This is a genomic window from Pseudomonas sp. NY15374 (assembly GCF_048068255.1).
GTDB lineage: Bacteria > Pseudomonadota > Gammaproteobacteria > Pseudomonadales > Pseudomonadaceae > Aquipseudomonas > Aquipseudomonas machongensis.
This window is the reverse complement of sequence record NZ_JBLUPZ010000012.1, coordinates 1-56746: the sequence shown is the minus strand read 5'-3', so window position 1 is coordinate 56746 and position 56746 is coordinate 1. Positions and strand designations below refer to the sequence as shown.

50 protein-coding genes and 2 pseudogenes (1 of these 52 cut by a window edge) are annotated in these 56746 nt (G+C 63.8%); 21 read left to right on the top strand and 31 right to left on the bottom strand.

Going from position 1 to position 56746, the window contains the following annotated elements; translation table 11 throughout:
* On the bottom strand, positions 1 to 688 hold the start of the coding sequence (gene ptsP, locus ACNFHO_RS22485; RefSeq protein WP_416767389.1) for a phosphoenolpyruvate--protein phosphotransferase. 2165 nt of this gene lie to the left of the window's left edge; the window shows 688 of its 2853 coding nt (coding positions 1-688); it begins with the start codon at positions 686 to 688; the stop codon falls past the left edge of the window.
* A 279-nt stretch (positions 689 to 967) separates the two neighbouring features.
* Here ptsP and cra point away from each other — a divergent pair, with 279 nt between their 5' ends.
* Positions 968 to 1960 (top strand): catabolite repressor/activator, encoded by a 993-nt coding sequence (cra, locus tag ACNFHO_RS22480; protein WP_063546114.1) that lies wholly within the window; start codon positions 968 to 970, stop codon positions 1958 to 1960.
* Positions 1961 to 1962: 2 nt separating this feature from the next.
* Positions 1963 to 2739, top strand: coding sequence for a TatD family hydrolase (locus ACNFHO_RS22475; RefSeq protein WP_416767388.1), 777 nt, complete (start codon positions 1963 to 1965; stop codon positions 2737 to 2739).
* 12 nt (positions 2740 to 2751) lie between these two features.
* On the opposite strand, the gene rimI is transcribed toward ACNFHO_RS22475, so the two are convergent.
* Positions 2752 to 3207, bottom strand: a complete 456-nt coding sequence (gene rimI / locus ACNFHO_RS22470; RefSeq protein WP_054892492.1) for a ribosomal protein S18-alanine N-acetyltransferase — start codon at positions 3205 to 3207, stop codon at positions 2752 to 2754.
* Positions 3204 to 3998: an energy transducer TonB gene (locus tag ACNFHO_RS22465; RefSeq protein WP_112899165.1), complete on the bottom strand. Its 795-nt coding sequence runs from the start codon at positions 3996 to 3998 to the stop codon at positions 3204 to 3206. Before ACNFHO_RS22465 ends, rimI begins: the two co-directional genes overlap by 4 nt.
* A gap of 268 nt (positions 3999 to 4266) precedes the next feature.
* Between ACNFHO_RS22465 and mksB the strand changes: the two genes are divergently transcribed.
* Genes mksB through mksF form a run of 3 tightly spaced genes read left to right on the top strand, consistent with a single transcriptional unit; the run spans position 4267 to position 9078 of the window.
* The gene (gene mksB / locus ACNFHO_RS22460) at positions 4267 to 5553 is read left to right on the top strand and encodes an Mks condensin complex protein MksB (protein WP_054892490.1); all 1287 of its coding nucleotides are present in this window, start codon (positions 4267 to 4269) and stop codon (positions 5551 to 5553) included.
* A complete protein-coding gene (gene mksE, locus ACNFHO_RS22455; protein WP_054892489.1) occupies positions 5543 to 6250 on the top strand; it encodes an Mks condensin complex protein MksE in 708 nt (235 codons plus the stop codon). Before mksB ends, mksE begins: the two co-directional genes overlap by 11 nt.
* On the top strand, positions 6247 to 9078 hold the full coding sequence (mksF, locus tag ACNFHO_RS22450; RefSeq protein WP_416767387.1) for an Mks condensin complex protein MksF: 2832 nt from the start codon (positions 6247 to 6249) through the stop codon (positions 9076 to 9078). Before mksE ends, mksF begins: the two co-directional genes overlap by 4 nt.
* A 124-nt stretch (positions 9079 to 9202) precedes the next feature.
* On the opposite strand, the gene ACNFHO_RS22445 is transcribed toward mksF, so the two are convergent.
* The 5 genes from ACNFHO_RS22445 to rplU form a co-directional block, all read right to left on the bottom strand.
* Positions 9203 to 9652 (bottom strand): CreA family protein, encoded by a 450-nt coding sequence (locus tag ACNFHO_RS22445; protein ID WP_186668416.1) that lies wholly within the window; start codon positions 9650 to 9652, stop codon positions 9203 to 9205.
* A gap of 23 nt (positions 9653 to 9675) precedes the next feature.
* Positions 9676 to 10794 carry a glutamate 5-kinase gene (gene proB / locus ACNFHO_RS22440; RefSeq protein WP_054892485.1) on the bottom strand — a complete coding sequence of 373 codons (1119 nt, stop codon included), beginning with the start codon at positions 10792 to 10794 and terminating at the stop codon, positions 9676 to 9678.
* Between the two features lie 216 nt (positions 10795 to 11010).
* Positions 11011 to 12234 carry an Obg family GTPase CgtA gene (gene cgtA, locus ACNFHO_RS22435; RefSeq protein WP_054894071.1) on the bottom strand — a complete coding sequence of 408 codons (1224 nt, stop codon included), beginning with the start codon at positions 12232 to 12234 and terminating at the stop codon, positions 11011 to 11013.
* 187 nt (positions 12235 to 12421) lie between these two features.
* Entirely contained in the window at positions 12422 to 12679 is a 258-nt protein-coding gene (rpmA, locus tag ACNFHO_RS22430; RefSeq protein ID WP_029614211.1) for a 50S ribosomal protein L27, read from the bottom strand.
* A 38-nt stretch (positions 12680 to 12717) separates the two neighbouring features.
* Positions 12718 to 13032 (bottom strand): 50S ribosomal protein L21, encoded by a 315-nt coding sequence (rplU, locus tag ACNFHO_RS22425; protein ID WP_003247466.1) that lies wholly within the window; start codon positions 13030 to 13032, stop codon positions 12718 to 12720.
* Between the two features lie 244 nt (positions 13033 to 13276).
* On the opposite strand from rplU, the gene ACNFHO_RS22420 reads away from it, so the two are divergent.
* The 3 genes from ACNFHO_RS22420 to ACNFHO_RS22410 all read left to right on the top strand — a co-directional run bounded on the left by ACNFHO_RS22420 (position 13277) and on the right by ACNFHO_RS22410 (position 15152).
* Complete coding sequence (locus tag ACNFHO_RS22420; protein ID WP_063546121.1) at positions 13277 to 14245, top strand: polyprenyl synthetase family protein; 969 nt, start codon at positions 13277 to 13279, stop codon at positions 14243 to 14245.
* Between the two features lie 173 nt (positions 14246 to 14418).
* The gene (locus tag ACNFHO_RS22415; RefSeq protein ID WP_063546122.1) at positions 14419 to 14760 is read left to right on the top strand and encodes a zinc ribbon domain-containing protein YjdM; all 342 of its coding nucleotides are present in this window, start codon (positions 14419 to 14421) and stop codon (positions 14758 to 14760) included.
* A 146-nt stretch (positions 14761 to 14906) separates the two neighbouring features.
* A complete protein-coding gene (locus tag ACNFHO_RS22410) occupies positions 14907 to 15152 on the top strand; it encodes a hypothetical protein (protein ID WP_054894068.1) in 246 nt (81 codons plus the stop codon).
* A 164-nt stretch (positions 15153 to 15316) separates the two neighbouring features.
* Here ACNFHO_RS22410 and ACNFHO_RS22405 read toward each other — a convergent pair whose 3' ends face one another.
* The 5 genes from ACNFHO_RS22405 to ACNFHO_RS22385 form a co-directional block, all read right to left on the bottom strand.
* Entirely contained in the window at positions 15317 to 15934 is a 618-nt protein-coding gene (locus ACNFHO_RS22405; protein ID WP_054894067.1) for an FKBP-type peptidyl-prolyl cis-trans isomerase, read from the bottom strand.
* A gap of 86 nt (positions 15935 to 16020) precedes the next feature.
* Positions 16021 to 16326 carry a DUF6482 family protein gene (locus ACNFHO_RS22400; protein ID WP_054894066.1) on the bottom strand — a complete coding sequence of 102 codons (306 nt, stop codon included), beginning with the start codon at positions 16324 to 16326 and terminating at the stop codon, positions 16021 to 16023.
* 136 nt (positions 16327 to 16462) lie between these two features.
* A complete protein-coding gene (locus tag ACNFHO_RS22395; protein ID WP_003247486.1) occupies positions 16463 to 16951 on the bottom strand; it encodes a TIGR00645 family protein in 489 nt (162 codons plus the stop codon).
* Between the two features lie 99 nt (positions 16952 to 17050).
* Positions 17051 to 17389 (bottom strand): hypothetical protein, encoded by a 339-nt coding sequence (locus ACNFHO_RS22390; RefSeq protein WP_054894064.1) that lies wholly within the window; start codon positions 17387 to 17389, stop codon positions 17051 to 17053.
* A 160-nt stretch (positions 17390 to 17549) separates the two neighbouring features.
* Complete coding sequence (locus ACNFHO_RS22385; protein WP_054894063.1) at positions 17550 to 19988, bottom strand: Lon protease family protein; 2439 nt, start codon at positions 19986 to 19988, stop codon at positions 17550 to 17552.
* A gap of 253 nt (positions 19989 to 20241) precedes the next feature.
* On the opposite strand from ACNFHO_RS22385, the gene ACNFHO_RS22380 reads away from it, so the two are divergent.
* The 4 genes from ACNFHO_RS22380 to ACNFHO_RS22365 all read left to right on the top strand — a co-directional run bounded on the left by ACNFHO_RS22380 (position 20242) and on the right by ACNFHO_RS22365 (position 23695).
* Positions 20242 to 20730, top strand: coding sequence for a DUF3015 domain-containing protein (locus ACNFHO_RS22380; RefSeq protein WP_065864072.1), 489 nt, complete (start codon positions 20242 to 20244; stop codon positions 20728 to 20730).
* A gap of 78 nt (positions 20731 to 20808) precedes the next feature.
* Positions 20809 to 22662: a DUF4105 domain-containing protein gene (locus ACNFHO_RS22375; protein WP_153774726.1), complete on the top strand. Its 1854-nt coding sequence runs from the start codon at positions 20809 to 20811 to the stop codon at positions 22660 to 22662.
* 110 nt (positions 22663 to 22772) lie between these two features.
* Positions 22773 to 23129, top strand: a complete 357-nt coding sequence (locus tag ACNFHO_RS22370) for a hypothetical protein (RefSeq protein WP_054894060.1) — start codon at positions 22773 to 22775, stop codon at positions 23127 to 23129.
* 68 nt (positions 23130 to 23197) lie between these two features.
* On the top strand, positions 23198 to 23695 hold the full coding sequence (locus tag ACNFHO_RS22365; RefSeq protein ID WP_063546126.1) for a GreA/GreB family elongation factor: 498 nt from the start codon (positions 23198 to 23200) through the stop codon (positions 23693 to 23695).
* A 107-nt stretch (positions 23696 to 23802) separates the two neighbouring features.
* Here the strand turns inward: ACNFHO_RS22365 and gdhA are convergent, their stop codons facing one another.
* The 5 genes and pseudogenes from gdhA to ACNFHO_RS22340 form a co-directional block, all read right to left on the bottom strand.
* On the bottom strand, positions 23803 to 25143 hold the full coding sequence (gdhA, locus tag ACNFHO_RS22360) for an NADP-specific glutamate dehydrogenase (RefSeq protein WP_125931421.1): 1341 nt from the start codon (positions 25141 to 25143) through the stop codon (positions 23803 to 23805).
* Positions 25144 to 25442: 299 nt separating this feature from the next.
* The gene (gene ettA / locus ACNFHO_RS22355; protein ID WP_054894058.1) at positions 25443 to 27110 is read right to left on the bottom strand and encodes an energy-dependent translational throttle protein EttA; all 1668 of its coding nucleotides are present in this window, start codon (positions 27108 to 27110) and stop codon (positions 25443 to 25445) included.
* Positions 27111 to 27497: 387 nt separating this feature from the next.
* Positions 27498 to 28373, bottom strand: a complete 876-nt coding sequence (locus tag ACNFHO_RS22350) for a manganese catalase family protein (protein WP_054894057.1) — start codon at positions 28371 to 28373, stop codon at positions 27498 to 27500.
* A 60-nt stretch (positions 28374 to 28433) separates the two neighbouring features.
* Positions 28434 to 28526: pseudogene (locus tag ACNFHO_RS22345) on the bottom strand (general stress protein); the annotation flags it as partial.
* Positions 28527 to 28787, bottom strand: a pseudogene (locus tag ACNFHO_RS22340) (general stress protein); the annotation flags it as partial.
* Positions 28788 to 29147: 360 nt separating this feature from the next.
* Here ACNFHO_RS22340 and ACNFHO_RS22335 point away from each other — a divergent pair.
* Positions 29148 to 29447 (top strand): hypothetical protein, encoded by a 300-nt coding sequence (locus ACNFHO_RS22335; RefSeq protein WP_063546130.1) that lies wholly within the window; start codon positions 29148 to 29150, stop codon positions 29445 to 29447.
* Positions 29448 to 29533: 86 nt separating this feature from the next.
* Here the strand turns inward: ACNFHO_RS22335 and ACNFHO_RS22330 are convergent, their stop codons facing one another.
* Positions 29534 to 29926 carry a hypothetical protein gene (locus tag ACNFHO_RS22330; protein WP_416767380.1) on the bottom strand — a complete coding sequence of 131 codons (393 nt, stop codon included), beginning with the start codon at positions 29924 to 29926 and terminating at the stop codon, positions 29534 to 29536.
* Positions 29927 to 30297: 371 nt separating this feature from the next.
* Between ACNFHO_RS22330 and ACNFHO_RS22325 the strand changes: the two genes are divergently transcribed.
* The gene (locus ACNFHO_RS22325; protein ID WP_416767378.1) at positions 30298 to 34119 is read left to right on the top strand and encodes an EAL and GGDEF domain-containing protein; all 3822 of its coding nucleotides are present in this window, start codon (positions 30298 to 30300) and stop codon (positions 34117 to 34119) included.
* A gap of 322 nt (positions 34120 to 34441) precedes the next feature.
* Complete coding sequence (gene glyA / locus ACNFHO_RS22320; protein ID WP_054894053.1) at positions 34442 to 35695, top strand: serine hydroxymethyltransferase; 1254 nt, start codon at positions 34442 to 34444, stop codon at positions 35693 to 35695.
* A gap of 68 nt (positions 35696 to 35763) precedes the next feature.
* Here glyA and yjiA read toward each other — a convergent pair whose 3' ends face one another.
* The 3 genes from yjiA to ACNFHO_RS22305 form a co-directional block, all read right to left on the bottom strand.
* Positions 35764 to 36738, bottom strand: coding sequence for a GTPase (gene yjiA, locus ACNFHO_RS22315; RefSeq protein WP_200603027.1), 975 nt, complete (start codon positions 36736 to 36738; stop codon positions 35764 to 35766).
* Positions 36739 to 36818: 80 nt separating this feature from the next.
* Positions 36819 to 37016 (bottom strand): YbdD/YjiX family protein, encoded by a 198-nt coding sequence (locus ACNFHO_RS22310; RefSeq protein WP_054894051.1) that lies wholly within the window; start codon positions 37014 to 37016, stop codon positions 36819 to 36821.
* Positions 37017 to 37029: 13 nt separating this feature from the next.
* Complete coding sequence (locus ACNFHO_RS22305; RefSeq protein WP_416767377.1) at positions 37030 to 39096, bottom strand: carbon starvation CstA family protein; 2067 nt, start codon at positions 39094 to 39096, stop codon at positions 37030 to 37032.
* A gap of 208 nt (positions 39097 to 39304) precedes the next feature.
* Here ACNFHO_RS22305 and ACNFHO_RS22300 point away from each other — a divergent pair, with 208 nt between their 5' ends.
* From ACNFHO_RS22300 to ACNFHO_RS22290, 3 genes are all read left to right on the top strand, one after another.
* Positions 39305 to 39445 (top strand): hypothetical protein, encoded by a 141-nt coding sequence (locus ACNFHO_RS22300; protein ID WP_416767376.1) that lies wholly within the window; start codon positions 39305 to 39307, stop codon positions 39443 to 39445.
* Between the two features lie 86 nt (positions 39446 to 39531).
* Complete coding sequence (locus ACNFHO_RS22295; protein WP_063546134.1) at positions 39532 to 39906, top strand: PilZ domain-containing protein; 375 nt, start codon at positions 39532 to 39534, stop codon at positions 39904 to 39906.
* A 260-nt stretch (positions 39907 to 40166) separates the two neighbouring features.
* Positions 40167 to 41684, top strand: a complete 1518-nt coding sequence (locus ACNFHO_RS22290; RefSeq protein WP_112899173.1) for a nucleobase:cation symporter-2 family protein — start codon at positions 40167 to 40169, stop codon at positions 41682 to 41684.
* Positions 41685 to 41735: 51 nt separating this feature from the next.
* Here the strand turns inward: ACNFHO_RS22290 and ACNFHO_RS22285 are convergent, their stop codons facing one another.
* From ACNFHO_RS22285 to radA, 8 genes are all read right to left on the bottom strand, one after another.
* Positions 41736 to 43076, bottom strand: a complete 1341-nt coding sequence (locus tag ACNFHO_RS22285) for a TolC family outer membrane protein (protein WP_416767374.1) — start codon at positions 43074 to 43076, stop codon at positions 41736 to 41738.
* Positions 43077 to 43080: 4 nt separating this feature from the next.
* Positions 43081 to 44427 carry an HlyD family type I secretion periplasmic adaptor subunit gene (locus ACNFHO_RS22280; RefSeq protein ID WP_416767373.1) on the bottom strand — a complete coding sequence of 449 codons (1347 nt, stop codon included), beginning with the start codon at positions 44425 to 44427 and terminating at the stop codon, positions 43081 to 43083.
* Positions 44428 to 44429: 2 nt separating this feature from the next.
* Complete coding sequence (locus tag ACNFHO_RS22275; RefSeq protein WP_416767372.1) at positions 44430 to 46193, bottom strand: type I secretion system permease/ATPase; 1764 nt, start codon at positions 46191 to 46193, stop codon at positions 44430 to 44432.
* Between the two features lie 162 nt (positions 46194 to 46355).
* Entirely contained in the window at positions 46356 to 46973 is a 618-nt protein-coding gene (locus ACNFHO_RS22270) for a heme acquisition protein HasA (protein ID WP_054894045.1), read from the bottom strand.
* 78 nt (positions 46974 to 47051) lie between these two features.
* Positions 47052 to 49721, bottom strand: coding sequence for a TonB-dependent hemoglobin/transferrin/lactoferrin family receptor (locus ACNFHO_RS22265; RefSeq protein WP_416767462.1), 2670 nt, complete (start codon positions 49719 to 49721; stop codon positions 47052 to 47054).
* A gap of 334 nt (positions 49722 to 50055) precedes the next feature.
* Positions 50056 to 51045 (bottom strand): FecR family protein, encoded by a 990-nt coding sequence (locus ACNFHO_RS22260; RefSeq protein ID WP_416767371.1) that lies wholly within the window; start codon positions 51043 to 51045, stop codon positions 50056 to 50058.
* A 68-nt stretch (positions 51046 to 51113) separates the two neighbouring features.
* Positions 51114 to 51617 (bottom strand): RNA polymerase sigma factor, encoded by a 504-nt coding sequence (locus ACNFHO_RS22255; RefSeq protein ID WP_416767370.1) that lies wholly within the window; start codon positions 51615 to 51617, stop codon positions 51114 to 51116.
* Between the two features lie 72 nt (positions 51618 to 51689).
* A complete protein-coding gene (radA, locus tag ACNFHO_RS22250) occupies positions 51690 to 53057 on the bottom strand; it encodes a DNA repair protein RadA (RefSeq protein WP_054894041.1) in 1368 nt (455 codons plus the stop codon).
* Between the two features lie 179 nt (positions 53058 to 53236).
* On the opposite strand from radA, the gene mscL reads away from it, so the two are divergent.
* The gene (mscL, locus tag ACNFHO_RS22245; protein ID WP_054894040.1) at positions 53237 to 53650 is read left to right on the top strand and encodes a large-conductance mechanosensitive channel protein MscL; all 414 of its coding nucleotides are present in this window, start codon (positions 53237 to 53239) and stop codon (positions 53648 to 53650) included.
* 42 nt (positions 53651 to 53692) lie between these two features.
* Here mscL and ACNFHO_RS22240 read toward each other — a convergent pair whose 3' ends face one another.
* Positions 53693 to 54469: a ferredoxin--NADP reductase gene (locus ACNFHO_RS22240; RefSeq protein WP_054894039.1), complete on the bottom strand. Its 777-nt coding sequence runs from the start codon at positions 54467 to 54469 to the stop codon at positions 53693 to 53695.
* A gap of 204 nt (positions 54470 to 54673) precedes the next feature.
* Here ACNFHO_RS22240 and ACNFHO_RS22235 point away from each other — a divergent pair, with 204 nt between their 5' ends.
* Positions 54674 to 55387, top strand: a complete 714-nt coding sequence (locus tag ACNFHO_RS22235; RefSeq protein ID WP_416767369.1) for an autoinducer binding domain-containing protein — start codon at positions 54674 to 54676, stop codon at positions 55385 to 55387.
* A 91-nt stretch (positions 55388 to 55478) separates the two neighbouring features.
* Positions 55479 to 56603 carry a methyltransferase gene (locus ACNFHO_RS22230; protein WP_416767368.1) on the top strand — a complete coding sequence of 375 codons (1125 nt, stop codon included), beginning with the start codon at positions 55479 to 55481 and terminating at the stop codon, positions 56601 to 56603.
* Positions 56604 to 56746 lie beyond the last annotated feature (143 nt).

Here is a 56746-nt window from a genome sequence, read left to right as displayed (position 1 = left end):
TCAAGGGCTGATCGCGATGACGCAGGGGCTGCTGCGGAGTCACGAACGCCAGGCCCGGCTGCAGCACCTCGCGCTCGCTGTGCAACCACCACAGCCCCTCTCCCAGCGGAAGTGGCTCGGCCTGCTGCAACAGCGCTGCGAAACCACTGTCCACACAGCCGCCACGCTGCAGCAGGCGCGCACCGCGCCAGGCCAGTTCAGCGAAGTCTTCGGCGGGCAGGTTCAGACCGATCAGTTGTGCATCCAGCGCCAGCTCGCGCGGCGCCCCCTGCAACAGCTTGAGCAGTGCGTCGGCGGAGCTGGCGCGGCGCAGCGCCTCGGCCAGGTCGGTTTCACCCAGGGCGCGCGTCAGCAGTTGCAACAGGCGCAGGTGTTCGTCAGAGCGTGCGGCGATGCCGATCGCCAGGTAGACGATATGCCCGTCGCCCCAGTCCACCCCTTCGGGAAACTGCAACAGGCGAACACCGGTGGCAAACACCAAGTCGCGGGTCTGCGGGGTACCGTGGGGGATGGCGATGCCTTGGCCGAGAAAGGTCGAGCCCTGCGCCTCGCGCGCCTCAAGGCCCTGTAGGTAACCCTCGGCGACCAGACCGTCGCTGACCAGCCGATCGGCCAGCAAGCGCAATGCCGCCGCTTTATCGCTGGCGACCTGGCCCATGGCTATCTGCTCTCTCGCGAGCTCGAGCATGACCTTCTCCTTTTGCAGTACCCGTCGTTCGGGACTGAGGTTATTGTTGTGGGATTCAACGCGTTTTTTCACCCGCGGGCTCAGGGGCAGTTCCCGTTCAATCGGATGCTGAAACGTTTAATCTGACCAGGCGGCCACGTTACTCGATAATCTGCGTAGGAAAAAGCCCCAGTTTGTCGGAACAATTGCGACAATGGTCGCCTGCACTTGGACACAATTCTGAGTAAGACTACCCGATCAGGCGCCCCTGGCCGCCCCGGTAATAACAAGGAAAATGCGGTGAAACTCAGCGATATCGCACGTCTGGCCGGTGTTTCCGTGACCACTGCCAGCTACGTCATCAATGGCAAGGCCGAACAGCAGCGCATCAGCAGCGCCACCGTCGAGCGGGTGCGCGCGGTGGTCGAGGCCCACGACTTCACGCCCAACCCCCAGGCGGCCGGCCTGCGCAGCCGGCACACACGCACCCTCGGCTTCATCCTCCCGGACCTGGAAAACCCCAGCTACGCACGCATCGCCAAGCAGCTCGAACAAGGCGCGCGAGCCCGTGGCTACCAGTTGCTGATCGCCAGCAGCGATGACCAGCCCGAAAGCGAACGCCAGCTGCAGCAGTTGTTCCGCGCTCGCCGCTGCGATGCGTTGTTCGTCGCCAGTTGCCTGCCGCCGGAAGATGACAGCTATCGCGAAATGCAGAGCAAGGGCCTGCCAGTGATTGCCATTGACCGTCGCCTCGACCCCGCGCACTTCTGCTCGGTGATCAGCGACGACCGCGAGGCCAGCCGCCAACTCACCGAAAGCCTGCTGGGCAGCAAGCCTCGCAGCATCGCCCTGATCGGTGCGCGTCCGGAGCTGTCGGTCAGCCAGGCCCGCGCCGGAGGATTCGACGAGGCCCTGCAGCGTTTTGATGGCGAAGTTCGCCGTTACGAAGGCGACGCCTTCAGCCGCGCCTGTGGCCAGCGCCTGATGGAAACGCTGATCGACGAGCTCGGCGACCTGCCCGATGCCCTGGTGACGACCTCCTATGTGTTGCTGCAAGGCGTCTTCGATGCCCTGCAAGCCCGTGCCAGCGAGCCACGCGAGCTGCAACTGGGCACCTTCGGCGACAACCAGTTGCTCGATTTCCTGCCGCTGCCAGTCAACGCCATGGCCCAACAGCACGGCCAGATCGCCGCCACCGCGCTGGAACTGGCCCTGGCCGCCATCGAGCAGAAGACCTACGCCCCCGGCGTACACGCTGTGGCGCGAACCTTCAAGCAGCGCATCTCGGCCTGAACATGCGCCTGATCGACACCCACACCCACCTGGATTTCCCCGACTTCGACGCCGACCGCGAGCGCCTCCTGGGCAACGCCGCGGCGCTGGGGGTCGAGCGCATGGTGGTACTGGGGGTGGATCAGGGCAACTGGCAGCGAGTCTGGGACTTGGCCTGCAGCGACACACGCCTGCCAGCCGCCCTCGGCCTGCACCCGGTGTACCTCGAGCAGCATCAGCCCGAACACCTGGCGCAACTGCGCGGGTGGCTCGAACGCCTACGGGGCGACCCGCGCCTGTGCGCGGTCGGCGAGTTCGGCCTGGACTATTACCTGCCCGAGCTCGACAAGACACGCCAGCAGGCCTTGTTCGAAGCGCAATTGCAGATGGCCTGCGACTTCGACTTGCCTGCGCTGCTGCACGTACGCCGCAGCCATGCCCAGGTGATCGCCACGCTCAAGCGCTACAAGCCCGTACGCGCAGGCATCATCCACGCCTTCGCCGGCAGCTACGAAGAAGCACGCGAATACATCAAGCTCGGATTCAAATTGGGCCTGGGTGGCGCCGCCACCTGGCCGCAAGCCTTGCGCCTGCGCAAGACCTTGCCGCGCTTACCACTGGAGAGCGTGGTACTGGAAACCGACGCGCCAGACATGCCGCCGGTGATGCACCCCAATGGGCGCAACAGCCCCGAACATCTGCCCGATATCGCCCGAGCGCTGGCCGAGGTCATGGGCGTGGAGTGCACCGCGCTGGCCGCGGCCAGTACGCGCAACGCTTGTGAGCTGTTCGGCTGGTAGCCGTGCAGGCGGTCACTCTTCGAACAGGGTGCAGGCCATCACCAGGGCGTCTTCACGTCCGCCAGCGGCCGGGTAGTAATCCCGACGCCGACCGATTTCGTTGAATCCGTAGCGTTCGTACAGACGATAGGCCGACTGGTTGCTGGCACGTACTTCCAGGAAACATTCGCGCCCATTGAGCTGCCAGGCTCGCGCCATCAGGTGTTCGAGCAGCCGCAAACCCAGGCCGCGCCCCTGGTTTTCTGGCTTGACCGTGATGTTGAGCAGGTGCGCTTCGTCGATGATCACGTTGATCACGCCATGCCCGACCTGTTGCTGGCCGTCGAACATCAGCCACACTTCGTAGGACTTGAGCGCATCCTGGAAGATCCCGCGGGTCCAGGGGTGGCTGAAGGCGGCATATTCGATCTTCAGCACGCTATCCAGATCCGCCTCGGTCATCGGGCGGAAACTGATCGAGTCACTCATTCAACGCTCTTCCAGCGCGCCATCAGCTGGCGCATCGCTTTCCAGACGTCCGCCTTGCGTTGCGGCTCGTCCATCAACAGTTCAAGACCCGGCAACGCCCAGACGTCGCCCAGGCCATCGATCTTCAGTGCTTGGTAATAGGCCTGGGCATCGGCGTCGCCGGCAAAACGCACCGCTGGCAGGCCGATCAGCCACAGGCAGGTGCAGGGGACGTCTTCGAGGCGGGCCTGGATGAAACCCTGGACGAAATCACGCGCAGCCTCCGGCCCCTGCTCCATGTTGCCGCGCACGAACAGCGGCCAGCGCACCGGCTCGCCGATGATCTGCGGCGCGTCCGGCAGGCCGGCGGCGCGCAGCATGTCCTTGAGCAACAGGTAAGAAGGGTCGCGGCTCTGGAACGGCTGGCCGGTGGCGAGCTCCACCAGCAACAGGCACGTGCCGGCACGCAGCAGCTGCAGGGCGAAACGCGGCGGAGGCACAGACGCCGGACGTGCAGCCTTGGGGGCTTCCTGTTCGCGCTCGACCGGCTTGGCAGCGGCCTTGGGCGTGCTGCCGGGGCGTGGGATCTCGATTTTCGGGCGTTCGCCGGAGCGGGCATGGGTCGGCGCGGCTTCGCCTTGTGCAGGCGCCTGGCGCACAGGCTGCGCCTCGACATCCAGATCCTCGACCGGCGCCACCGGCAACAGCAGCTCGGGGCGCGAAGGCGCAGCGAACGGCAGTTCGGCACGCGGCAGCCAGTGCACCACTTGCATGGCGGAAAGGTAGGCGCGGCGGCGGGGTTCGGTCAGCAAGGCTCGGGTATCCGGGGGTTTGGTTCAGTCGGGCATTCTAACGCTGTTGGCGGCGGCGTGCCGCAACAGGCTGGCGGAAATTTATCGCCTGTGCCGGCCCTATCGCGGGGCAAGCCCGCTCCCACAGGTACAGCGCCTGCCCCACCAACGGTGATAAGCCCGCGAAGAGGCTGGCACAGATCAACGCAAATCCCGGACCAAGGGGTGAAATCCTCCCCCCCGTATGCAGTACAATCGCCCCTTTTATTTGGCAAGAGTCGACCCGCCAATGATCGAACCCAAGCGCGTCCTGCGCGCCCTAGCCGAACACTGGGCCCTGATCGAGCCGCTGTGCGAGCGCTTCGACCAGGGCACCCTGAGCCTGGTCGAGCTGCGTCAGCAACTGGCCCGCCAGCAGGTAGAGAGCACGCCGCAGGACATCACCCAGCTGCTCGACGTGTGGATTCGCCTGGATATCCTGGTCCCGGTGGCCAAGAGCCCGAACCGCTTCGAGCTCAACGCGCAGATCCACGACTTCCTCGCCTACCTGCGTCGCGAGCACCGCCTGGGCCTGTGCCTGGAGATCGAAGCCTACCTGCGCCACCTCGAGCGCCTGGCCGGGCACATCCAGGACGCCTTCGACAACCGCGACAGCGACGACCTGGCGCGCCAACTGCGCCTGCTCGACATGCGCGTGCGCGATGTGTTGAAGAAGCTCGACAACGACGAACAGGCGCTGGTCGCGGTGGCCGAACGGGCCAAGACCAGCAACCGCCAGATCCCGCTGCGCCAGCGTTACGCCGAAGTGCTGGCGACCTGGGACGAATACGTCGAGCCGATGATCCAGCTGGTCAACGCCGACGGTGCCTTCGAGCAGGGCGTACGCAAGGTCGAGACCGTGCTGCTGCGCCTGTTGGGCGAGCAGGCGCGCCTCGGCCACTTGGTCGATGACGACATGCTGCTGCGCACCCACGCGCGCATCCTCGAGATGCAGACCAGCGCCCAGCTCACCCTGCGCCACGCCCGCGAGCTGCTGCTGCCGCTGCGCGAGGAAGCGCGCCGGCACAACGCCGTCACCCGCGGCGCGGCACTGGCGCTGTCGGTGATCCGCAAGAAAGGCATCGATGCCGTACCGCAAGCGGCCATGCCGATGTTCACCCGCCCGCAAAGCACCTTCCTCGGCAGCGCCAGCCAGGTCGAGGCCTATGTCTATGCCCTGGCCCGCTTCGAGCCCAAGCCTGCGCGCTTCCCCAAGGCGCACAAGACCCACAAGGGCCCGCTGCCACGCGCGCCGCGTACGGTCAAGGAAATGCTCGAGCGCTGCGAAGACGCCCTCCCGCTGCCCGACCTGATGGTCTGGCTGCTGGAGCAGGAACCCGAAGGCGCCACCGACGAGTTGCTGTACTGGTTCTCGCGCCTCTCGCGCGAGAAGCGCTTCAGCCGCGAGCGTCTGCAGCGCCAGGACTACACCACCCGCGAACACCTGGTCAGCCTGCGTTCCTTCGCCCTGACATCCAGCCGCGAACAACAACCGGCAGCCACCGAATCCACCGCGAGCCCAGCCAATGCATCTTGATCTTTCCGAACTGTCCCAGCTCGCGCCGATCTTCCGCGAGCTGTTCAAGGGCTTCCACGTCAGCCGCCGCGACCCGGAACTGTACGCCCAACTGTCGAACTTCCAGGACCAGTACCGCACCCTGTTCAAGGCGCTCGGTTTCGAGTTGGTCTGCGACACCCGTGGCTTCTATTACTTCGTCCCCGAACAGGCCGCCGCGCAGGTCAACAAGACCGCCCAGCGCCTGTCGCTGTTCACCTTCATCCTGGTCGAGCACCTGGCCGACCAGGGCCGCGACCCGATGGCCGTGCTCGACGGCGGCAGCATCGGCCGCGACGAGTTGCCCTCGCTGCTGGAGAAATACCGCGACCTGTTCCTGCAAGCCGAAGTGCAGACGGTCGAGGAGCTCGAAGAGAAGATCCTGCGCCGCATGACCCAGCTGGGCTTCGCCCATGAAGAAGGCGGCATCTACCGCTTCCTGCCGCCGATGCACCGCTTCCTCGATGTGTGCCTGTCGGTCCAGCAGGACCGCGACCTGGCCGCTACCCTGCACAGCGACCTGCCGCTGCCGGTCCCGGTGCTCGTCGAGGAAGAAACCCCGGAACAACTCAACCGCACCGACGATCCGCTCGACCTCACCCCCTTCGAGGGCGAAGAGAGCGAAGAGGACGCCCTGGCCCGGGCCATCCGCGAAGAGCAACAGGAGATTGACGCATGAGCCAGGAACGCTACGGCATTCGCCGCTTCGCACTGCTCAACACCGCCGGCTACAGCCTCGGCCTGTTCCCGCTGGAACATCCGCTGTCGGTCTATGGCGCGAACAACCTGGGTAAATCGGCATCGATCAACGCCCTGCAATTCCCGATCCTGGCGCGCATGTCGGACATGAGCTTCGGCAAGTACAGCCTGGAGCAATCGCGGCGTTTCTACTTCGCCAGCGACACCAGCTACATCCTCTGCGAACTGAACCTGCCCCACGGCCCGCACGTGATCGGCGTGGTCGGGCGCGGCCCGGGCGGCGGCTTCGGCCACCAGTTCTTCGCCTACCAGGGTGAGCTGGACCTGGCTCACTATCAGAAAGACGACACCTGCCTGCGCCAGAAGGAGCTGTTCACCAACCTCGAGCGCAACGGCCTCAAGGCCTACGAACTCAAGCCGGACGAACTGCGCCGGCTGCTGGTCGGCGGCCACACCTCGGTGCCGCTGGACCTCACCCTGATCCCGCTGCGCTCGACCAGCGAGCAGAGCCTGAAGACCTTCCGCGCGCTGTTCATCAACCTGCTGCACATGCGCGAGATCACTGCCGCCAAGCTCAAGCAGCTGTTCCTGGATGCCTTCGAGCACAGCCTGCGCTCGGGCAGCGTCGACTACATTGCGGCTTGTGAAGAAGCCTTCCGCGACGTGCGCCGCATGGAGCAGGACTACAACGCCCTGGTCGCTGCCGGTCCGCTGGTCGAAGCACTTGCCGGCGGCGTGGCCCAGCGCGACATCCTGCGCGGCAAGCTGCACCGTCTCTCCCCCCTGCTCGACAGCCTGCTCGGCACCTGGCAGGACTACGCCGTAGCGCGCAAGGAAGAGCTGGTGATCCAGGCCGAGCACTACCGCGCCGAGCAGGATGGCTTGCAGAACGACCAGCGTGGCGGCACCCAGGAGCTGATGCGCCTGGAACGCGAGATCACCGGCATCCAGCGCTGGCTCGGCGAGCTGTCGGTGCTCAAGCACCGCTTCGCCCTGGTCGATGACGTCAAGGTCCTGGAGCAGCAACTGCTCGCCGCCAAGGACGCCCACGACGAACTGGCCGGCGCCCTGGCGCAGTCGCGCCAGTTCTCCGCCGAAGACCTCGACGAACGCGTGCGCGACCTCGAAAAACGCGTCAAGGCGGTCAAGCAGCAGCTCGAACACGCCGACAACAACAGCTACGCACGCCTGCGCGAAGAGTTCTCTCAACAAGACGTCGACCGCCTGATGCGCCTGTTCAACGGCGCGCTGTTCAGCCTGCCGCTGGGTGATCGGGGCATCGAACTGGACGACAGCGACCTGTGGGTCAAGACGCTTGAAGGCGTGCTCGACAGCTTCAAGGGCGAGCGCTTCGAAGTGCCGGGCCTGTCCATCGACCTGTCGCACATCGAGCCGCCAGCGCTGCAGGCACTGGCCGACCGTGCGGCCCTGCGCGACCAGAAAGAACGCCTGGAAAAGGAGCTCAAGCAGCTCAAGACCCAGCAGGCCGTAGCCCTGGACCGCGCCGCGAGCAAGGCCCAGACCGAGGCGCTGTACCAGCAGGTGCTGGATGCGCAGAAGGCCCTTGAGGACTTCCGCCGCACCGAAACCCTGAGCGCCGAAGAGCCAGAGAAGATGGAGCAGCTGGCGCAGCTCGAAGCCGCCCAGGACGAGCTCAAGCGCTCCAGCGACGCCTTCACCGAGCGCGTCCAGCAGTTGTCGGCCAAGCTGCAATTGGTCGGCCGCCAGATCGCCGACATGGAAGCCAAGCAGCGCACCCTGGACGACGCCTTGCGCCGCCGCCAACTGTTGCCGGCCGACCTGCCGTTCGGCACGCCGTTCATGGAGCCGGTCGACGATTCGATGGACAACCTGCTGCCGCTGCTCAACGACTACCAGGACAGCTGGCAGGCGCTGCAGCGCGTCGACAACCAGATCGAGGCGCTGTATGCCCAGGTGCGCCTGAAAGGTGTGGCCAAGTTCGACAGCGAAGACGACATGGAACGTCGCCTGATGCTGCTGATCAACGCCTACTCGCACCGCACCGAGGAAGCCCTAACCCTGGCCAAGGCGCGCCGCGCGGCAGTCACCGACATCGCCCGGACCCTGCGCAACATCCGCAGCGACTACGACAGCCTCGAGCACCAGCTGGCGCTGTTCAACCGCGAGATCAACAAGCGCCAGGTGTCCAACCTGGAGAGCTTCCGCGTGGTGCTGGCGCCAAACAAGGAAGCGCTAAAGCACATCGACCAGATCATCCACAGTGCCGGCCAGTACGAAGAAGGCGAAACGCTGTCGGTGTTCGACCTCACGCAGAGCGCCGAGCAGGATCACAAGAACGAAGAGGCCAAGGAGTACCTGGCGCGGCTGGTAGCGGCCAACCACAACCAGTTGGGCCTGAAAGACCTGTTCGAGCTGGCCTTCGAGATCACCAAGATCAACAGCCAGCCGGTGATCCACGCCGACATCGACGGCGCCGCATCCAACGGCACCACCATGACCATCAAGGCGCTGACCAACATGTACCTGTTGCTGCACCTGATGGACCGCGACCTGGCCGGGCGCATCCGCCTGCCCTACTACCTCGACGAAGCGGCGGACATCGACGAACGCAACCAGGCGGCGCTGCTGGAGACCAGTCAGCAACTGGGCTTCGTGCCGATTCTGGCGAGCGTGAAGCCGCAGGTGTCGGCGCGCGTGGCGATCGACCTGGAAGGCGGCAGCGGGCCGAACGGGATCTACATCGACGAGGCGGACTGGAAGTACATCAGCCGCCGGGATGAAGTGAAGGCGATCGTGCGTGAGGATCAGGCCGAAGAGCTGGCCTGAGGCAACCGCGGCCCATTCCTGTAGGAGCGGGCTTGCCCCGCGATAGGGCCCGACTTGGCAACCTCGCCGCCAGGTCGGGCCCTATCGCGGGGCAAGCCCGCTCCCACAGGAGGAGCTGCGTCGTTTATTGGGCATGCGCCCAAGGCAGGATCGGAATCGCTGTCACCGCATTCTGCGGGCTACCTTCGACTATCCGGTCGCTGTACACCAGGTACACCAGCGTATTGCGCTTCTTGTCGAGAAAACGCACCACCTGCATGGTCTTGAACACCAGCGAGGTGCGTTCCTTGAACACCTCCTCGCCATCCTTGAGCTCACCCTTGAAGTTGATCGGCCCAACCTGACGGCAGGCGATCGATGCCTCTGCGCGGTCCTCCGCCAACCCCAACCCACCCTTCACGCCGCCGGTCTTGGCTCGCGACAGGTAGCAGGTCACACCTTCGACCTTGGGATCGTCGAACGCCTCGACCACGATGCGGTCGTTGGGCCCAAGGAACTTGAACACGGTGGACACCTGGCCGATTTCCTCGGCACCGGCCAGCATCGGCAGCATCAGCGCTGCCACGGCAAACATCCTTTTCAGCACGGGCATCTCCTTCAGACCAGGACCAGGTTGTCGCGGTGCACCAGCTCGGGTTCGGCGCTGTAGCCCAACAGGCTTTCGATGGCGTCCGACGGCTGGCCGATGATCTTCTGCGCCTCCAGGGCGCTGTAGTTGGCCAGGCCACGGGCCACTTCCAGGCCATCGGGGCCGACGCAGACCACCATCTCGCCACGGCGGAAGCTGCCCTGCACAGTCTTCACGCCGACCGGCAACAGGCTCTTGTTCGACTCACGCAGGGCCTTCACCGCACCGGCATCGAGGACCAGCGTGCCGCGAGTCTGCAGGTGGCCAGCCAGCCACTGCTTGCGCGCAGCGAGCATGCCGCGCTCAGGCGACAGCAAGGTGCCCAGGCGCTCGCCGGCCTTCAGGCGGTCCAGTACACGCTCGATACGGCCACCGATGATGATGGTATGGGCACCGGAGCGCGCAGCCAGGCGTGCGGCACGCAGCTTGGTCTGCATGCCACCGCGCCCCAGGGCGCCACCGGTACCGCCCGCCACGGCGTCGAGCGACGGATCGTCGGCGCGGGCTTCATAGATCAGTTGGGCTTCAGGGTTGTTGCGCGGGTCGGCGTCGAACATGCCGTCGCGGTCGGTGAGGATCACCAGCAGGTCGGCCTCGACCAGGTTGGCCACCAGCGCGGCCAGGGTGTCGTTGTCGCCGAAGCGGATCTCGTCGGTGACCACGGTATCGTTCTCGTTGATCACCGGCACCACGCCCAGGTCGACCAGGGTGCGCAGGGTGCTGCGGGCATTGAGGTAGCGCTTGCGGTCGGAGAGGTCGTCGTGGGTCAGGAGGATCTGCGCGGTGTGCTTGCCGTGCTCGCCGAAGCTCGACTCCCAGGCCTGCACCAGGCGCATCTGGCCGAGCGAGGCGGCCGCCTGCAGCTCGTTCATCGCACTCGGTCGCGTGGTCCAGCCCAGCTGGCTCATGCCTGCGGCCACGGCCCCGGAGGAGACCAATACCAGTTCCACGCCCGCTTCACGCAGTGCGACCATCTGCTCGACCCAGACCGCCATCGCACCACGGTCGAGGCCCTTGCCATCGGCGGTCAGCAGCGCACTGCCGATCTTCACGACCCAGCGCTTGGCGCCCGTCACCTTGCTTCGCATCTTCTCTTCCAACCTATGTCGAATCTGTAGATACCAAAACGCCGCTCATTTGAGCGGCGTACCGTGAGAGGGTGTTGAGGCCATCGCGGGACAAGCCCGCTCCCACAAGGATCGCAGCGGACCTGTGGGAGCGGGCTTGTCCCGCGATGGGCTCAACGCCCAAGCCTGATCACGGCACACTGCCTCGAAAAGCGGCGTTCAGTGTACTGCAACCGGTCAGTCGCGCACGTAAATGATTTCCGGGCCGTCCTCGTCGTCCTCGAAGTCATCCCAGTCGTCATCGTCGCCGATGTCGTGGACGCTCTTGACGCCGGTACGGCGCAGGGTACGAGCGTCGTCCAGGGCCTGAAGCTGGGCACGGGCCTCGTCTTCGATGCGCTGGTCGAGTTCGTTGAGCTCGGCGGCGTAGGCCGGGTCGTTGGCCAGGCGGTCGGCGCGGTCTTCGAGGAAGCGCATCAGGTCATGGCTGAGCTTCTCGGTGCCCTGCTTGGAGATAGCCGAGATCACGTAGACCGGGCCATCCCAGTTCAGGCGGTCGACGACTTCCTTCACACGCTCGTCACGCTCGTCTTCCATCAGCATGTCGGCCTTGTTCAGCACCAGCCAGCGCTCGCGATCGACCAGCGCCGGGCTGAACTGCGCCAGCTCGTTGATGATCACTTCGGCGGCATCGGCCGGGCTGCTCTCGTCCAGCGGCGCGAGGTCGACCAGGTGCAGCAGCACACGGGTACGGGCCAGGTGCTTGAGGAAGCGGATACCCAGGCCGGCACCTTCGGAGGCGCCCTCGATCAAGCCGGGAATGTCGGCGATGACGAAGCTCTTCCAGCGGTCGACGCTGACCACGCCCAGGTTCGGCACCAGGGTGGTGAACGGGTAGTCGGCAACCTTCGGCTTGGCGGCCGAGACGGCGCGAATGAAGGTGCTCTTGCCGGCGTTCGGCAGGCCCAGCAGGCCGACGTCGGCCAGCACTTTCAATTCCATCTTCAGGTCGCGCTGGTCGCCCGGCTTGCCAGGAGTGGTCTGGCGCGGCGCACGGTTGGTACTCGACTTGAAACGGGTGTTGCCCAGGCCGTGCCAGCCGCCCTGGGCGACCATCAGCTTCTGACCCGGGGTGATCAGGTCGCCGATGACTTCCTGGGTGGAAGCATCGATCACCGTGGTGCCGACCGGCACGCGCAGGAACAGGTCCTCGCCCTTCTTGCCGGTGCAATCGGTGCTGCCGCCATTCTGGCCGCGCTGGGCCTCGTGGTGGCGGGTGTAGCGGTAGTCGACCAGGGTGTTGAGGTTCTCGTCGGCCACCATGTACACCGAGCCGCCGTCGCCACCGTCACCGCCGTTGGGACCACCGTTCTCGATGAATTTTTCGCGGCGGAAGCTCATGCAACCGTTACCGCCGTCACCGGCTTTTACCCGGATCGATACTTCGTCAACAAACTTCATTCAAAACCGCCTCTCGTCGGACGACGAGCTGAAAACCAGAAAACCCTGAGGCTCTTGCAAAAATGAGCGCGGCGGCCCCGTATCATCAGAAACCAACGCCGGCAGCCCAGACAAACAGCTTTGCAAGAGGCTCACCACAAACGAAAAAGCCCCGTCGCATGACGGGGCTTCTGGAGCGACGTCGCGATTAAGCGGCGACGATGCTCACGTAACGGCGGTTGAACTCGCCTTTCTTCTCGAACTTGATCACGCCGTCGATCTTGGCGAACAAGGTGTGATCCTTGCCCATGCCAACGCCGTAGCCAGCGTGGAATTCGGTGCCACGCTGACGGACGATGATGTTGCCCGGCTTGATAACCTGGCCGCCATACATCTTCACGCCAAGGCGTTTCGATTCTGAGTCGCGACCGTTACGAGTACTACCACCAGCCTTCTTGTGAGCCATGGTTCAATTCTCCAAATAAATTCAGGGGACCTAGGGGATTAAGCCTGGATACCGGTGATTTTGATCTCGGTGAACCACTGGCGGTGGCCCATGCGCTTCATGTGGTGCTTACGACGACGGAACTTGATGATGCGAACCTTGTCGTGGCGGCCTTGCGAAACAACTTCGGCCACTACTTTGGCGCCAGCAACGACTGGAGCACCGATGGTGACTTCTTCACCGTTGGCGACCAGCAGAACGCGATCGAAAGTCACGGATTCGCCAGTGGCGACTTCCAGTTTTTCGATCTTGAGGAATTCACCTTCAGCGACTTTGTACTGCTTGCCGCCGGTAACGATTACTGCGTAGGACATTTTGAATCTCCGATAATCCTGCTCACCCAGCGCTTTATATGATGAGTATTGGCTGGCATGGCTGCACAAGGCTGGAACGGCCCGGTGCAATTGCGTAAGGCAGGTGCTGCCCAGGAAGTTAGGGTGCGCGATTGTACGCAACCCGGTAAAGCCTTGCAAGTGCCGCCCCGAGGGTGCAGGCAGCGCGCCTTGACACACCGGGACCCGCGACCTAGCATGCCGCGCAACCTCAATGGAGCAGCCGATGCAACCCCAATCCTTCTACCGCGCGGTAGCTGACGATTTCAGCGCCGTCGACGAGATCATCAAGAAGCAGCTGACCTCGCGCGTGCCGCTGGTATCGAAGATCGGCGACTATATCACATCCGCGGGTGGCAAGCGCCTGCGCCCATTGCTGGTGCTGCTGTGCGGCAAGGCCCTGGGCCGTGAAGGCGACGACCTGCGCCTGCTGGCCGCGACCATCGAATTCCTGCACACCGCCACCCTGCTGCACGACGATGTGGTCGACATGTCCGGCATGCGCCGCGGCCGCTCCACTGCCAATGCCCTCTGGGGTAACGCCCCCAGCGTGCTGGTCGGCGACTTCCTCTATTCGCGCTCGTTCGAAATGATGGTCGAACTGGGCTCGATGCCGGTCATGCAGATCCTGTCCAAGGCCACCCGGGTGATCGCCGAGGGTGAAGTGCTGCAGCTGTCGCGCGTGCGTGATGCCAGCACCACCGAAGAGGTGTACATGGACGTCATCCGCGGCAAGACCGCCATGCTCTTCGAAGCCTCGACCCACAGCGCCGCGGCGCTGGCCGGCGCCAGCGACGAGCAGCGCGAGGCCCTGCGCACCTTTGGCGACCACCTCGGCGTGGCCTTCCAGCTGGTCGACGACCTGCTCGACTACAAGGGCGACTCCGAAACCCTGGGCAAGAACGTCGGTGACGACCTGGCCGAAGGCAAGCCCACCCTGCCACTGATCTACACCATGCGCGAAGGCACGCCAGAGCAGGCGGCGCTGGTGCGCCAGGCCATCCAGAAGGGCGGCCTGGAAGACCTCGAGCAGATCCGCATTGCCGTCGAAGCCTCCGGCGCACTCGACTACACCGCACGGATGGCCCGCGACTACGTCGCCCGCGCCATCGCCTGTCTGGAAGTGCTGCCAGCAAGCGAATACCGTGATGCACTGGTCGAGCTGAGCGAGTTTGCGGTCGCGCGTACGCACTGATAGATCGCATCGTCTTCATTCGCGGGCAAGCCCGCTCCCACAGGGCCCGAGTACATCAGGCCTTTTGTAGGAGCGGGCTTGCCCGCGAATGCTTTGGTGCGGACAAAAAACATTTTCGCGGCAAAACCTTATACAATGTGCGCCTTTAACCCTCTGTACACCAAGGAACCGAAGTGAGCACTCTGCCGCCCTGCCCCGCCTGCAACTCCGAATACACCTACGAGGATGGCACCCAACTGATCTGCCCCGAATGCGCCCACGAGTGGTCGGCCACCGGCGACGCCGAGACGGCCAGCGATGACGTGGTGAAAAAAGATTCGGTCGGTAACGTCCTGCAGGATGGCGACACCGTCACCGTGATCAAGGACCTCAAGGTCAAGGGCTCGTCGCTGGTGGTCAAGGTCGGCACCAAGGTCAAGAACATCCGCCTGTGCGACGGCGACCACGATATCGACTGCAAGATCGACGGCATCGGCGCGATGAAACTCAAGTCCGAGTTCGTGCGCAAGGTCTGAGCCTATTTGCAGGGCTGCCCTCGGGTGGCCCTGACAGATCCTGCAACAGGATCATCTGCACCCTTCGGCAGAATTAATCCAATAGTCACTTGCCATTTTGATAATAAGAATTATTCTCATTGGAACGCTTTCCAAGGAGAATAGCCATGACCTACCTGATCGACGCCTGGCTCGACCGCCCCCATCCCTACCTGCGCATCCTCCATCGCGAGACCGGCGAAGTCTGTGCCGTACTCGAGGAAGAAGCGCTCGACGAACTGCGTGACCAGGGCGACCTGGACCTCAACGGCCTGAACTCGAGTGAGCCCGGAGTATTGAAGGAACTGGTGAGGAATCTGTTTCTGTTCTGCTATGCGCGGGCGTTGCGCCCAGGGGGAACGGATTGGAATTGAGGCCGGCATTACCGGCCTCTTCGCGGGACAAGCCCGCTCCCACAGGGATTGGGCTGGTCTTTAGATTTTGAACAAGACAGTTGCTCCCACCAGTACACCTGCTTATTAGAGCCTGCGGGGCACATGTGGGAGCGGGCTGGTCCCGCGATGAAGACAACGCAGTCTTACAGAACGTCGAGCAGCTCGACGTCGAACACCAGCACGCTGTGCGGCGGGATGCTACCAACGCCTTGCGCGCCATAGGCCAGCTCGCTCGGCACGTACAGGCGCCATTTGCTGCCAGCGTTCATCAGTTGCAGCGCTTCGGTCCAACCAGCGATCACGCCACCTACCGGGAATTCGGCAGGCTGGCCACGCTCGTAGGAGCTGTCGAACACGGTGCCGTCGATCAGGGTGCCGTGGTAGTGGGTACGCACGTTGTCTTCGCGGCTCGGCTTGGCGCCGCTACCAGCGGTCAGCACTTCGAACTGCAGGCCCGAAGCCAGGGTGGTGATGCCATCACGCTTGGCATTCTCGACCAGGAAGGCCTTGCCCTCGGCGGCAGCAGCTTCGGCTTTGGCGGCAGCTTCGGCCTGCATCACTTCGCGGATAACCTTGAAGCTGGCAGACAGGTCGGCTTCGCTGACACGGCTGTCGGCACCGTTGAAGGCGTCGGTCAGGCCAGCGAGAATCGCTTCCAGGTTCACGCCTGGTGGTGGGTTGTCGCGCAGCTGGCCGCCCAGCTGGCGGCCGATGCCGTAGCTGACGCGGGATTCGTCGGTGGACAGGTTGAGTTCGGACATTGGCTTGCTCCGCTTAAGGGCGCACTGCATCCGCGCCCTTGGTCAAAAGGGCAAGCAGCCTAGCACACTGGGGCCGCGCGAAGCAGCTACCAGGCCGAACGCTGGGATATCGGGACCTTGAGGTCTTCCTCCGGGTGGCTGCCCATCCCGCACATCTCATCCTGCACCGACCAGTGCACCAGGTTCATCGACAGCATGGGCAGGGCTTGCAGGAGCAAGCGAGCATCTTCGACCGAGTGCACCCGCAGGCGCTCGCCACGGGGATCGTTCAGCGGATGGGCATGGCCCTTGATCCGGGCCTCGAGCAGGTAATCGCCGCCTTCGATGGCGATCAGGTTGAGTTCATCGACGTGGCCGGCCCTGGCCTCGGTATTGAGCTGATGCAGGTTCATGGATGCACCTCGCTGTGGGAAGCCCACATGAGTGCTCATTTTTTGTACAGAAGCCGGGATTAGACAAGGGGCCACTCGTCGGTCGGAAGCACGTCGCCCTTCTCGCGGGCGAACTCGCGAAAAGGGCAACACCAACTCAATGCTTGGTCAGCTTGTCCAGATAGCCCATGCAGAAGGCCGAGACCACGAAGGTCATGTGGATGATCACATACCACATCAGGTAGTCGGTGGAGATGTTCTGCGCATCCATGAACACGCGCAGCAGGTGGATCGAGGAAATGGCCACGATCGACGCCGCAACCTTCATCTTCAGCGAAGAAGAGTCCATCTTGCCCAGCCAGTTGAGCTTCTCCTTGCTCTCGTCGATGTCCAGTTGCGAGACGAAGTTCTCGTAGCCGGAGATCATCACCATCACCAGCAGGCCGCCGACCAGCGACATGTCGATCAGCGACAGGATCACCAGGATCAGGTCCGCTTCGCTCAGCGCGAAGACGTTTGGCAGGACGTGAACCACTTCCTGGAAGAACTTCAGCGCCAGCGCCAGCAAGCCCAGCGACAGGCCGAAATAGATGGGTGCGAGCAGCCAGCGAGAGGCATACATCGCGTTTTCGAGAATACGTTCCATGGAGGATAGGGACTCATGAGAGGACTGGAAAAGCGTGCGCGAGTATAGCCAGCCATCAATGACAGCAAAAGTCTGCGGCGGGTTGCCGCAGAGTCCTCTTCAATTATCCGGACGGAACTGGTAGTCCCCAATATTGCGGCAACGTTCTCCGTTGATCCGCCGCAATTGCGCCTGCAGGTGCAGGCACCAGATCTGCGGGTCTTCAGCCACCTGGTAGCCGTGCAGGGTCAAGCTGTCGACAACGGCGTTCATCACCGATTCGGCCACCATCGGCCCATGAAACGGCCCTTGTGCCTTGATCGCCGAAGGCTGTTCACCGGACATGCCGGCGGCAAACAGCAAGGTCCACATGCCGTTGTCGCCGGCCAGCGGACGGATGCTGCACTCGATGCGGGTCACCAGGCCAAGGCACTGGCGGGTGAGGCTGAGGTTGCGCATGGCGGCGTCCCCTCTGAGAAGCCCTGTTCAGCCTGCAAGACAGGCTGTTTCCATCCTGAACCCTGAAAACTCCTTAAGTTCCAGCATAGATGACAGGTGGGCATTGCTGGAAAACCGGCGCTGAACGGTAGCACTTGGCCGCCAGCGCCGGATTATTGACTCAAGCCGGCTTGGCCTGGGCCACCATCTCCTCCAGCCGTTCCTTCTCGGCCTCCTTGATCTCTTCCTCGCTGATCATCTCGGCGATGACCCGCAGACGCTCGACCACCCGCGCGTTGACGCTGCCTTCAGGGAATTCGCCCTTCTCGTCGGGCGTACCGGCATCCTCGCCCACCAGCAGGCTCAGCGCTTCATCGGCCTGGCTCACCGCATAGACATGGAAGCGCCCGGCTTCGACCGCCTGCAACACGCGCTCGTCGAGCATCAGCGTGGCAACGTTGGCGCGCGGGATGATCACCCCTTGCTCGCCAGTCAGGCCACGCGCTTCGCACAGGCGGAAGAAGCCTTCGATCTTCTCGTTGACCCCGCCCACCGCCTGCACTTCGCCGAACTGGTTGATCGAACCGGTGATGGCGAAGCACTGCTTGAGCGGCGTGCGCGACAGCGCCGAGATCAGCGTACAGGCCTCGCCAAGCGAGGCGCTGTCGCCGTCCACGTAGCCGTAGGACTGCTCCAGGGCGATGCTCGCCGAGATCGCCAGGGGAAACTCCTGGGCGTAGCGGCTGCCCAGGTACCCGGTGAGGATCATCACGCCTTTGGAGTGGATCGGCTGGCCGAGGTTGACCTCACGCTCGATGTCGACGATGCCGCTGCCACCCGGGTAGACCGTGGCGGAGATCCGCGCAGGCATGCCGAATGCCGAATCGCCGACCTCCAGTACCGTCAGGCCGTTGCACTTGCCGATGGCAGCGCCTTCGCTGTCGATCAGGATGATGCCGGCGAGCATGTCATCGAGCACCCGCTGCGACACCCGCCCGGTGCGGGTCGCCTTGGCCTTGAGCGCACGCTCGATGTGGCCTGCGTCGGTCATCTCGTCGTTGGCCAACTGGCGGATGAAGTCCGCCTCGCTGACCAGCTGGAACAGGTCGCCGATACGCGCCGAGAGCCGCGACTGGTTCTCTGCCAGGCGCGCGCTGAAGGTCGCCAGGCGCGCCACGGCATCGCTGGTCAGCGGCGCCATGCCCTCTTCATTGGTACGCGTGCGCAGCAGCTGGGCGAACTGCTCGAGGTTCTCGTCGACCATCGGCATGTCTTCGTCGAAGTCGACCAGTACGCGGAACATCTCCTGGAAGTCCGAATCGTGGTCCTGCAGCGCGTAGTAGAGCTGACGCGAGCCGATGATCACCAGCTTGACGTTGAGCGGGATCATCTGCGGCGTCAGGGTGACGGTGGCGATGCGACCCAGTTCGCCCAGCGGCGACTCCATTTTCAGCTTGCGTGACTGCAGCGCGCGCTTGAGTGCATCCCAGACGAAGGGCTCGCCCAGCATTTTTTCCGCTTCCAGGATCAGGAAGCCGCCGTTGGCGCGGTGCAATGCACCGGGACGCAGCTGGCGGTAGGAAGTGGAAAGCGCGCCCTGGTCAGTGCTGTACTCGATGCGACCGAACAGGTTGTCGTAGGTCGGGTGCGGCTCGAACACCACCGGCGCGCCGCCATTGACCGGATGCCCCACCACCAGGCTTGGCGCGTACTGCTCTTCGAGCATCTTGCGCGCCACCGCGTCGGTCTTGGCATCGTCGACCAGTTGCTCGACCACGGTGCGCAGCAGGTTCAACTGCACCGACTGCAGGTAGGCGCACACCGCAGCGTTCTCGGCGTACTTCTCCGACAGAGGGGCCAGTAGCGGTTGCAGGGCCAGGGTGATGGTTTCTTCGTTCAGTTCGCGCAGCTGATTGTTCGACTCGCGCTTCCACTGCGGCAGGCTGGACAGCTCCTCGTTGAGACGCTCCTCCAGCTCGGCGATGTCTTCGTGGAACTGCTCGCGGACCTCTTCAGGCAACTGGGCGAACTCGGCCTCATCCAGCGCCTTGCCGTCGGCCATGGGGGTGAAGGCGACATTGCTGGCGTCGCGGTACAGCGCCACGTCCTTTTCCAGCGACGCGCGTTCGATCACATCCAGGGCACGGTCGTAGCGCTGGTTGAAGGCGCGATCGATGGCGCCCTTCTTCTGTTGGTAGGACGGGTGCTCGAACACCGCCGGGAAGGTCGCCAGCAGGTTGCCGATCAAACCGTTCATGTCGGCGATGAACTCGCCAGCAGTGCCTGCCGGCAACTCCAGCGCACGCGGCTCGCGGGTGTCTTCGAAATTGTTGACGTAGACCCGGTCGGCCGGGGTCTGCTGGCGCTTGCCCTCGGCCTTGAGGTAGCGCTTGACGAAGGAGAAGCGGCCGGTGCCCGGCTCGCCCATCACATAGACGTTGTAGCCAGGGCGCGGCATGGCCACGCCGAACTGCAGGGCCTCGACGGCACGCTCCTGGCCCAGTACTCCGCGAAACGGCTCCAGATCATCGGTGTTGGTGAAGGCAAACTGCTCGGGGGAAAAACGCCGGGTCAGGGCTTCGGGCGCGAGACGCAGGCGCGCAGCAACAGGATCGGGCATTGGGTTTCCTTACTTCGGCGGGGCGGATACGCAGCATTCTGGCGCCGGGGGCGCGCGCCTTGCAAGGCTCCGCGGGACTTTATGTCGCAGGCGTTAAAAAGGTTTGTCCAAGATTTTTTCGCAATCAACTACGCAACTATTGGATCGTGCCTAAACTCCAAACTGCGCGGGTGGGTAAAACGCTTCCCCGTCCTGGCAGTGAACTGCCAGACAACCCTGATCATTGATACGTATCGAAAAAGAGAATAACGCTATGAAACGGATTCTTCTGGGTACCTTGTTCGCCGCGGTTTCGATCAATGCCATGGCCGAAGCGCCAGGCGGCCCGAACTGCGGTTGGGGCAACCTGCTGTTCGAAGGCCAGCGCGGCACTCCGGCGCACTTCCTGGCCTCCACCACCAACGGCACCTCCGGTAACGCCACCTTCGGCATGACCTCCGGCACCAACGGCTGCTCCACCAAGGCAGCGCTCACCTACGGCGGCAAATCGTGGCTGGCCATGAATGGCACCATGAACGAACTGTCCGAAGACATGGCCCAGGGCCAGGGCGAAGCCCTGACCACCTACGCCGTGGTACTGGGCGTCAAACCCGAAGACCGCGCGCACTTCGCCTCGGTCACCCACGACCACTTCCAGCAGATCTTCAGCAGCGCCAACGTCACTGCCGAAGATGTCCACAACAACACCATCGCGGTCCTGAAAAAAGATCCGCAACTGGCGAAATACGCTACCGAAGCGTAAGTTCGACCCTGCCCGCCCCGCTTGCGGGGCGGGTTTCGCCCGCCTCCCTTCGGCATCATTCAGAAGTAGTTGCCCGATATGCTCAAACGCTTCGCCTACCTGACGTTATGCGCCTGCGCCCCTGCCTACGCGACACCTTCATTGGATGAGGCGCGCGTGCAGCAGTTGGCCGCCGACCGCTACTGGATCGCACTGGGTCATTACGAAACCGCCAAGCTGGGCGGTTGGCGCAGTTATGTGGACGACGACAAATTCTTTCTCGCCGAGGACGGCGCCCATCATCCGGATCGCGAACTGCGGGCCACGGTCGATGCGCTGTATGCCCCGGCCAGCCTGGGCGACAAACACGCCCAATGCGTCTTTCCGGCGCGCACCCGCTGGCTGCGCGAGCAACTGCAGCTCAGCGACCTGCCGACCCCGGACTGCCAGGAATACAGCCGCTGGTACGCCGACGTCGCACCGCACAGCGCGGTGTTGATCTTCCCGGCGGCCTACCTCAACAGCCCGTCCTCGATGTTCGGCCATACCCTGCTGCGTATCGACAAGGCCGACACCCGCAGCAACGACACCACGCTGCTCAGCTACGCGATCAACTTCGGCGCCTATATCGAAGGCAGCGACAACAGCATCCTCTACGCCTGGAAAGGTCTGATGGGCGGCTACCCCGGGCTGTTCGCGATGATGCCGTACCAGGAGAAACTCTCCGAATACCGCAGCCTGGAGAACCGCGACCTGTGGGAGTACCAGCTGGACCTGACGCCTGAAGAGACCGGGCGCATGGTCGAGCACGTCTGGGAACTCAAGCAGGTGCAGTTCGACTACTTCTTCTTCGACGAGAACTGCTCCTACCGCCTGCTGGAGCTGCTGCAGGTCGCCCGCCCCGGGCTGGACCTGACCTCGCAGTTCCCGCTCACCGCCATCCCCACCGACACGGTCAAGGCAGTCAAGCAGTCGGGGCTGGTGTCCGATGTGCGCTACCGGCCATCGCGCGAACGCGAGCTGCTGGCCCGCGCCGAGCCACTGGACCATCACGAAAAACAGCAGGTATTGGCCGTCAGCGCCGACACCGCGCAATTGCAGAGCCCCGCGTTCACCGCCCTGCCCCGCGAACGCCAGGCCCTGGTACAAGATGCCGCCTATCGCCTGGAACGCTACCGCGCCACCGGCCAGGAGCGTGACCCCGAACAGGCCAGGCGCAGCTTCGAGCTGCTGCGGGCAATCAACCGCAACCCGCCGCCACCGCTGCAGATCGAACGCCCCGGCCTGCCTGAGGACGGTCACCAGTCGCGGACCTGGCAGTTGGGTGTCGGCACCCGCGAAGACCGCGCCTTCGCCGAGTATGGCTTGCGCATGGCCTACCACGACCTCAACGACAACGCCTACGGCTTCCCGCTCGGCGCACAGATCGAGATCCTCCAGCTCAAGCTGCGCCAGTACGAGGGCAACGACTGGCAGGTGCAACGCCTCGACCTGGCCACCATCCGCTCACTGACCCCGCGCAACGAGCTGCTCAAACCCTGGTCGTGGCAGGTGGCCGGCGGCCTCGAGCGGGTGCCGGGCAAGCATGACGACGAGGTGTTGGTCAGCCACGTCAACGGTGGCGGCGGTGGCACCTGGCAGCTCGCCGACGGCCTGCTGGGCTTCGCCCTCGGTACGGTGCGGGTCGAACACCACAACGACTTCGCCGAGTTCATCTCGCCGGCAGCCGGTTTCAATGGCGGCCTGCTGTGGCGCAACGGGCTGGGCAACATGACCCTGGAGGCGAAAGGCGATTACTTCACCAATGGCGAAGTGCGGCGCAGCCTGAGCCTGAACCAGCAGTGGGAGATTTCGCAGAACCTGGGCCTGCGGTTGAGCGCCAAGCGCGAGTTCAGCCACCTGGCCACCGCGCAGAACGAGGTGATGCTCGAATTGAAGTGGTATCAGTACTGATACCACTCACAGGGATTCGCATCATGACGTGCAATCCTTCGACGGCGTTTTGACATCGCCACGACAATCCGCGACCTAGACTTCCCCTATCACCCGGAGGTCCAGAGTCTATGTTGCGGTACGCGTTCGCCCTGTGGATAACCCTGCTGCTGGTCGGCTGCCAGTCCACCCACGAGCAGATGCTCGACCAGGGCTATCCACCGGCCTATGCCGATGGATTCCAGGACGGCTGCAGCAGCGGCCGCCAGGCAGCGGGGTTGATGGTCGGTGATTTTCGCAAGGACGTGCCGCGCTACCTCCACGACCGCCGCTACGAAAGCGGTTGGGACGACGGCTTTCGCCAGTGCCATGCCATGCAGAACAGCGAAGACACGCGCCAGTACCGAGAGCGCTACTGGGACGAGCGTGACCGCGACTGGCAACAGGAAAAAGACCGCGGTGCCGCGCGCGCCTATCGCCACAATTAGGTCGCAGCCAGACATTCAGGGAAACCCGACAGCCCTCACCATGGTCTCCAGAAACAAGGAGGCCGTTCATGAGCCGAGCATTCGTCAACGAAGACCAGGCCGCCGCCCAGGCCAGCCAGCCGGTGGAGCGACGGGTCAGCGACCAGCCCAACTACGTCACCGCCAGCGGGCTTGCACAGTTGCAGCAACGCGTGGCGGCGCTCATTGCCCTGCACAGCGATCTGCAAGCCCAGGGTGAGCACGCCGACAAGCAGCGTCTGGCCGATACCGAGCGCGACCTGCGCTATTTCCGGGCACGCGTACAGAGCGCCCAGGTGGTGCCACCTGCAACCTCGCAGGACAAGGTGCAGATCGGTAGCCGGGTGAGGTTCGTCGATGAGCAGGATGAGGAGCACAGGGTGCAGCTGGTCGGGGAAGACCAGGCCGATGCAGCGCGGGGGCTGATCAACTGGGGCTCACCGCTGGGGCGGGCGCTGCTTGGCGCGGGGCCTGGGGATGAAGTGGTATGGCGGCGGCCTGCGGGGGATCTGTCCATCGAGGTGGTCGAGATCCTGGGAGAAGGTTAGGGGCTGCTGCGCAGCTCAATCGCGATTCCTGCAGGAAGACCAGCCCAATCCCTGTGGGAGCGGGCTTGTCCCGCGATTGGGCCGCAAAGCGGCCCGACGATCTCGAATCAGACCACGCCCTGCGCCAGCATGGCATCCGCCACTTTCACGAAGCCGGCGATGTTCGCGCCCTTGACGTAGTTGACCGACCCATCGGCCTCCTCGCCATAGTGCACGCAGGCATGGTGGATCGACTGCATGATCGCATGCAGCTTGCTGTCCACCTCACCCGCCGTCCACAGCAGGCGCATGGCGTTCTGCGACATCTCAAGGCCCGACACCGCGACGCCACCGGCGTTGGACGCCTTGCCCGGTGCAAACAGGGTACCCGCCTCGATGAACAGGTCCACCGCCTCGAGCGTGGTCGGCATGTTGGCGCCTTCGGCCACGCAGATGCAGCCGTTGCTCAGCAGTGTGCGGGCATCCTCGAGGTCCAGTTCGTTCTGCGTGGCGCACGGCAGGGCGATGTCGCACGGCAGGCTCCACGGCGTCTGGCCCTTGCGGAACTCCAGGCCAAAACGCTCGGCCAGCTCGCTGATGCGGCCGCGCTTGACGTTCTTGAGCTCCAACAGCGCATCCCACTGCTCGTCGTTCAGCCCGGCCTCGCAGAACAGCGTGCCCTCGGAGTCGGACAGCGAGATCACCTTGCCGCCCAGGTCCATGACCTTGCGCGCCGCATACTGGGCGACGTTGCCAGAACCGGAGATGGCCACGCGGCGGCCGTCGATGCGCAGGCCCTTGCGCTTGAGCATCTCCTCGGCGAAATACACGCAGCCGTAGCCGGTGGCCTCAGGACGGATCAGGCTGCCGCCGTAGGTCATGCCCTTGCCGGTCAGCACCGAGGTGAACTGGTTGGCCAGGCGCTTGTACTGGCCGAACATGAAGCCGATCTCACGGGCGCCCACACCGATATCGCCGGCCGGCACGTCGAGGTCGGCACCGATGTGGCGGTACAGCTCGCTCATGAACGCCTGGCAGAAGCGCATGACTTCGGCGTCGCTCTTGCCCTTGGGGTCGAAGTCCGAGCCGCCCTTGCCGCCCCCCATGGGCAGCGAGGTCAGCGAGTTCTTGAACACCTGCTCGAAGGCCAGGAACTTGAGCACACCCAGGTTCACCGACGGATGGAAACGCAGGCCGCCCTTGTACGGGCCGATGGCGCTGCTCATCTGGATGCGATAGCCGCGGTTGACCTGGACCTTGCCCTGGTCATCGACCCACGACACACGGAACAGTACCGCACGCTCCGGCTCGACCATGCGTTCGAGAATGCCGGCCTGCAGGTAGTGGGGATTGGCTTCGAGGAATGGCCAGAGACTGCGCAGCACCTCTTCGACGGCCTGGTGGAATTCGGGTTGGGCAGGGTCACGCTGCTTCAGGCGTGCAAGGAAATGGTCGACGGATTCGATCATGGTAGACATCTCACCAAGAGGATTGGACTTATTGATTTTTTCCGGACTCTATCAAGAAGCAATCGCACTGGAACAGGGCAAAATGTCGTTTTTCTGAATTTTTTTGGTGCGTTTTATATAAATGTATACAAATTGTCACCGAGGTGTGGCATTCGCGGGCAAGCCCGCTCCTACAGGGAAGCGTGCAGTTCCAAGCCCTTGCAGGAGCGGGCTTGCCCGCGAATGAAGCCACCACCGCTCCCAGCCAGGCACAAAAATGGGGCCCCTGAGGGCCCCATCCTTGTGCAACTGAAACCGGCTTACTGCGCCAGCTTCTTGTGCCGTACCCGGTGCGGTTGGGCAGCGGCGTCGCCCAGGCGCTTCTTGCGATCGGCTTCGTACTCGGTGTAGTTGCCCTCGAAGAACACCACGTTCGAGTCATCCTCGTAGGCCAGGATGTGGGTCGCCACACGGTCCAGGAACCAACGGTCGTGGGAAATCACGATGGCGGCGCCCGGGAAGTCCAGCAGGGCTTCCTCCAGCGAACGCAGGGTCTCGACGTCGAGGTCGTTGGACGGTTCGTCGAGCAGCAGGACGTTGCCGCCCTCTTTCAAGGTCAGCGCCAGGTGCAGACGGCCACGCTCACCACCGGAGAGGTCCTTGACGAACTTCTGCTGGTCGCCGCCCTTGAAGTTGAAGCGGCCCACGTAGGTACGCGACGGGATCTCGTAGTTGCCGATGCGAATCTGGTCGGAACCGTCGGAGATCTGCTGGAACACGGTCTTGCTGCCGTCCAGGTCCTCGCGACTCTGGTCGACGCAGGCCAGTTGCACGGTTTCACCGATCTCGATGCTGCCCGAGTCCGGCTGCTCCTTGCCCATCAGCATGCGGAACAGGGTCGACTTACCCGCACCGTTACCACCGATAACGCCGACGATGGCGCCTTTTGGCATGGAGAACGACAGGTTGTCGATCAGCACGCGATCGCCATAGCCCTTGGAGACATTCTTGAACTCGATGACCTTGTCGCCCAGGCGCGGACCTGCCGGGATGTAGATCTCGTTGGTCTCGCTGCGCTTCTGGAATTCCTGCGATTGCATCTCTTCGAAACGCTGCAGACGGGCCTTGGACTTGGACTGGCGAGCTTTGGCGCCTTTGCGCACCCACTCCAGTTCCTCTTTCATGGCCTTCTCGTGGGCGCTTTGCTGCTTGGATTCCTGCGCCAGACGCTCCGACTTGGCTTCCAGCCAACCCGAGTAGTTGCCTTCGTACGGGATGCCCGCGCCGCGGTCCAGTTCCAGGATCCAGCCGGCGACGTTGTCGAGGAAGTAACGGTCGTGGGTAATGGCAACCACGGTGCCAGGGAAGTCGTGCAGGAAGCGCTCCAGCCAGGCCACCGAGTCGGCGTCCAGGTGGTTGGTCGGTTCGTCCAGCAGCAGCATGTCGGGGGCCGACAGCAGCAGGCGGCACAGGGCCACACGACGCTTCTCGCCACCGGACAAGTGTTCGATCTTCGCGTCCCAGGCCGGCAGGCGCAGGGCATCGGCGGCGACGTCCAGCTGACGCTCCAGGTTGTGACCGTCGGCGGCCTGCAGGATGGCTTCGAGCTTGGCCTGCTCGGCGGCCAGCTTGTCGAAGTCGGCATCCGGGTCGGCGTAGGCCGCGTAGACCTCGTCCAGGCGCGCCTGGGCATCCTTGATCACGCTGACCGCTTCCTCGACCACTTCGCGCACGGTCTTGCTCGCGTCCAGCTGGGGCTCCTGCGGCAGGTAGCCGACATTGATGTCGGGCATCGGACGGGCTTCGCCATCGAATTCCTTGTCGACACCCGCCATGATCCGCAGCAGCGTGGACTTACCGGCGCCGTTCAGGCCCAGTACGCCGATCTTGGCGCCGGGGAAGAACGACAGGGAGATGTTCTTGAGAATTTCCCGCTTCGGCGGCACGACCTTGCTCAGCCGATGCATGGTGTAGACGTATTGAGCCATTCTGTGGACCTCTTGCACAAACGTGAATAAAACTGACAACTACCTGGCCAGCTTTGCAAAATGGGCCATTGTCGAGCTTTAAGGGCGTTCAGCGCAAATTCGCTTGCTGGGTACGATGTGCCCTGTCTGAAAAGAGGTCTCATGTCGCTGGCGGCCAAACGCCCGCGACAGCGCTTGCGGGGCGGGCCACCTAGGGTTGCGGTCGGAGAGAGTGCCACTGCGCAAGCCTGCCGCCCAATTCTCAAGGAAGAAGTGGCCATGGTTGAATAGCTGAAGGACCATTCGCCAGAGGTGACCCGCGCGTTCCCGGCCCGATCGCCCCTCCAGACACCGAAGCCAAGCGTTGACCAGCGCCCCGCGCCGAATCAGCTCCGGCGCGGGGTGTTCTCATTGCTGTCCATTGTTGACCTTGCCGAGCTCCGCCCCGGTCAAAGGTTGCGCCTCTGGATTCGACTGAGTACGGAGTTTCATTGCCTCGACAACCTGCGCACTGGTTTCGTCGAGCTGGACACTGGCCGATCCATCGCCGCCGTCCACTGCAGGCTGGGGTTCGTCGACGTAGACCCAGTCTTGTCCCTCGTTCCACGCCCCGCGCATTTCACCGCCTTTGGACAGATTGAAGTAGGTGCGATTGAGTTCAGGGTCTCCTGGCAGCTTGCCTTGTGGAAAGTTTGGCTGGATGGCGTGCAACGCCTTTTCGAACGACATCTGGTGGGCGATCTCGCGACTCATCAGGAAACCTAGCGCATCTTTGATGCCAGGATCATCGGTGACGTTGATCAGCCGTTCGTAGACAATCTTGGCGCGAGCCTCGGCGGCAATGTTCGAACGCAGGTCGGCAGTCGGTTCGCCAATGGTATCGATGTAGGCTGCGCTCCAGGGTACGCCGGCGGAATTCACCAGCGGCGCCCCAGCCCCATACAGCAGGCTTGTGATGTGGGAGTCGTTGCCGGCGCCGGTCAGCGAGCGGTAAAGCTCGCCCTCGCTCTCTATGCCTTCGGCCAGGTTGCCCTTGGCCCCCTTGTTGAGCATCACCACGATCGAACCGATGATCTCCAGGTGGCTGAGTTCTTCGGTCGCAATGTCATAGAGCATATCCTTGCGTCCTGGATCGTCCTCACTGACAGCCTGGGTGAAATAGCGCATGGCTGCAGCCAGCTCACCCTGTGGACCTCCGAACTGTTCAAGGAGCAAATTGGCAAGGCCGGGATTGGGTTGCGCCACGCGCACGGTGTACTGCAATCGTTTGTTGTGCATGAACATAAGCGGGTCCTCATCAACGCATAAGGGCAGCTCGGCTGCCCTTGCGCTTTTCACGGATGGCTAGCGGTTGTCGTCACTCTTGCGACCGCCGCCGTGGCTATGCTGTCCACCGACACGCCCCGCTTCGGAGGCTTTCTCACGATCATTGGCGAAGTTGCCGCCCGACACCTGGCCTCCCTTATGGCCAGCTTCGGAGGCACGCTCAGGATCGTTCTTGAAGTTGCCACCGGATGCTTGACCACCTTTGTGACCTGCTTCCGAAGCGCGTTCCGGATCGTTTTTGAAGTTACCCCCAGACACCTGGCCGCCTTTGTGTCCCGCTTCGGAGGCTTTTTCGCGATCGTTGGCGAAGTTGCCCGGATTGGTGTTGGCATTACCACCCTGATTGCCACGATTGTCTTGATTGTTAGCCATGATTGACACCTCATGTCGTTAGTTACACAGAACGGTCTGTGTAAATGAGTGACCGGGGGCAAGCGGCTCATCGTGCAAAAGATTTTGAATGCGGGGACGAAAGGCTCTAATGAACTTGAGTCTTTAATCTTGTAGACACAAACCTGGCGAGCGGGCATATCAGCCACGCTTATCAACGGCCCGAAAGTCTTGTCCAATGACAATCAGGAATGGGTTTGGATTTATGGATTGACGACAACTTAGGTGTACAAACAAGGACTATTTGTACAAGTCTGCCGACTGTCCGATGGTGCCATTTGAATTGGACGGAATACGCACAGGAAGTGATCTACCGCTGACAACAATGCAGAGGGTAGGCAGATGAAAAAAAGAGGCAAAACCTATCGACAGTGGTACGACCCGATCCTGCACCACCAAATCCATGAGGAGACGCTGGACACCGGAGCCTGCCTTGAAGTGCAGGCACGCTTGTCGCGTACGGGGGCGACACAGTTGTTCATCGGTGTCTATCGCGCCGATGGCTCGGCGTTATACGAACAAGCCTATGTCCAACGCCCAGGCGAAAACATGAGCCGGGCGTTGGTATGGGGCGTCGGTTATGCCAGGCGCATCGCGATCGAGGGCCAGGCGTTCAATGACGAACGGGTAACAGATCGATAGGCCTGGCCCCGAACACCGGCTTGGCGGGTGCCAGACAGCGCAGGGGCTTTTTGGCAGGCAAGCCTCGCCACCACAAGCAGCGTGGGTCAGACGTGGCGTTGCTTGCCCATGCCGCGCGGCAGGCGAGACTGCCCGCTCTCTTCGGCCAGGCGCGCAGCCCAGGCAGCCTTGGCGCTGAAACCGTCGGCACGGGCAGGAGTCTGGACGGACCTGCTCGCCGACTTGTTCACAACCTTGGCAGCGGGCTCCAAATCGGCCGTGACGACCGCCGCCATGACAGGCTCGACAGCAACCTTGGCCGACTTGCGCAGCTCGGCCAGCGAGGGTGTCTTGCGCTGCGCAGCCGCGGCGTCGGGCTTGGTGAACGAGCGCTGGCAGGACTTGCAGGATACGTCGTCGGCCACGGCAGTGCTGACCAGGGTCTGACTGCTGCGCCCACAGGCGGAATCGAGGCCATTGGTGGAATAGTGAGTAACCAAACCGTACTTCTCCGATGCATTGACTATGAAACGGCCGGCATTCTCGCACAGGTGGAAGCGGGTTGCCGAATGCGTGGTCAGCGCTGGATCGGCGACATATGGACTGGCACTTTGCCATAATCCAAGGCATGCTAGGGTCAGTCTGAAATGTGTCTGCGCGAAGGCCAGACAAGGCGAAACGGAGCGAGCAAGCCCAGTGTACTGAAGTACATGAGCATTGCTCGCTCCGTTTCAACGCAGTATGGGCGAGTGCAGATACATATGAGGTTGAACCTAGCCGCTTTCGTATGTCCGGCCTTATAGTGCGCCACGGCGGCATGCCGCGTGCATGATCTCCCCTGCCTTCGCCAGCCCAATCGCAGGACCAACGCTTGACCAACTTCACCCAACCGCCCATCCAGCGCCCTGCGCCGTCTGCTTCGTTGCGAGGCTCGCTCAAGGGTGCGCTTGCTCTGCTGGCCCTGGTCTTGCTGGGTCTGTTGTTCTGGCAACTGTTCTCGCAGTTCCGCCACACACAGGCCGACTTGCGCCAGCAAAGCGTGGCGACGAGTGCGGAACTGGCCGACCACCTCACCCTGAACATGGCGCTCAAGGCGCAGCAAGCCATGAATCTGGTGCAGCCCTACGTCAAGCCACCGTCACCGGCGGCGTTGCCGGCGCTGCTGCAGACCCTCAGGGGACGCTTGCCGGCCTTGCGCGGCCTGGCCTGGCTAGACAGCAATGGGCAGATCCGCGGCGACAGCCTGCGCGACAGCCCAGACCGTCAAACGATCGACGGCCTGGTGCGCCTGAATCAGGGTAATGCCTACTTCTATGGCAATTCGAGCGACAACCAGCTGGTCTACCTGCTGCTGCGCCAGCCCGCCGAACAGGATCGCGGCTACTGGCTGCTGCGCCTGTCCACCGACTACTACCAGGAGCTGACCAGCAAGCTCAACACGCCGATCCACCCGCTCTGGCTGCTGGAAAACAGCCGTGACGGCGCGGTGATCGAGCGCAGCGGTGTCGCCCACGCCAACCCATCGGCGCTGCACAGCGTGCTGCTGGCCTTCATCGACAACAGCACCTGGCAGGTCCGCGGCCTGTACGACCCAACCTCGGCCCGCGAGAAACTGTTGCCCGCGCTGCTGGGCAAGAGTTTGCTGGTGCTGTTCTGCGCCCTGCTGCCGGGCCTGGCGTTGATCAACATGCGCCGTCGCCAGCGTGCCTTGCAGGAAGACCGCCGGCGCTATCAGGATATCTTCGAGAGCACCGGCGTGGCCCTGTGCGTGCTCGACCTGTCGAGCCTGCCCGGCCAGCTCGATCGCTACCACCTGCGCAACCTCGCCGCACTCAAGCAAAGCCTGGCACTGGAGCCGGGCCTGCGGCGCAACCTGCTGCAGGAACTGAAGATCACCGAGATCAACGAAGTTGCACGCCAGTTGCTCAACGTGACCTGCAACGAGGGCGCCTGGCACCGGCTGATCGAGGGTAGCGGCGATGGCCGCGAGAGCATCGGCATGCAGTTGCTCGACGCGCTGATCGAGCAGCGCGCACAGTTCGAGCTCGAAGTACGCCTGCCCGCGCCACTGGGTGGCGAGCTGCACCTGTGGCTGATGGCCCGCCTGCCCCAGCAGCGGCGCGACTACCAGGCCGTGATCCTCAGCATCAGCGACATCACCAGCCGCAAGCAGGTCGAACTGTCGCTGCTCGAACGTGAAAGCTTCTGGTCGGACGTCGTGCGTACCGTACCCGACCAGCTCTACGTTCAGGACGTGCACAACCGACGCATGATCTTCAGCAACCGCCACCTGGGACAAACCCTGGGCTACGACCGCTCGGAACTTGCGCAGATGGGCGATCACTTCTGGGAGCTGCTGCTGCACCCCGAGGATGCCGAGCACTACCGCAGCCTGCGCCAGCAACAGCGCGACAGCGGTCACAGCCAGTCACTGCACTGCCAACTGCGCTTCCGCCACCGCGACGGCGGCTGGCGCTGCTACGACATCCGCGAGCAGGTCCTGGCCCGCGATGGCGAAGGCCAGGTCACGCGGATCATCGGTGTGGGCAAGGATGTCACGGTGCAGATCGAGGCTAGCCAGTCGCTGCGTGACAGCGAGCAGCGCTACCGGATGCTCGCCGAAAGCATCAGTGACGTGATCTTCTCCACCGACAACCAACTGCAGCTCAACTACATCAGCCCCTCGGTGCAGACGGTGCTGGGCTACTCGGTGGACTACATCTTCGACAACGGCTGGCCATCGATCATCGCCAACCCCTCCCAGCTCAGCGGCATGCAGACGCTCATGGAGCGGGTCAGCAAGGCGCTGGACGACCGCGAGCAACTGCGCCAGTTGCGCAGCCAGCTGCCGACCCAGGTGTTCCTGTTCGACTGCCTGCGTGCCGACGGTCGCAAGATACCCATCGAGCTGCGCCTGGTGCTGGTGTGGGACGACCACGAGCGCTTCGAGGGCGTCCTTGGGGTAGCGCGCGACATCAGCCAGCAACGACGCGCCGAGAAAGACCTGCGCATGGCCGCGACGGTATTCGAGCACTCGACCTCGGCGATCCTGATCACCGACCCGGCGGGCTACATCGTCCAGGTCAACGAGGCCTTCAGCCGGGTCAGCGGCTATGCGCCCGATGAAGTGCTCGACCAGCGCCCGAACATGCTCACCGTCGAAGGCCAGCAGGACGCGCACCTGGGCTATGTGCTCAAGCAACTGAACCAACGCGGCACCTGGGAAGGTGAAGTGTGGCTCAAGCGCCGCAGCGGCGAGCACTACCCGGCCTGGGTGGGCATCACCGCGGTGCTCGACGATGAGCGCGACCTGGCCAGCTATGTGTGTTTCTTCACCGACATCAGCGAGCGCAAGGCCAGCGAGCAGCGCATCCACCGCCTCGCGTACTACGACGCTCTCACCCACCTGCCCAACCGCACCCTGTTCCAGGACCGTCTGCACACGGCATTGCAACAGGCCGAGCGGCACAAGTCGTGGGTGGTGCTGATGTTCCTCGACCTTGACCGTTTCAAGCCGATCAACGACTCCCTCGGCCACGCCGCTGGCGATCGCATGCTCAAGGACATGGCCGAGCGCCTCCTGGCCTGTGTCGATGAAGACGACACCGTGGCGCGCATGGGCGGCGACGAGTTCACCCTGCTGCTGCAGTCGCGTACCAGCCGTGAAATGGCGCTGAACCGCGCCATTCACGTCGCCGAGAACATCCTCGCCAGCCTGGTGCGGCCATTCGTGCTGGAGAGTCGCGAGTTCTTCGTCACCGCCAGTATCGGCATCGCCCTCAGCCCGCAGGACGGTAACGAGCTGAGCCAGCTGATGAAGAACGCCGACACGGCGATGTACCACGCCAAGGAGCGCGGCAAGAACAACTTCCAGTTCTACCAGGCCGACATGAACGCCAGCGCCCTGGAGCGACTGGAGCTGGAAAGCGACCTGCGTCACGCCCTGGAGCAGAACGAGTTCATTCTTTACTACCAGCCGCAGTTCAGCGGCGACGGCAAGCGCCTGACCGGCGCCGAGGCGCTGCTGCGCTGGCGCCATCCACGCCGCGGCCTGGTGCCGCCGGGCGACTTCATTCCGGTGATCGAGGAACTGGGCCTGGTAGTCGACGTCGGCGACTGGGTGTTGCGCGAGGCCAGCCGCCAGCTCAAGGCCTGGCACAAGGCCAAGGTGCGGGTGCCGAAGGTGTCGGTGAACATCTCGGCCCGGCAATTCTCCGACGGCCAGTTGGGCAAGCGGATCGCCACTATTCTCGAGGAGACCGGCCTGCCGCCGGCGTGCCTGGAGCTGGAACTGACCGAGAGTATCCTGATGCGCGAGGTCAACGAGGCCATGCAGATCCTCGACAGCCTGAAGAACCTGGGGCTGAGCATCGCGGTGGACGACTTCGGCACGGGCTATTCATCGCTCAACTACCTCAAGCAGTTCCCCATCGACGTGCTGAAGATCGACCGTACCTTCGTCGACGGCCTGCCCGAAGGCGAGCAGGATGCGCAGATCGCACGGGCGATCATCGCCATGGCCCACAGCCTCAACCTGGCGGTGATCGCCGAAGGCGTGGAGACGCACGAACAGCTGGAGTTCCTGCGCGAGCACGGCTGCGACGAAGTCCAGGGCTACCTGTTCGGCCGCCCGATGCCGGCCAACCAGTTCGAGGCGCAGTTCAGCAACGAAACCTTGTTCATGTTCCAGTGATCGTGCCGCCACGCAGTCCCTGTAGGAGCGGGCTTGCCCGCGAAAAGGACACCGCGCCGCCTGGCACGGGCTACGCCCGTGTTCGCGGGCAAGCCCGCTCCTACAGGGTGGACCGCCCCCAAGAAGCTGGACACCAATCCAGCCTCCACCAGGCATCGAAAAACGGACTTCGGGGTCAACTAGCGCCCCATCTCAGCCCAGTCCCGGTGCGGCCTGCAACATGAAGCCCATTGGTCCGCGACTTGATGCCACTTCATATGCCAGCCCCGACCCAATCGGTTAGAATGCCATCCCAATTCAGCCCCGATCCTTGAGGACCGCCATGTTCAGCCGTGATTTGACCATTGCCAAGTACGACGCCGAGCTCTTCGAAGCCATGCAGCAAGAAGCTCTGCGCCAGGAAGAGCATATCGAGCTGATCGCTTCGGAAAACTACACCAGCCCAGCGGTCATGGAGGCCCAGGGCTCGGTTCTGACCAACAAATACGCCGAAGGCTACCCAGGCAAGCGCTACTACGGCGGTTGCGAGTACGTCGACGTCGTCGAGCAACTGGCCATCGACCGCGCCAAGGAGCTGTTCGGCGCCGACTACGCCAACGTCCAGCCGCACGCTGGCTCGCAAGCCAACGCTGCTGTCTACCTGGCCCTGCTGTCGGCCGGTGACACCATCCTGGGCATGAGCTTGGCCCACGGCGGTCACCTGACCCACGGCGCCAGCGTCAGCTCCTCGGGCAAGCTGTACAACGCCGTCCAGTACGGCATCGACGGCAACGGCCTGATCGACTACGACGAAGTCGAGCGCCTGGCTGTCGAGCACAAGCCAAAGATGATCGTCGCCGGCTTCTCCGCCTACTCGCAGGTCCTGGACTTCGCCCGCTTCCGCGAAATCGCCGACAAAGTCGGTGCCTACCTGTTCGTCGACATGGCCCACGTCGCTGGCCTGGTCGCCGCTGGCGTCTACCCGAACCCAGTACCATTCGCCGACGTGGTCACCACCACCACCCACAAGACCCTGCGTGGTCCACGTGGCGGCCTGATCCTGGCCCGCGCCAACGCCGACATCGAGAAGAAGCTGAACTCCGCAGTCTTCCCGGGCGCCCAGGGTGGCCCGCTGGAGCACGTCATCGCCGCCAAGGCGATCTGCTTCAAGGAAGCGCTGCAGCCTGAGTTCAAGGCCTACCAGCAGCAAGTGGTGAAGAACGCCCAGGCCATGGCCAGCGTGTTCATCGAGCGTGGCTTCGACGTCGTTTCCGGCGGCACCGAAAACCACCTGTTCCTGCTGTCGCTGATCAAGCAGGAAATCTCGGGCAAGGACGCTGACGCCGCACTGGGCAAAGCCTTCATCACCGTGAACAAGAACTCGGTCCCGAACGACCCACGTTCGCCGTTCGTCACCTCGGGCCTGCGCTTCGGCACCCCAGCCGTCACCACCCGTGGTTTCAAGGAAGCCGAGTGCCGCGAGCTGGCCGGCTGGATCTGCGACATCCTCGCCGACCTGAACAACGAAGCGGTGATCGACGCCGTTCGCGAGAAGGTCAAGGCCATCTGCAAGAAGCTGCCGGTGTACGGCAACTGATTGGCAATCGCCTGATGTGAAAAAGCCCGGCCTTGTGCCGGGCTTTTTGCTGATGTCTTGCGGCCCTGTCAGCCGGCCAAGGCGGCAAAACCCTCGCGTATGCTGTCTTGCGGCAGCTCATCCCCGATGAACACCATCACGCTTTCGCGCGCCTCGCCCTCCTTCCACTCGGCATCCCAGTCAAAGCCATACAGCTTGAGCACGCCCTGGAACACCAGCCGGCGGTCCTCGCCTGCGATGTTCAGTACTCCCTTGTAGCGCAGCAATTGCTTGCCGTGCTCTTCCAGCAGCTCGTTCATGAAGTCGCTGAGCCGATCGATATCCAGCGGCTTTTCCGTGCGCAGCACAAGGGTGGAGATACGGTCCGGCGTCGCGGGCTTGAGCACCGGGCGCAGGGTCGGCCTCGGGCTCAGTCCCAAGTCCGGGTTGAGATTGAAACCGCGCACATCGAGCAGCTCGGCCAGGTCGATACGGCCATGCTCGACCACGCGAATCTGTGCACGGCCATTGATCCGTGCCAAACGCTCGCGCAGCGCGTCGACCACGTCTGCTTCGACCAGGTCCGTCTTGCTCAGCAGCAGGCGATCGGCAAACCCGACCTGGGCCTGGGCGATGGTCTGGGTCAGGTGGAACTCGGCATGCTTGGCGTCCACCAGGGTGATGATGCCGTCGAGGATATAGCGCTCGCGCAGCTCCTCGTCGATGAAGAAGGTCTGCGCCACCGGCGCCGGGTCGGCGAGGCCGGTGCACTCGATTACCAGACGATCGAAGGCGATTTCACCGGCATCCAGGCGTTCGAGCAGCAGGTACAGGGCACGGGTGAGGTCGCCATGGATGCTGCAGCACACACAACCGTTGGCCAGGGTCATCACCTGCACCGGTTCGTCGCCCAGCAGCTGGCTGTCGATGCCCGCCTCGCTGAATTCGTTCTCGATCACGGCGATCTTCAGGCCATGCTCGGCCTTGAGCATGTGCTTGAGCAGGGTGGTCTTGCCAGCACCGAGAAAGCCAGTGAGCACGGTGACGGGAATGGGGGTATGCACGCGTTTGCCTCCATTGAAGCCGAAAATGACTGTGGGAGCCCGATTGCGCGGGCTCCCACAGGTTCAAGCAGGGTGCAGGTTCAACAGCACTTGGGGCCGGCTTTGCCGCCATAACGAGCTTCCTGGCGCTCCTTGAAGAAGTCCTCGTAGCTCATCACCGGCTTGTCCGGATGCTTGTTCTGCATGTGCTCGACATAGGTGTCGTAGTCGGGCATACCAACCATCAGTCGGGCAGCCTGCCCCAGATACTTACCCAGCCGACCCAGGTCGTTGAACATCGCTGCAATCCTCTCAAGCGTCAGGCAGGGCCTGGAACGGGGTTTCCTTGTCGCTGCGCTCCTTGCGACCCAAGGCGGCGATGCCGACCTTGATGGCGAAGAACAGTACGCTGAACACCACCACCAGGAACAGCACGGTGAGACCGGCGTTGGTGTAGGCGTTGAAGATCACGTGCTGCATCTGGCCGATGTCATTGGCCGGTGCCAGGACCTGACCGGCATCCAGCGCGGCGCTGTACTTCTTGGCCAGGGCCAGGAAGCCGACCGCTGGGTTCGGGTCGAACAGCTTGATCAGGCCTGCGGTGGTGGTGCAGATCAGCAGCCACAGCGCCGGCAGCAGAGTGACCCAGATATAGCGCTCGCGCTTCATCTTGATCAATACCACGGTGCCGAGCATCAGCGCGATACCGGCCAGCATCTGGTTGGAGATACCGAACAGCGGCCACAAGGTGTTGATACCGCCCAACGGGTCGATCACGCCCTGGTACAGCAGGTAGCCCCACAGCGCCACACAACCGGCGGTGCCGATCAGGTTGGCCGTCCACGACTCGGTGCGCTTGAGCGCTGGCACGAAGCTGCCGAGCAAATCCTGCAGCATGAAGCGCCCGGCACGGGTACCGGCATCCACGGCAGTCAGAATGAACAACGCCTCGAACAGAATCGCGAAGTGGTACCAGAAGGCCATGGTGTTCTCACCCGGCAGTACCTGATGGAGAATCTGCGCGATCCCCACCGCCAGCGTCGGTGCACCACCGGCACGCGCCAGGATGGTGTGCTCGCCGATGTCACGGGCAGTGGCCTCGAGCTGCTCGGGGGTGATGGTGAAGCCCCAACTGCTGACGGTCTGCGCCACCGACACGACGTCGGCACCGACCACGGCGGCCGGGCTGTTCATGGCGAAGTACACACCCGGCTCGATCACCGAAGCAGCGACCATGGCCATGATGGCGACGAACGACTCCATCAGCATGCCGCCGTAGCCGATGTAGCGGGCGTTGGTTTCGTTGTCCAGCAGCTTGGGCGTGGTGCCCGAGCTGATCAGGGCATGGAAGCCGGACACCGCGCCGCAGGCGATGGTGATGAACAGGAACGGGAACAGGGTGCCCTTCCACACAGGCCCCGTACCGTCGGTGAACTGGGTCAGGGCCGGCATCTTCAGCTCAGGCGCAATGATCAGGATACCGATGGCCAGGCCGATGATGGTGCCGATCTTGAGGAAGGTCGACAGGTAGTCACGCGGTGCCAGCACCAGCCACACCGGCAGCACGGCGGCGACGAAGCCATAGCCGACCAGCATCCAGGTGATCTGCACGCCGGTGAAGGTGAACGCCGGGCCCCACACCGGATCGGCCGCGATCACGCCACCCAGCCAGATCGATGCCAGCAGCAGCACCACGCCGATCAGCGAAATCTCGCCAATGCGACCCGGGCGGATGAAGCGCATGTAGATGCCCATGAACATGGCGATCGGGATGGTCGCCATCACCGTGAACATGCCCCATGGGCTCTCGGCCAGAGCCTTGACCACGATCAGCGCCAGCACCGCGAGGATGATGATCATGATCAGGAAGCAGCCGAACAGGGCGATGGTGCCCGGAATGCGGCCCATTTCCTCACGCACCATGTCGCCCAGGGAACGGCCGTTACGGCGGGTGGAGAGGAACAGGACCATGAAGTCCTGCACGGCCCCTGCCAGTACAACGCCGGCAATCAGCCAGAGCGTACCGGGCAGGTAGCCCATCTGCGCGGCGAGCACCGGACCGACCAGCGGGCCGGCGCCAGCGATGGCGGCGAAATGATGACCGAAGAGGATGTGCTTGTTGGTCGGGACGTAGTCCAGGCCATCGTTGTTGAGTACCGCCGGAGTAGCCCGGCGCGGATCGAGTTGCATCACCTTGGTGGCGATGAACAGGCTGTAGTAGCGGTAGGCGACCAGGTAGATGGCCACAGCCGCAACCACGATCCACAAGGCGTTGATGGCTTCACCGCGACGCAGGGCGACCACACCCAGCGCACAGGCTCCTATGACTGCCAGCGCCAGCCACGGAATGTGACGTAGCAGGCTGTTATTGTTATTCATGGCATGCTTCCAGCTAAGTGGTTGGAATAGACAGCTCACTGAGTCTAGGGCCTGCTTGCCAGCTTTACCATATCGAATTGCACCCTGCCCGCGCCGCCCTAGAGCGGCGCGGGCAGGGTGCGAAAAGCGACCTGATATTTCTACCAGTTGTGCCGTAGCCCAGGCCGCCCGAATATTTCGACATCGCTGATCGGACAGAGATGTCGCAATGAAGAACCGTATCCGGGCCATACAAATCGGCTTGCTCGTGCTGTTGGCGGCAGGGATTCTGTTCGCGCTGCAGGCCCGCAAGGAGCCGCTGGTCACCCCCACGCCGCGCCAGCACACAGAACAACCCAGCACCCGGTAGGGCACGCAGGCTGAATCGCATCAGTCGCCGGCAGGCCTTAACAAGCGTGGCTGGTCTATAGTCAGATCAACTGACGAGGATCCGCCATGACACATCCCTCTGGAACTGACGAGCGCAGGCGCTTCCAGCGCATCGACTTTGACGCCCCCACCGAACTGCGCCAGGGCGACCGACAGTGGCCTGTGAAACTGCTCGACCTGTCGCTCAAAGGCCTGCTGATCGAACGGCCAGCGCCCTGGGACGCCGACCTGACCCAGGATTTCGATGCGCTCATCCACCTCGACAAAGAGGTCACGGTCCGTATGCAGGTGGAATTACGCCACGAAGAACCCACTCGGCTGGGTTTTGTCTGCCTCTATATAGACGTTGACTCGATGACCCATCTGCACCGTCTTGTGGAACTGAACCTGGCCGACAGCACCGAAATGATGCGCGAGCTGCGCGAACTTATCGAAGATTGAAATCTTTTAGCTTGCTAAGAACATGACCGACCCGCATTTCCTGCCTACCTAGACAGCTTTTCACGGGCTGCCGAGCTTTTTGTACACACCCTTCTAAACCGCCTTTCCCATGTTGGAACGCTATCTGCATTGCGGTCAGAGACACCGCCCTGCCGGATCTGCGGCTGCCCAGATCAAAATATTGTATACAATTTATCTGGCAATATTTTATCGGAGCTGTCTACAGTATCGGCACAACAATAAACAGAGAGCCTGCTCCAATGACTACGTCCACCAGCACGTCTCCTGCCAAGCGCCCCGAGGACGAAAACCTCGGGCTTGGTGCCAACCTGGCTTATGGCCTGCAGCATGTCCTGACCATGTACGGAGGGATCGTCGCCGTGCCACTGATCCTGGGTCAGGCCGCCGGCCTGGCCCCGGCGGAGATCGGCCTGCTGATTGCCGCATCGTTGTTTGCTGGCGGACTGGCCACCCTGTTGCAGACACTCGGACTACCCTTCTTCGGCTGCCAGTTGCCACTGGTGCAGGGCGTGTCGTTCGCTGGCGTGGCCACCATGGGCGCGATTCTCGGCAGCCAGGGCGGCGGCGGCCTGCCGGCGGTGCTGGGCGCAGTCATGGCAGCATCGCTGATCGGCTTTCTCATCACCCCGGTGTTCTCGCGGATCACCAAGTTCTTCCCGCCGCTGGTGACCGGCATCGTCATCACCACCATCGGCCTGACCTTGATGCCGGTGGCCGCACGCTGGGTGATGGGTGGCAACAGCGCCTCGCCGGAGTTCGGCAGCATGGCCAACATCGGCCTGGCGGCGCTGACCTTCGCCATCGTCCTGCTGCTGAGCAAGCTGGGCAGCGCCAGCATCTCGCGCCTGTCGATCCTCCTGGCCATGGTTGCCGGCACGCTGATCGCCTGGGCACTGGGCATGGCCGATTTCAGCAAGGTCGGCGAAGGCCCGATATTCGCCTTCCCTACCCCGTTCCACTTCGGCATGCCGACGTTCCACATCGCGGCGATCCTGTCGATGTGCATCGTGATCATGGTGACCCTGGTGGAGACCTCGGCGGATATCCTCGCGGTCGGTGAGATCATCGACACCAAGGTCGACTCCAAGCGCCTGGGCGACGGCCTGCGCGCCGACATGGCATCGAGCATCCTGGCGCCGATCTTCGGCTCCTTCACCCAGAGCGCGTTCGCCCAGAACGTCGGCCTGGTGGCCGTGACCGGGGTGAAGAGCCGCTACGTGGTGGCTACGGGCGGGGTGATCCTGGTGGTGCTTGGCCTGCTGCCGATCATGGGCCGGATCATCGCCGCAGTACCCACCCCGGTCCTGGGCGGCGCAGGCATCGTGCTGTTCGGCACCGTGGCGGCGAGCGGCATCCGTACCCTGTCGAAGGTGAACTACAAGAACAATGTCAACCTGATCATCGTGGCGGCCTCGCTGGGCTTCGGCATGATCCCCATCGCCGCGCCGAGCTTCTACCATCAGTTCCCCAACTGGTTCGAGACCATCTTCCACTCGGGCATCAGCTCGGCGGCGATCATGGCGATCCTGCTGAACCTGATCTTCAACCACTTCAAGGCCGGCAATTCGGACCAGCAGTCGGTATTCGCCGCCGGGTACGAGCGCACCATCCAGTATTCGGACATCTCGGTGCTGCGCGATGGCGACTACTTCAAGGATGGCAAGCTGTTCGATGCCGATGGCAATGAAGTGCCAGTGATGGACATCGATGAACACGGCGAACAGGTGCTCAGACGCAAGGCGGTGGCGGAGCACTGACCAGGATGCAAAGCCTGTAGAAGCGGGGCAGCCATCAAGGCGACACCGCCTTCAACCGCGCGCCACGAAGTACCCGTTCAATATCTCCACATCCTTGGCATCCAGTACTCCCGCCAAGTAGCGCAACTGCACCCAGGCCCGCAGGTACTCATGCCGGGCCTGGGCCAGATCACGCCGCGCCCCGTACAACTGCTGCTCGGCATCGAGCACATCGAGGTTGACCCGCTCTCCCCCCTGCACGCTGCGCCGAGTCGCCTCGACCAACGCACTGGCAGCATTCACCGCCATCCCGTAGGCTCGGATCTTCGCGGTGCTGCTGGCGCACAGGTTGAACTGGCGACGCAACTGATTGAGCGTGTCGCTGACCTGCGCATCGACCTGGAACTGCAAGCCATCTCGCTCCGCCTGTGCCTGGCGCACCCGCGCCGATACACCGCCACCGGCGAACAGCGGCACACTCAACTGAATCCCGACACTGTCGGTGTCATAGCGCTGGTTGTAGGTGCTTTCCGAGCTCGAACTGGAAATGCCCTTGCTCACGTAGGCACTCAAGCTCGGCAGGTGCCCTGCACGCTGACGCTCCACACCTTGGTCAGCGACATCCAGGGCATGTCGCTGGCTGGCCAGCTCGGCGTTATGCGCCACGGCCAGGTCGCGCCAGGGCTCGAAGCGCGCCGGTACCAGCGGCTGCACGGCGAGTGACGGCAACATCGGTGCAAGGTCTTCGGCACTCATCGCCTCGCCGGTGATCGCCTGCAGGCTGCGCAGCGCCGCGTCGAGGTTGTCGCCAGCCTCGATCTCCTGGGCCTGGGCCAACTCGTAGCGGGCACGGGTTTCCAGCACGTCGGTGCGGGTGCCCTCGCCATTCTTGAGCAGGCGCTCGTTGAGCTGCAGTTGCTCGGCGTAAGTGCGCCGCTGGGCCTGGGCCAGGGCAATCTGCTCGTCGGCGAACAATACTTCGCTGTAGGCCGAAAACACCCGCACCATCATTTCCTGGCCGCGACCGCGCAGGCGCTCGTCGGCCAGCGCAGCCTGGGCCACGCCTCGGCGATAGTCGCTCCATACGGCGTAATCGAACAACGGCTGCTGCAAGGTCAGGGTCGAGCTGTAGCTGCGGTAATCACGCTGGCTGGTGACATCACCGAGCTGGCTGCGCTGGGTCACCTCCGAGTCGTTGCGGGCACGGCTGTAGCGGTAGGAAAGATTCGGCAACAGCCCCGCGCGACCGATGGCGAGGTTCTCGACACCCGCGTCGCGCTCGGCGATCGCCGCGTGCAGGGTCGGATCGTTGCGCAGGGCCAGGGCATAGGCATCGCTCAGGTCCAGGGCTTGCGCTGGCAGTACCAGGCCCGACAACACGCCCGACAATACCGTGGGCAACAACAGGCGCATCGGCTCACTCCTCGCTCAGGGCGATATGCACCCGGTCGGCCAACGGCTTGAACAGGTAGCTGAGCAGCGAGCGCTCCCCACTGCGCACGAAAGCCTCCACCGGCATACCGGGGCGAATGTCCAGCCCAGCAAGCTGCCGCGCGCCGTCCTCGCTGACCTTGATGCGCACCTGGTAATACGGCTGCTGGGTCTTTTCATCGAGCAGGCGGTCCGCCGAGACCAGGCTTACCTCACCTGCCACCCGTGGCGTGGTGCTCTGGTTGAAGGCGACGAACAGCAACTCCACCGGCAAGCCCGGTCGCAAGCGGTCGACCAGCTCCACCGGCGCCCGAGCATCGACCAGCAACGGCGCATCGCTGGGGACGATTTCCATCAACTGCTGCCCGCGCGCGATCACCCCGCCGTTGGTGAACACACTCAAGCCCACCACGGTACCGGCGACCGGCGCACGCACCTGGGTGTGGGCCAGGTCGAACTCGGCGCTGCGCAGGCGGTTGCCCAGGTCCTCGGCGCTGGCCTGGGACTCGCTCAACTGCTGGCGCACCTCGTTCTGGAACTCCTGACGGCGCTGGCTGGCACGCAGTTTCAGCTCCTGGACCTGGCGCCGGGTGCGACCGATGTTGCCAAGGTCTTCGGCAATCGAGCCGTTGACCTGCGCCAGCAGGCGCTCGCTGTCGAGCAGACGGTTGCGCGGAATGTAGCCGTCACGGGCCAGCTCGCGCAGGCCGCGCAGTTGCTCGTCCAGCGCGACGCGCTGGGCCTGTTTGCTGCTCAGCGAGCCTTGCAGGCCACTGAGCGACGCCTCGGCCCCGGCGATACTTTCGCTCACACCCGCCAACTCCAGCTCCAGCGCCTGGGCGCGGCTGCTGCGCAATTGTCGCTGGGTCTCCAGTACCGTCGCCACCCACGGCGTGGCGGCCTCCTCGAGCAGGTCGGCGGCAAAGGTCACGCCGGGCGCTGAATCGCGCTCGGCCAGCAGCCGTGCCTCCGTGGCCCGCGCATTCACGTACTGCACCTGCAATGAACCGCGCTGGGCCTGGGCCTGGGTCGGATCGAGGCTGAGCAGCACCTGGCCTGCCTGGACCTGATCGCCGTCGCGCACCGCAAGCTGCCCGATCACCCCTCCGGTGGGATGCTGGACCGCTTGCCGACTGCCGGCCACCACCACATTGCCGCTGACCGGCACGCCCTTGTCCAGCGGCGCCAGCGCCGCCCACAACAGGAAGCCGCCAAAGCCTGCCAACACCAGCCAACGCCCGGCCTTCGCCGGGCCTCGGGCATCGTCGCGCAGTTGATGAACCTTGTCAGACGCAGCGCCAGACGCGCGGGTAAACAACGGGTGCACACTCATGCTCAAGATCTCTGGCCGCCCTGGTTGAAGCTGTAGGTCACGCCGCTACGCGCCGCGGAGGGTGGTGCGACGCTGGGGGCTGCAGGACGGGCCGCAGCCTGAAGTACCCGTGCGGTCGGGCCGAACTGCTGGATCACGCCGCCGTGCAGCACCAGCAGCTTGTCCAGCCCCAACAGCAGGCTCGACTTATGGCTGATCATCACCAGCGTGCGCCCCCGCGCCTTGAGCTCGGCGAGCGCCGCCAGCAAGGCGCGCTCACCGGCCTCGTCGAGGCTGGCGTTGGGTTCGTCGAGCACCACCAGCGCAGGCAAGCGATACAGCGCCCGGGCCAGGCCGATCCTTTGCCGCTGCCCACCGGACAACCCCGCACCACCTTCGCCCAGCAGCGTGTCGTAGCCCTGCGGCAGTTGCAGGATCAGCTCGTGCACGCCGGCCAATTGCGCCGCTGCGACCACCTCCGAGGCGTCCACCGGGCCAAGCCGGGCGATGTTGTCGGCAATGCTGCCGGCAAACAGTTGCACGTCCTGCGGCAGGTAGCCGATGTGCTCGCCGAGCGCCTGGCGATCCCACTGGGCCAGCGCCGCACCGTCGAGGCAGACCTTGCCCGACTCAGGGTTCGCAGCCCCTACCAACAGGCGGGCCAGGGTCGATTTTCCAGACCCCGAGGCACCGATCAGCCCCAGCGACTCACCGGCCGCCAGCTCGAAATCGATACCACTCAGGCAGACCCGCTGCCCGCCAGGCACCCGGGCATGCAACTGCTCGACCCGCAGCCGCCCCTGTGGCGCAGGCAGCGGCATCGCACTGGCCAACGGTGGATAACGGCGCAACAGCAAACCCAGCCGCTCGGCGCTCTGGCGTGCCGAACCCCACTGGCGCCACACGCCAATCAGCTGATCGATCGGCGCCAGCACCCGCGCCATCAGGATGGAACCGGCGATCATCATCCCCGGACTGATCAGGTGCTCCAGCGCCAGCCAGGCCCCCAGCCCAAGCACCAGCGACTGCAATGCCAGGCGCACGCTCTTGGACACCGCAGTGATTGCCGCGCTGCGCTCGCTGCCCAGGTTCTGCCGGGCCAGGAAGCCATGGTGCAGCTGGCTCCAGCGCTGGCGCACGGCACCGAGCATGCCCATGGCGGCGATCGCCTCGGCATTGCCCAGGTTGCCGGAAGCCTGCTGCATCGCCTGCTGCGACAGCCGCCCGGCCTCGATGAACTCGCCATGGGTCAGGCGTTCGTTGAGCCAGGCAAGCCCGGCCAGCAGCAGCGCCCCGACCACCGCCAGCAGGCCCAGCCACGGGCTGAACAGGAAGATCACCAGCAGGTACAGCGGAAACCACGGCGCATCGAAGAAGGCGAACAACGCCTGGCCAGTGGCGAACTGGCGCAACTGGGTCAGGTCGCCCAGGGCCTGCTGGGCGCTACCTTTGTGCCCGTCGAGGCTGGCCTGGTATGCGGCATCGAACACCCGAGGGTTGAGTTGCAGGTCCATGCGCGTGCCCAGGCGGATCACCACCAGGCTGCGCAGCCATTCCAGCACGCCCATGAAGGCGAACAGGCCCAGCACCATCAGGCTGAGCATCAGCAAGGTCATCTCGTTGCCCGACGACAGCACCCGGTCGTAGACCTGCAGCATGTACAGCGCCGGCGCCAGCATCAGCACGTTGGCCACGGCGGTGAACAGGGCGATATTGCCCAGCCCACCCCGGCAGGACTTGAGGGCCTGCCACAGTTCATCGGCGGCGGCGTTGCGCGGTGTACTCATCGCTGACCTCGAAGGGCGAGGCGGCGTCGCCATTGACCTGGCAGCCGCCACCTCGCAGAATTTCGCGGCACCCCGGCCTGGGCCCGACAAGACACGGGCCAGGGTGCATGCAACAGGGCCAATGACAGAGCGATCTGCCATTGGCCTTTTTCATGCCTGGCGTCAGGCAGCCAGGGCCAGGTCTTCAGGCAGTGCCTGGATACCCACGGCTTCGGCAGCCGCAACGTTCGCAGCACCACCACTCAGTGCCGCGGCAATGGCGTCGAAGGTGCTGTCGGTCGACACGCCGTAGCTGGCCAGCAGGTTGTCCAGCACGCCTTCCAGCGCCGAGGTGTTGCCCTGCATCAGGCCGTAGATCACGCCCTGTACTTCGTTGCCGGCACGGCCGGCACCCAGCGCGGCATCCAGGTCCAGGCCGTTGAAGCTGACCACGTAGTTGCTCAGGCTGAAATCGCTGCCGCCGCCACCGCCGAGCACTTCGCCCAGGCTGACGTTGTCCAGCGAACCCCACAGGTAGTGGTTCAGGTTGTCGCCCGGCGCCTTCAGCGGATCGAAGACGTAGTGCAGGCCGTTGGAGGTGTCGGAGTCGGCGATGAAGGCGTAGTCCGAACCGTTGGCGCCGTGGGTGGCGTACTGGTCGCCATCACGGCTGCCGTTGCTGAAGCCGCCGGTGTTGCTGTAGCCGTGACCGGCAGTGACGAAACCTGCGCTCCAGAAGGCCAGGTAGTCGTCGACGGTGGCGCTGCCGAATGCTGGATCGTAGGTGACGGAAATAGTCATGACGGTTCCTCTGTGCTGCTTGGTTTGAACGAAGGCGTCTTGCCCTCGTGTTGCCCGGAGTGGGCGAACGCAGGTGTTTCAGAATCGGTATTCGAGCATGCCGCTCAGGGTCCGGCCGCGGGCCAGGGACAGGTTGTTGACGTCGCCCATGGCGACGAAATAGGCCTCGTCGGTGGCGTTCTCCAACGACAGCGCAAGGTTCAGGCTGGGGGTCATCCAGTAGCTGGCGTACAGGTCGTAGACCTTGTATTTGGGCCACATGGCCTGGTCGATCTGGCTGTAGCCGTGGGTGTCGAGGTTCTTGCCATTGCCCTCGCTGTAGCGCAGGCGCATGCCGACATCCAGGGTCTTGTCGAGAAAACGCATGCCCAGGGTCAGCGAGCCACGGTCGGCCGGCATATAGGAGGCGTTGCCCATGATGTCGCCGCAGCTGACGCGGTTGTTCTCGGTGGCATTGGCCTCGGCGCGCGAGACCCGCACCGGCAGCATGATGATGCGGCTGCCAACCTGCACCGGGCGCAGCACGGTACCGGCGCTGACCAGTTGCTGGGCGCCGCCGAGGTAGAACTGGTTGGAGCAGAAGTCGTTGCTGCCGATCATGTGGGTGTAGCTGAGCTGGCCGTAGTAATCGCCGGCGTCATAGTCCAGGCTGTATTCCACGCCACGAAACTGTGTGGTCTCGAGGTTGTTCTGGTACACCGAGCGGCCCAGGGCGATGCCCGATACGCTGGAGCCCGGCAGGCTGGCGTTGGTGTCGAGAAACGAGAAGTTGTCGATACGGGTGTCGAAGTAGGCGATCTTGGCGGCGAAGCGGTCGCCACTGCGCAGCAGCGACTCCTTGAAGATGTTCAGCCCCAGCTCCCAGTTGTGCGACTCCTCGGCCTTGAGGAAGGGGTTGGGATAGACCATCTCGTTGCCACCGCCATGCGGGCGGCCGCTCATGTACGCCTCGGTCACCGCCGGCGGACGCCAGCCACGGCCCCAGCGGGTGTAGACCTGCAGCCAGTCCAGCCCCGGCTTCACGGCGATACCGAAGGTCGGTGAGAAGCGGCCTTCTTCGCGGTCTTCCTCGAACAACAGGTCGGTGCGCTGACGGCGCAGGTTGGTCTCGGTGACACCCTCGGGGTACATCCAGGTCGTGACGCCGGTCTTGCCGGTCAGGCGATAGCGGTCATAGCGCAGCCCGGCATCGACCACCAGCCAGTCGTCATGCTCGTAGCTGAGGTTGCCGAACAGGCTGGCCATGACCCGCTTGCCCTTGGGGTTCGCGCCCTGCACGTACGGCAGCGACTCGGTCTCGTTGACCGCGGCGATACGGTTGGTGCTGGGGCGGAAGGTATCCTGGAAAGCCTCGCTGCCATAGTTGAACGTGAGGCTGTCGGCCTGGAACAGGTGCCAGCGCGAGGTGTTCTGCAGTTGCAGGCCCCAGGTGTCGGTCTGGTAGCGATCGGTGTAGTCCTCGACACGGTTGCCGCTGTTCTCGGACGAGGCGTTGTTGGCGTTCCAGCGATCCTGGCGGGTGGTGACGTAGTAGAGCTTGGCCTTGAAGTCGATCAGCTCGTTGGGATTGAAGCTGTAGTCCAGGGCCGCGTTCCTGGCGTTGATGTCGTTGGTGCCGGTGACGCGGTAGTAGTAGTCGTGGCTGCCGGAGTCCTTTACCGTCCAGGCGTCCTTGCTGTCGGTGTCGGTCTCGAAGTAGCTGAACTGCAAACGCTGCTCATCGGGCAGGTTCAGGCCGAGCTTGAAGATCTGCGAGCGGGTCACGCTGTCCATGCCGCCGACTTCGCCGTTGAGCCAGCTCTTCCAGGCCTGACGGTCTTCGAGCTTGCCGCGCATCTGGGTGCCGAGGTTGCCGGCGTTCTGCGTGCCGCTGCGGTAGTCGCCGAAATGCCGCTCGCTGTGGCCGACCAGGATGTCGCCGACTTCGTTGCCCACGGCGAACAGCGCACTGCCGTTGAAGTAGGTGCCGTTGCCCAGCTCGCCGATACCGTGCCCGGCACGCAGGCGGCCGCCGATTGCCTTGCCAGGGGCGAGCAGGTCGCGGGCATCGATGGTGGCGAAGCTGGCGATCCCGCCGATCACCCCGGCGCCGCCCATGCCGGCGGAGGTGCCCTTGTCGATCTCGACGTTCTGCACGAACTCGGGGTCGATGAACATCACGCCGTTGCGCTGCTGGTGGCCATTGACGCTGAAGTTCTGGCGCATGCCATCGATGTTCATGTTGACCCGGCCATAGTCCTGCACGCCGCGAATGTTCACCGAGAGCCCGGGGTCGCGCTGGTTGACCGCGGTGTATACCCCGGCGGTCTGCTCGAGCATGTCGGCGGCGTGGCGCGGCGGGCGCTGGTCGATCTGCTTGCGCGTGACGACGCTGACCGAGCGCGGGGTCATGTAGACCCAGTCGCCGTCACGGGTCGATTCGACATGAGTGGCACCCAGCTCCAGCGCCTGGCCATCGGCCTCCACCCGCTCCAGCCCTACCTGGCCGGCCGCACTGAAGCGATAGCGTACCGGGGTGCCCTGCAGCAGTTGGCGCAGGCCGTCTTCAGCGGCATGCGCGCCGTGCAGGCCGGCGCTGTTGAGCCCGGCCAGCTTGCGGCTGTCGAAGAACACCTGCACGCCCGACTGCTCGGCGTAGGCCAGCACGGCACTGTCGAGGGCCTGGGCCGGGATGTCGAACTGGATCATCTGGCGGCTGGCGGCATTGGTCGCTGGCGCGGCGTGCGCCATGCCGATCCCCATCGGCATGGCACAGGTGCCCAGGACCAGGCTGCTGGCCAGGGCGAGGCGACCGAAAGGTCGAAGGGTCTGTTGTCGTGGCGTGGTCACTGCGAAGGCTCGTCTGTTGTTGGCGTTTTCTAGTAATGAAAATCAATCTCAACAATCAGACGTGCGGGGGTGGAAAAGTCAGTAAGGGGAAATGAAAAAAGATTGTGCGGGGGCTGGAGGGGCGCGCGATCACCGGCATGGCCGGTGCCATACACGGCGGTGTTCTTTTCGCGGGCAAGCCCGCTCCCACAAAAATCAGTGGAGTACCTGTAGGTGCGGGCTTGCCCGCGAAAAGCCCACCACCGAGCAAAGATCAGTAGATCAAGGTTAACCCAGGCAGCTCGAGCCGCTGCGCCTGCAGCTCATCGCTCAACACCCCGCCAACCGCCGCCAGTTGGTCAAGACGAAACACCCCGCTTACCTCGCGCTGCGCCAACTGCGAATCCACCACCATCAAGCGCCCCGGACGATAGCGGTTGAGCCGCGCCACCACCTCGGCCAGCGGCTGACGCTCGAACACCAGCACCCCACGCTCCCAGTCGGTGGCGCGCTGCAGATTCTGCTCCGGCCAGGGCCGCACACCACTGGCGTGGTCATAACGCACGCTCTGCCCCTGCTCGACCACCTGATCGGCACGGCCACGCGCTGGCGGCTTCAGCAGATCGACGGCCACGCGGTGTTCGAGCATCCCGACCCAACCGCCCTCGCCCGCCTGCCCCACCACGAAGCGCGTGCCCAGCGCGCGAGTGGTCGCCCCGGCATACTCGACCACGAAAGGTCTGCGCTCCTGCGCCGACACCGGCGCGGCGCTGAACACCGCCTCCCCCGCCAGCAGGTGCACACGTCGCTCGCGGTCGTCGAAGGCCAGGGTGATGGCGCTGCGGCTGTCCAGGTCGACCAGGCTGCCATCGGGCAACGTCACTCGGCGTACTTCGCCGGCCGCGGTGATGTAGTCGGCACGCCAGTCCAGCAGCAACTGTGGCGCCTGCGCGACACCAAAGGCCAGCACCAGCAGTGCAGCCACGCCGGTCATCGCCCGGCGCAGGCGCGAACGTCGAGGCACTGGCCGGGCCAGGGTGGAGGGCGATGCGCGGCGCACAGGCGGCACGATCTGCGCCAAGGAGCCCAGGTCAGCCCAGGTCGTGCGGGCGAACTCATAGGCCTGGGCATGCCGCGGATCGGCGGCGCACCACTGCTCCAGCGCCCGCTGCTGCTCATCGCTCAAGGGGCCGGCACTGTCGCGCACCGCCCACTCGGCGGCCTGCTCGCGAATCGCTTGCTCGGGCTGGTTCTCGCTGCTCACACGGTTCTCTCGCGATCTGGTTATGTCTGGGCTGACGTCTGAAGGGGCAATTGTCAGTAAACCGCTCGTCATCCACCGTCCTGCAGGCACTGCATCACATAGGCCAGGGCCTTGGCCAGATGCTTCTGCACGGAGCTGTCGGAAATCCCCAGGTGGCGGGCGACCTCGGCGTGGGTCATGCCTTCCAGGCGGTTGAGACGAAACACCTGCTGGGTGCGCTCGGGAAGCGCTTCGAGCATGGTTTGCAGGCGCCGCAGATGCTGATCGCGCGCCGCCTGCTCCTCAAGCCCTGGGCGTTCTTCGACGATGCCTTCGAGAGCCTCGTGGGGTACCGGGTCGGTCTTGCGCCGCTGCTGCTGGCGCAGGTGGTCGATCATCAGGTTGTGCGCCGTGCGGTACAGGTAGCCCGGCGTGTTTTCGATGGTTTCCTGGCGCTGCTGTTCGGCCAGGCGCAGGAAACTTTCCTGCACCAGATCGGCAGCGAGCTGCGGATCGCGCACCTTGCGCGTCAGCAGCCCCTGCAGGGTTTTCGCATGCTTGATGAACAAGCGCTTGAGGTCGGACTCCGCCACACGCACTCCAGCTGGTGGTCGCAAGGTGGCGGAATGCTACTCGCTACTGAGAATCACTTGCAAGAAGTGCGATCACTCGAACAGTGCGTCCAGGGCCTGCTCCAGACGCGTCACCGCAATCACCTGCAAGCCTGCTGGCGGTTCCTTGGGGGCGTTGCCCTTGGGCACGATGGCGCGCTTGAAGCCATGCTTGGCCGCCTCCTTCAGGCGCTCCTGGCCGCTGGGCACCGGACGCACCTCGCCAGAAAGACCGATCTCGCCGAACACCAGCAGGCCATGGGCCAACGGGCGGTTGCGCAGGCTCGACATTACCGCTGCGAGCAGCGCCAGGTCGGAGGCGGTCTCGAGCACCTTGACCCCGCCGACCACGTTGAGGAACACGTCCTGGTCATGGGTGGGAATGCCGCCGTGGCGGTGCAACACCGCCAGCAACATCGCCAGGCGGTTCTGGTCCAGGCCCAGGGTGACCCGCCGCGGGTTGGCCAGGTGGCTGTCATCGACCAGCGCCTGCACCTCGACCAGCATCGGCCGGGTGCCCTCCCAGGTGGCCATCACCACGCTGCCCGGCACCTCTTCCTGGGTGCGGTTGAGGAAGATCGCCGAAGGGTTGGAGACCTCCTTCAGGCCACGGTCGGTCATGCCGAACACACCCAGCTCGTTGACCGCGCCGAAACGGTTCTTCACCGCTCGCAGCAGGCGCAGGCGTCCGTCCGATTCGCCCTCGAAATACAGCACGGTGTCGACCATGTGCTCGAGTACCCGCGGGCCTGCCAGCGAGCCCTCCTTGGTCACGTGGCCAACCAGGAAGATCGCCGTGCCGCTCTGCTTGGCGTAACGCACCAGCAGCGCCGTGCTCTCGCGCACCTGGGCCACGCCACCGGGAGCCGATTGCAGCTGTTCGGTGAAGATGGTCTGGATCGAGTCGATCACCATCACCCGCGGCTTTTCCACCCGCGCCGTGGCGATGATGGTTTCGATGCAGGTTTCGGTCATCACCTTGAGCTGGTCCTGGGGCAGGCCCAGGCGCCGCGAACGCATGGCCACCTGCTGCTGCGACTCCTCGCCGGTGACGTACAGCGCAGGCATCTGCGTGGCGATGTTGCACAGGGTCTGCAGCAGGATGGTGGACTTGCCGATACCTGGGTCACCGCCAATCAGCACCACCGAACCATCGACCAGGCCGCCGCCAAGCACACGGTCGAGCTCGGTGCTGCTGGTGGTGAATCGCGGGATCTCCTCGACACTCACCTCGGCCAGGGTCTTGATCTGCGCCTGCTGCCCGGTCCAGCCCGCACGCCCGGCAGGCGCTGCAGCGCCGCCGCTTTCGATCATGGTCTCGACCAGGGTGTTCCAGGCGCCGCATTCGCCACACTGGCCGGCCCATTTGGGAAAGGTCGCGCCGCACTCGGTGCAGCCATACAAGCGCTTGGCCTTGGCCATCGGGTCAGTCTCCTGGGCAAAGACCGCCATGATAGCCCAAGCCCGATGTGCCTCGGGCGCTGCTGCGTGCGACAAAACTATTCGTTCTAATGGCAGTCTGTAGCCCTGAATGCAGCGCATGAAGCGTTTTAGTGGCTTACACTGCGTTTACCTCACCATTTGTTACAAAGGAATAAAACATGGGCGTGCTCAGCGAGTTCAAGGCCTTCGCGGTCAAGGGAAATGTCGTCGACATGGCGGTTGGTATCATCATCGGCGCGGCCTTCGGCAAGATCGTCTCGTCGTTCGTGGGCGACGTGATCATGCCGCCACTGGGCCTGCTGATCGGCGGGGTGGACTTCAGTGACCTGGCGATCACGCTCAAGGCTGCAGAGGGTGATATCCCGGCAGTGGTGCTGGCTTACGGCAAGTTCATCCAGACCGTCATCGACTTCGTGATCGTGGCCTTCGCCATCTTCATGGGCGTGAAGGCGATCAACCGCCTCAAGCGCGAAGAGGCCGTGGCGCCCACCACCCCGCCGGTACCGACGCCGCAGGAAACCCTGCTGACCGAGATCCGCGACCTGCTCAAGGCGCAGAACCGCCAGCCCTGACCAAAACGTTCCGGGGCCGCGATACGGCCCCGGATAGCGTCCCTACCAGTAGTTCTCCACCGCCACCTGCCCCGGCCGCTTGCTCAAGCTCAGTTGCAGGTCGCGCGCCTTCAGCACCTTGCGTGTCTCGTCGATCATTTCAGGGTTGCCGCACAGCATGATCCTCGAATGCTCCGGCGAAAACTCAAGCCCCGCGGCCCGCTCCAGCTCGCCGTTCTCGATCAGCGTGGTGATCCGCGCATTCAGCGCGCCAGGGTGCAGCTCACGCGTAACCACCGGAATGAACTGCAGCTTGCCGGCGAACTCGGCCAGGTAGTCGCGCTGTTCAAGCCCGGCGATCAGATCCACGTACGCCAACTCCTTGGCTTCGCGCACCGAATACACCAGCTTGATGTTGTCGAAGCGTTCCCAGGCCTCGAAGTCCTGGAGGATCGACACGAAAGGGGCGATACCGGTGCCTGTGGCCAGCAGCCACAGGTCGCGGCCACCGACGAAACGATCCAGGGTCAGGTAGCCGAAGGCCTGGCGGTCGATCAGCAGGGTGTCACCCTCTCCCAGCCGGCTCAGCTCGCTGGTGAACTCCCCGCCCGGCACCACGATGGAAAAGAAATCAAGAAACTCGTCATGGGGCGCGCTGACCATCGAGTAGGCCCGCCACACCACACTGCCGTCGGCCTTGGCCACCCCAAGGCGCGCGAACTGCCCAGCACGGAAACGGAACCCCGCATCACGGGTGACACGCAGGCTGAAAAGGTTCGGCGTCAGGGGTTGGACATCGAGCAGGGTTTGTGAAGTGAATTTGTCGGCACTGGCGGTCATGACGGACTCCCGAGGTGAATGCGCCAAGTGTGGCGCAAAGTGACGCCCAGGAACACCGAGGAGCTGTAGGGTCTCGTACAAAATCGGTACAACTAAATCTATATCGATAGCACACGCTATAGAGAAAAACTTCCAGCGCTTTAGTCAGCTTTTCCTACACTCGGATGGATGCCACCAAAATTTGGATCCACTTGGAGCAACAACATGTCGCATTGGAAGCCGGAAAATCTCCAGATATTGCTGGGCGAAAGGCACCCCGAACGAATGTTCGACCACGCCATCGCACTCGTTCAGGAGATGGACATGAAGTACGTGGGGCTTGCCCTGCACCTGCATGTTCCCGCGCAACGTGCCCATGTAATCCTGTACAACAATTTTCCAAAGGAATGGAATGCCCACTATCAGGCGGATCGCAACTTCATCGAGCAAGACCCCATCATAGCCCTCAGCCGCCGCTCCACGGTCCCGGTGCTCTGGGAAGACAAGCTCTACGACGAAGCCCCCGAATACCGCAGCCTCGCTTGCAGCCATGGCCTGCGTCATGGGTGGACGCAGTCGCTCTACGATCACATCAACCACGCCAGCCAGCTCAGCGTGGCCCGCCCCGAGCACAAGGTCTCGACGCTCGAATTCCTGACCAAGAGCGCACAATTGCTCTGGCTGCACAACGTACTGCATGAACTGATCTGCGAACATCACCGCAGACTGATGGACCCAGCCCCTGCCCTGACCGACCGTGAGCTGGAAGTCACCAAATGGACCGCTGACGGCAAGACCGCGTCGGACATCGCCTGCATTCTCTCGTTGTCGCAGAGTACCGTGAACTTCCATATTCGCAGTGTGATCGCCAAACTCGGCGTGTCCAACAAGACCGCTGCCGCCGCAGTTGCCGCCGCTCGCGGCTTGATCTGGAAGTAACTGCCCGCTACCGGCAAAGCCCTGTAGAATCGAAGGCTTTGACGCTTGCGATCATCCACCGCAGGCAAAGCCGCATCGAGCCCGTTCCCCCATGCCCCTGCTGACCAGCCCATTCGCCGAACTCGACCTGATCCGTCAACCGGAGCAGAACAACGACCCCCTGCAAGCCTTCGACGCTGCCGACGAGTACCTGCTGAGCCACTTGGCCGCCCAGGCACCGCAAACCACGTGCCGCGTGCTGATCCTCAACGACAGCTTCGGCGCCCTGGCGGCCAGTCTCGCCGGCCATGTGCAGGTGACCAGCAGCGGCGACTCCCACCTGGCCCACCTGGCCCTGGAAAAAAACCTCGCGCGCAATGGCAAACCCTACGACGCCGTGCCCTTCATACCCTCCAGTGAGCATTGGCAAGGGCCGTTCGACCGTGTGCTGATTCGCGTGCCCAAGACCCTCGCATTGCTCGAGGAACAACTGATCCGCCTGCAAGGCAAGCTGGCGCCCGGCGCCGAAGTGATCGCCGGGGCGATGATCAAGCACCTGCCCCGCGCCGCCGGCGACCTGATGGAGCAGTACATCGGCCCGGTCCAGGCGTCGCTCGCGCAGAAAAAGGCACGCCTGTTGATCGCCACGGTCGGCGAGCGACCTGTCGCCACCTCGCCCTACCCCACCCGCTACCGCCTCGACAGCCCAGCGCTGGAGCTGATCAACCATGCCAACGTGTTCTGCCGCGAAGGCCTGGACATCGGCACCCGCGCCTTTCTCCCTCACCTGCCGCGCAACCTCGGCAGCGCCCGGGTCGCCGACCTGGGGTGCGGCAATGGCGTGTTGGCCATCGCCAGTGCACGGGTCAACCCGGATGCGCACTACACCCTGGTGGACGAGTCGTACATGGCCGTGCAATCGGCGCGGGAAAATTGGCAGGCGGCACTGGGCGATCGCGCGGTGGACATTCGCGCCGATGATGGCCTGGCCGGGCAGCAGAAGCAGTCACTGGATGTAGTACTGTGCAACCCGCCATTCCACCAGCAGCAGGTGGTTGGCGACTTCCTCGCCTGGCGCATGTTCCAGCAGGCCCGGGAGGCGCTGGTGGTCGGCGGCGCGCTGTACATCGTCGGCAATCGCCACCTGGGCTATCACAGCAAGCTGTCGCGGTTGTTCCGCGGTGTGGAGCAGGTCGCGGCGACGCCGAAGTTCGTGGTGCTCAAGGCGCGCAAGTGATCGTAGGACCAACTGTCTTGCTCAAAATCTGGAGACCAGCCCAATCCCTGTGGGAGCAACTGTCTTGCTCAAAATCTAGAAGCCAGCCCAATCCCCTGTGGGAGCGGGCTTGTCCCGCGAACACGGGCGTAGCCCGTGCCAGG

Bases quoted from the DNA above. Each gene is read 5' to 3' on its own strand.
- mscL (WP_054894040.1), top strand. From the start codon at position 53,237: ATGGGCGTGCTCAGCGAGTTCAAGGCCTTCGCGGTCAAGGGAAATGTC.
- ettA (WP_054894058.1), bottom strand. From the start codon at position 27,110: ATGGCTCAATACGTCTACACCATGCATCGGCTGAGCAAGGTCGTGCCG.
- gdhA (WP_125931421.1), bottom strand. From the start codon at position 25,143: ATGATCGAATCCGTCGACCATTTCCTTGCACGCCTGAAGCAGCGTGAC.
- cgtA (WP_054894071.1), bottom strand. From the start codon at position 12,234: ATGAAGTTTGTTGACGAAGTATCGATCCGGGTAAAAGCCGGTGACGGC.
- ACNFHO_RS22285 (WP_416767374.1), bottom strand. From the start codon at position 43,076: ATGCGCCTGTTGTTGCCCACGGTATTGTCGGGCGTGTTGTCGGGCCTG.
- ACNFHO_RS22310 (WP_054894051.1), bottom strand. From the start codon at position 37,016: ATGTTCAACGACCTGGGTCGGCTGGGTAAGTATCTGGGGCAGGCTGCC.
- mksF (WP_416767387.1), top strand. From the start codon at position 6,247: ATGAGCCAGGAACGCTACGGCATTCGCCGCTTCGCACTGCTCAACACC.
- ACNFHO_RS22385 (WP_054894063.1), bottom strand. From the start codon at position 19,988: ATGCCCGATCCTGTTGCTGCGCGCCTGCGTCTCGCGCCCGAAGCCCTG.
- rimI (WP_054892492.1), bottom strand. From the start codon at position 3,207: ATGAGTGACTCGATCAGTTTCCGCCCGATGACCGAGGCGGATCTGGAT.
- proB (WP_054892485.1), bottom strand. From the start codon at position 10,794: ATGCGAAGCAAGGTGACGGGCGCCAAGCGCTGGGTCGTGAAGATCGGC.
- ACNFHO_RS22400 (WP_054894066.1), bottom strand. From the start codon at position 16,326: ATGAACCTGCATCAGCTCAATACCGAGGCCAGGGCCGGCCACGTCGAT.
- ACNFHO_RS22475 (WP_416767388.1), top strand. From the start codon at position 1,963: ATGCGCCTGATCGACACCCACACCCACCTGGATTTCCCCGACTTCGAC.
- mksE (WP_054892489.1), top strand. From the start codon at position 5,543: ATGCATCTTGATCTTTCCGAACTGTCCCAGCTCGCGCCGATCTTCCGC.
- mksB (WP_054892490.1), top strand. From the start codon at position 4,267: ATGATCGAACCCAAGCGCGTCCTGCGCGCCCTAGCCGAACACTGGGCC.
- ACNFHO_RS22410 (WP_054894068.1), top strand. From the start codon at position 14,907: ATGACCTACCTGATCGACGCCTGGCTCGACCGCCCCCATCCCTACCTG.
- ACNFHO_RS22350 (WP_054894057.1), bottom strand. From the start codon at position 28,373: ATGTTCATGCACAACAAACGATTGCAGTACACCGTGCGCGTGGCGCAA.
- ACNFHO_RS22230 (WP_416767368.1), top strand. From the start codon at position 55,479: ATGCCCCTGCTGACCAGCCCATTCGCCGAACTCGACCTGATCCGTCAA.
- glyA (WP_054894053.1), top strand. From the start codon at position 34,442: ATGTTCAGCCGTGATTTGACCATTGCCAAGTACGACGCCGAGCTCTTC.
- ACNFHO_RS22275 (WP_416767372.1), bottom strand. From the start codon at position 46,193: ATGAGTACACCGCGCAACGCCGCCGCCGATGAACTGTGGCAGGCCCTC.
- ACNFHO_RS22370 (WP_054894060.1), top strand. From the start codon at position 22,773: ATGTTGCGGTACGCGTTCGCCCTGTGGATAACCCTGCTGCTGGTCGGC.
- ACNFHO_RS22305 (WP_416767377.1), bottom strand. From the start codon at position 39,096: ATGAATAACAATAACAGCCTGCTACGTCACATTCCGTGGCTGGCGCTG.
- ACNFHO_RS22420 (WP_063546121.1), top strand. From the start codon at position 13,277: ATGCAACCCCAATCCTTCTACCGCGCGGTAGCTGACGATTTCAGCGCC.
- ACNFHO_RS22390 (WP_054894064.1), bottom strand. From the start codon at position 17,389: ATGCGCAACCTCAGCCTCACCCGCCAGTGCCTTGGCCTGGTGACCCGC.
- ACNFHO_RS22445 (WP_186668416.1), bottom strand. From the start codon at position 9,652: ATGTTTGCCGTGGCAGCGCTGATGCTGCCGATGCTGGCCGGTGCCGAG.
- rplU (WP_003247466.1), bottom strand. From the start codon at position 13,032: ATGTCCTACGCAGTAATCGTTACCGGCGGCAAGCAGTACAAAGTCGCT.
- ACNFHO_RS22300 (WP_416767376.1), top strand. From the start codon at position 39,305: ATGAAGAACCGTATCCGGGCCATACAAATCGGCTTGCTCGTGCTGTTG.
- rpmA (WP_029614211.1), bottom strand. From the start codon at position 12,679: ATGGCTCACAAGAAGGCTGGTGGTAGTACTCGTAACGGTCGCGACTCA.
- ACNFHO_RS22280 (WP_416767373.1), bottom strand. From the start codon at position 44,427: ATGAGTGTGCACCCGTTGTTTACCCGCGCGTCTGGCGCTGCGTCTGAC.
- ACNFHO_RS22265 (WP_416767462.1), bottom strand. From the start codon at position 49,721: ATGCCGATGGGGATCGGCATGGCGCACGCCGCGCCAGCGACCAATGCC.
- ACNFHO_RS22380 (WP_065864072.1), top strand. From the start codon at position 20,242: ATGAAACGGATTCTTCTGGGTACCTTGTTCGCCGCGGTTTCGATCAAT.
- ACNFHO_RS22365 (WP_063546126.1), top strand. From the start codon at position 23,198: ATGAGCCGAGCATTCGTCAACGAAGACCAGGCCGCCGCCCAGGCCAGC.
- ACNFHO_RS22290 (WP_112899173.1), top strand. From the start codon at position 40,167: ATGACTACGTCCACCAGCACGTCTCCTGCCAAGCGCCCCGAGGACGAA.
- ACNFHO_RS22240 (WP_054894039.1), bottom strand. From the start codon at position 54,469: ATGACCGCCAGTGCCGACAAATTCACTTCACAAACCCTGCTCGATGTC.
- radA (WP_054894041.1), bottom strand. From the start codon at position 53,057: ATGGCCAAGGCCAAGCGCTTGTATGGCTGCACCGAGTGCGGCGCGACC.
- ACNFHO_RS22270 (WP_054894045.1), bottom strand. From the start codon at position 46,973: ATGACTATTTCCGTCACCTACGATCCAGCATTCGGCAGCGCCACCGTC.
- ACNFHO_RS22235 (WP_416767369.1), top strand. From the start codon at position 54,674: ATGTCGCATTGGAAGCCGGAAAATCTCCAGATATTGCTGGGCGAAAGG.
- ACNFHO_RS22295 (WP_063546134.1), top strand. From the start codon at position 39,532: ATGACACATCCCTCTGGAACTGACGAGCGCAGGCGCTTCCAGCGCATC.
- ACNFHO_RS22395 (WP_003247486.1), bottom strand. From the start codon at position 16,951: ATGGAACGTATTCTCGAAAACGCGATGTATGCCTCTCGCTGGCTGCTC.
- ACNFHO_RS22335 (WP_063546130.1), top strand. From the start codon at position 29,148: ATGAAAAAAAGAGGCAAAACCTATCGACAGTGGTACGACCCGATCCTG.
- ACNFHO_RS22405 (WP_054894067.1), bottom strand. From the start codon at position 15,934: ATGTCCGAACTCAACCTGTCCACCGACGAATCCCGCGTCAGCTACGGC.
- ACNFHO_RS22375 (WP_153774726.1), top strand. From the start codon at position 20,809: ATGCTCAAACGCTTCGCCTACCTGACGTTATGCGCCTGCGCCCCTGCC.